Source organism: Nocardia inohanensis NBRC 100128, from assembly GCF_001612945.1.
Classification (GTDB): Bacteria; Actinomycetota; Actinomycetes; order Mycobacteriales; family Mycobacteriaceae; genus Nocardia; species Nocardia inohanensis.
In genome coordinates, this window is the sequence record NZ_BDBK01000004.1 from 171,966 (window position 1) to 229,636 (window position 57,671).

Consider the following 57,671-nt stretch of genomic DNA (forward strand, 5'->3'; position numbering starts at 1 on the left):
GTGCCGCGCACCCGCTCGACGAATCCACATTGCCCGCGGCCACGACCACCACGACATTGCGTTCGTAGGCGTACCGCACCGCGGCCCCGAGCGCACCGTCCGCGGTCTCGGAACCCGCTGTGGTGCAGGCCACTTCGGAGATATTGATGACCGTCGCGCCCATATCCACGGCCCGCACCACGGACGCCGCGAGCGTGGTCACATTGCCGTAGCCCTGGGTGCTCATGCTGCCCGGCGTCTTGTCGCTGCTCGAACCCTTGACCTTGTAGTGGTCACTGACCTGCCGGATGGACAGGATCGACGCCTCGGGCGCGACCCCGACGAAGGCGTCGTCCGGGCTGGGCTGTGCGGCGATGATCCCGGCCACGAAGGTGCCGTGCCCATCGCAATCCTCGTCGGTGCCGTCACCCCCGGAGACGAAATCGCCGCCGGCTTCGAGGCCGGCCAGTCGCGGATGCCGGTTCACCCCGGTATCGATGACCGCGACCTTCTGCCCCGCCCCACGACTGAATTGCCATGCGGCGGAAAGGTTCAGCACGCCCTGCGAATACGGCTCATCCTTGGGCGCGGACCCGCTGAGCATGGGTTCGTTGCAGAGCGCGTGCTTCTCGGTGGGCTGCTGCGGCGCCGGTTTGCCGCTGAGCGCCTGCGCCTCCCCCAGCGCGCCGAGATCCACCGTCGGCGGCGTGACGGTCCGCACCGGCAGCGCCGAGGCCGGTACTACCGGCCCCAGCAGTGCCGATCCGAGAATGGTTGTGGCGCAGGCGATCCGGGCCCAGTCGTGGCGCTTCCGTCTCATATGTTCCGCGCCATCGAGTAGACGTCCATGAGCCAGAGCACCAGCGGGACGATCGATACGATCAGGCCGTATTCGAATATCTCGTTGAAGCGCCGGGTCACCGGGGTCACCTCGACGTGCGGGCCGATGACCCCGAACCCGATGGCGCCCACCGCGAAGGCGAGCAGCAGTCCGGCCGAGAGCAGCGGCATGTCCGGATCCGCGAGCGCCAGCAGTACCAGCAGCGTCACGAAGGTGACGCAGCCGCCGGCGATCAGGGTGGCGGCCTGGGTGAGGTCGGCGAAGGCGCGACCACGCAGGCACAGGATGATGGCGACGACCACCGCGAGCGTGATGCCCTGCCAGCGCGGCGATCCCAGCGGATCGGCCGCCGCCACCGCTCCGAAGGCCGCACCGGCGGCGCTGCCGATGACCATGCCGGTCTGGAACTGGTTGGCGATGCGGGCGCGCATGCCGAGGCCGTGCGCGGACGGCAGCACCGTCGCGCCGATCGCCCCGATGCCCTCGATGGTCGGCCGCGGTTCGTGATCGGCCGGATCGATGGCCGCGCCCGCCGTCGGCACCGGCGGAACCGGCAGCCGGGCCAGCATGGCGGCCAGCCGCGGCACCATCGACAGCAACAGGATGGAGGTGATGAGCACGCCGGCAGCGATTTTCACGGTGCCCGCGTCCCAGATCACCCGGACCGCCGCCGCACCGCCCGCGAGCACCACCAGGGTGACGACCGCGGCCACGATGGTGGCGCCGGCCCCGATCACCCGGTATCCGACGACCGCCACCAGCAGCGTGGCCGTCGCGCCGAGCATCAGATGCGGACTGCCGATATCGCCGGGCACGGCCAGCGCCGCGCCGCCGAAGGTGAGCAGCAGCAGGCAGAGCGTGAGCACCGAGGCGGTCAGTTCGTCGCCGTACTTGCGCTTGGCGATCATGGCGGCCACCAGGGCCGCCACCGCGCCGCCGAGCAGCATGGCGGGCGCGACGAAATCATCGCCGTTGCCGCGTGAGGCCGCGCCCAGCAGCAGTGCCATCAGCACCGCCACCGCGCCGGCGACCAATCCGGTCCAGCGCGCCGCGCCGGGCGACCAGCCGCGGAATTCTTCTGCGGTGAGCCGGGATACGGCATCGATCACATCGTCGAAGAGCGCGGGCGACTCCTTGGCCGCGACCGCGCGCAGCACGAGCAGTTCGCCGTCGTAGATCTCGGCGTCATTGAGCGTCTGGCTGGGCGCGATCATGTCGCGTCCCAATTTGGCCAGCGTCCAATGCTGTGGCTGAAGTGGTGTTCCCCCCTCTTCGCTGCCCAGTGGCTCCGGGTCGCGAGATTCGATGAGCTTCACGAGATCGTCGATGAATGCGGCGATCGGCGTGTTTGCCGGCAGCCCGACGTCGAGCTGGGTGTTCCCCCCGATGACGGACACTCGGCACAATTCGGGTTCGGTGGCTCCGAGGCCGCCGAGCGACTGTGCGGTCACGTGCTGAACTGCTCCTGACTTCTCCAACAGTTGCCCGCCTAGGGCGGTTAACCATAATGTATCCGACTGACCGCACCTGTGCGATCGCACGGGTACGGGGTGGGATTGTGAACGAAAGCCTAACCAGGTTCTACGAATTCGGGGTTCGCCAAGGATGATCGACACTCGCCAGGCACAACGCGCCTTCGATGCGGGAGTGCTGTCACTGGGGTTGAGCATCGACGGCCAGGAGTCCAACAAGGATCTCGAGTACGCGAAGCTGGCTTTTCAGCGCGCCACGGAGTGGGATGCCACGATGTGTGACGCCTGGCTGGGCCGAGCGGTTGCCGGTGAGGTCACCAAGGATGTTCTGTACAACCTGTACAAGACCAGTACGGTGTCCCTGTACCGGGAACAGCGCCGGTTGGGGCTGCCCGCGCGGGTGCTTGCCGGACGTTTTCTGCCCGGGCTCTACATCGATTACCCGCTGGCCAGTTTCACCGAAATTCATCTCGCGTATGCCGCCCATCTGATTGCCGATAAGCAGTACGACGAAGCCGAGTTGGTACTCGACGAACTCGAAAAGCATCGGCGCGAACGATCTTCGGATCCGGATTTCGAAATCGACGGCCGGATCACCGCTTACGTGCGCGGCATCCTGCACTACAACACCCAGCGATGGCCCGATGTGATGACCGTGCTGGCGCGCTCGGATCAGTGGGAAGATCCGTATCTGGCGGCCGGCGCACATGTGATGGTCGGCACAGCCTGCGCGCAGCTGGGCTTGTTCGGTGAGGCGATTCGCCGCATGGAACAGGCCGAGGCGGGCCCGATTCCGGCCGCCCGCACCGCCGCCATGTTCTGCCGCGGCCTGTGCCTGCGCGAGACCGGCAATGCCGACGAGGCGCAGGCGCTGTTCGAGAAGGTGTATTCGCAGGCCCCGGATTTCGATGCCAATACCGCGGCCATGCGGGACAAGACGTATCGGATCACCTTGACCAACAAGGAGGTGATCGAGGCCCGCACCGACCGGTGGGATCCGGCGTCGGCGCCTTCGCTGGAGGAGAAGCAGGCCGCCGAGCACGAGGATCGCGCCAAGGAGATCCTGGCCGCCGCGCGCGCCGAGCTGGACAAGCAGATCGGTCTGGCCGCGGTGAAAACCCAGGTGGCCAAGTTGCAGTCGAGTGCGCAGCTGGCGAAGATCCGTGCGGAGAAGGGGCTTTCGAGTTCGGCGCGCGGGCAGCATCTGGCGTTCACCGGGCCGCCCGGAACGGGTAAGACCACGATCGCCCGCGTGGTCGCCAAAATCTATTGCGGCCTGGGGATTCTCAAGACCGACAAGGTGGTCGAGGTCAAGCGTTCGGATTTCGTTGGCCAGCATCTGGGCTCGACCGCGATCAAGACCGACAAGCTGATCGATACCGCGATGGACGGGGTGCTGTTCATCGACGAGGCGTACACGCTGATCCAGACCGGGCTTTCGGGCGGTGACGCGTTCGGCCGGGAGGCCGTGGATACGCTGCTGGCGCGCATGGAGAACGATCGAGACCGACTGGTCGTGATCATCGCCGGTTACGACGGCGAGATCGACCGCTTCCTGGCCGCCAACGACGGTCTGGCCTCGCGTTTCGCCAAGCGGCTCCAGTTCCCGTCCTACACCGCCGAAGAGCTGGGCCGGATCGGCGAAGTGATCGCCGGCAAACGCGATTCCGCGCTGTCGGAGGGCGCGCTGGAGCAGCTGGTCCACACCTGCACCAAGCTCTACGACATGGAAAGCACCGACCAGAGCGGCCAGCCGCGCCGGGGCGTGGACGTGGCCGGCAACGGCCGCTTCATCCGCAACCTGATCGAGGCCGCCGAGGAAGAGCGCGAATTCCGGCTCGCCAACGACGAATCGCTGGACCTGAGCGAAGTCGACGAATCCGTCCTGATGCGCATCGAGGCATCGGATATGAAAGCCGCGCTGACCACGCTGCTCACCTCGCTGGGCTTGGCGTCGGCAGCCGACTGAGGGGGAACCTTTTGAACGACTCGCCCGCGCCGAGACCCGCACCGGCGGAACTGCGTTCGGACGAGCTGTGGCTGTTCCGGAATCTGCCGCTGCGGCTGGTGATCCCGGTGGCGCTGCTCGGGGTTTTGGCATCGCTGATCGCGGTCGCCTGCCAGGCGCCGTGGTGGGCCGCGCTGATCGCCGCCGCCGTCCCGGTGCTGATCGGCCTGTTCCCGGTGCGCGGCAAGCCGTTCGGGCTGCGCTTCGGTTCCTGGGCCGCGTTCAAATGGCGGCAGGCGCGGCGCAAGGAAATGACCGAGTCGCGACTGTTCGACGTCCCGCTGCCCGAGGGCGGCAGCTACGGATTGCGCTGGGACGGAACGCTGCTCACCACCATGCTGCGCATCGATCCGCCGCCGGACACGCTGACGCTGCTGCGCCGCGGATCGCTCAGCACCGACCAGGTGCTGCCGCTCACCGAAATCGCTTCCTGTCTACGGCAATACGACCTCGAGCTGGATTCCGCCGACGTGATCAGCACGGGCACCCGCACGGCCAGCACCGAAGCGGTGCTTTCCGGGTACGCGGCTTCCATCGCCCCGCTCGGCCACCTGTACGACGAAATCCTCGGCCCGCTACCGGCTATCGCGCATCGCACGGTGTGGCTGGTGCTGCGCCTGAACCCGCTGAACAACAGCAAAGCGGTCGATAATCGCGGCGGCGGACCCGAAGGCGCACTGCGCTCCGCCATCATCGCCACCCGCCGCGTCGCCAATCGCCTTGCCGCCCGCGGCATCACCGCCTCCGTGCTGACCTCGTCGGAAATGACCAACGCGGTCCGCGAACTCAGCCGCGGCATCCCGGTCAACCAATTCGTGGAACACCCGAAATCCCTCGAGCACAACGGCATCCACCTCAACAGCTTCCAAATCGACCCGGAAGCCTTCACCGCCGACGGCCTCGCCGCCATCTGGACCGTCCGCAGCCTCGCCACCACCGTCACCGTGCGCCTGCGCCCCGTCACCGAAACCACCACGCGCGGAACCGGTTTCGGCGACGCCGTCGAAGTGGACGCCCGAGTCCGCTACGACGCCACCGAAGAACTCGACACTCCCCCACTCCCCGGCCTCCGCGAACTCAACGGCCTGCAACTCTGGGCCCTGGCCGACACCCTCTCCTTCGGCGCCCAGGAAACCCGCTCCAGCGGCTACCGCGGCCCCCTGGCAGCCCTCGCCGACATAGCGGTCCCCACCGCCGGCTGCGGCCAGCTCATCGGCGCCGACGCCACCGGCCGCGGCATCGCCGTCCCCCTGGTCGGCGACGGCTCCCGCCGCATCGACGTAGTAGCCGGCCTCCCCCTGGCCCAACAGATCCTCCTACGCGCCATCGCCCTGGGCGCCGGCGCCGTAGTCCACACCAACCGCCCCGGCGCCTGGCAATCCATGATCAACAACGTCGGCTCCACCCAGGCGCTCTCCCTGGCCTCCTCGGTCACCCAGAGCTCCCGCAACAACATCATGAACCCCCGCGCCCCCCACCCCGCCGCCACCATCATCGTCTTCGACGGCGTCCCCGCCACCGCACCCCCCGGCTCCGCAACCGTCCTCTCCGTCTACGACCACCTCCCCGAGGACTACCAACCCGACGACGCGGACGTCACGATCCTCCAGCACCCCAACGACCCACACACGGTCACCGTGCACACCCCCGCCGCGAGAACCGTTGCGCAGCTGGTGACTACGCCGACCGAGCAGCGGTTCATCGGGTTGGCGCCGGCACGGGCTATTTGACGCTTCGGCGCAGGATGGGGAGGAGTTTCTCGAGCAAGACCTTCTCCGAACCATCCGACCATTGCCGAATCGCGGTGACGGCGGCGGCGTCATCGAGCACGATGACCGTCGCCTGGCTCGCAACGACAGTGGACGGCAGGTTCACCAGGCCGCCGTTACCCGAGTCGCTGTCACTACGCACTACAAGCAGGTAGCCCGCTGAGATCGCCGACAGCGCTTCGTATCGTGCCTGGTCGTCAGAGGGGATGGGCCGCGGTGTGGGCTCCTTCCCCCGCTGAAGGAAACTGGGGTTGTATGAGAATCCGAGTTCCTCGAGGAACTTCGACTGAGCACTCGGTTTCAGGTGTACAGCCACTGCTGCGGAACTTCCGCTCTTGCCTGAGATATCCAGCACTACAATGGGTTTTCCGCCGAAGGCTGGATTCTGGATCTTCGCCTCAGCAGCCGATTTCGGCGAGGAGACCGCTGTCGGCGAGCTCGGTCCCGCACCAGCAGTCGAGGAGGACGAATCTCCCGGCATTCCATTTCCGATGGCGAGCGCCACGACGATGCCCGCGGCCGCAGCCAAACCACTGAGCAACCAACGTCTCGCGCGGTGAACCGGTCGCGAGGCGGCTTGCTCGGGGCCCGTTACGGCCGCTGGCCGCGTCACCAACGGCGGTATCGTCGAACTGGGCACCGTCTGCATCGAAAGACCCGAAACACCGTATTCGAGCGCTGATTTCAGAGCAGCCGTCAGTTCGTGGCACGTCCCGAATCGCTCTTCGGGATTCTTCGCCATGCCGACGGCCAGCACCTCATCCACCGCTGGGGGAAGGCCAGGATCGACTTCGGTGATGAGCGGGGGCGGCTCGTTCAGGTGACCCATCATCACTACTGCCGGTTGTGATCCCGGATAAGGGTTTCGACCGGTCGCCAATTTGAAGAACGAGCAGGCGAGACTGTAGATGTCGGCGCGGTGATCCAAGGGTTGCCCGGAAAGGTGTTCCGGTGAGGCATATGCGATCGTGGCGACGAAACTTCCGGCCTGTGTCAGTTCATTGGTGTCTTCGGAGGATTTCGCAACGCCGAAATCGGTCAACAGGACACGTTCTTCGCCGCTGTCAGCCGATGAGAGCAGGAAATTCGCCGGTTTGATGTCACGATGCAGCATGCCACGCCGGTGTGCATGATCCAGCCCGCGACCGATCTCCGTGACGATGTGCAGCGCCCGCCAGACCGACATGGCCCCTGCGTCACATTCCATGATCTGAGCTGCGTCGACACCCTCGACGTACTGCATGGCGATCCAAAGCTGCCCATGCTCTTCGCCTCGGTTGTAGACCGAAACGACATTCGGATGGTCCAGCGTGGCAGCGAGATTGGCTTCGCGCTGGAAGCGCCCGCGGAATTCACTGTCGTTCGAGAGTTCGGGACTGAGCACCTTCAGCGCATCCCAGCGAGGCAGCTGCGGATGACGCGCCAGATAGACCGAACCCATGCCGCCGGTCCCCAGTAGTCTCTCTACTCGGTACCCACCCACCAGGGAACCTGGACCGATTGCCAACGTAAGTCCTTACAGGTACTGGCTTTTGGCCAGCAACGCATACTGTGCGGCAGCGCGCTGGTGCAGATCGGACAGCTGCGAGCTGGCTACACGGGCGACGTAGCGGTCGTAGCGAAGCGTGCAGTAGTAGCGGTTCTTCGAATCCCAGGCTGTTTCATACTCGTCCTTGTTCGGGTTCGGATTTTCCCCGCAGAACACATCGGGCACTCCGGAAGGCGTCTCCACGCTGCCGGGTTGCAGCGGCTTGATGCCAGACCACAGCGCGGTCGCCGCCTTCGGGTCGCGTGCCCGCATCAACTGCGCGCCGTTCGTGGCCATCGAGACTCGGTCGACGCCCTGCTCGTCGAAGAGCTTCTTCCACGGTGCGCGATCAGCGGTGAATTGCAGATAGCTGCGAGCGCCATGGACCATCTCCTGCTTGGCGGCCAAGCTGAGGTAGTTCGCGGGATGCAGCGTCCGGCGCATCATTCCATCGGGGTCGTAGTCCAGATGCAGCATGTCTCGCGCGGACAGTGGTGCCAATCCGTTCAAGAGCGGTATTTGAACATCGAATGCCTTGGTTGCCAATGCTTTCATGGCATCGATGTCTGACTTCGCAAGCTGGACGAAGACATTCATCACGTATTGACCGTGTGCAAGGGTCGCGGCAATCGATGGAACACCTGGCCGCCAATGGGCCTTGGCTTCCGGGTAACCGCTCAGCGAGAAACGAGCGTTCTGGTCCGCCGCGACGTCGAAGTCGGCGGCTTCCATCTGCTCTGCGGCCGTTTGAGCGCGTTGCTGATCAGGAAATTGCAGCACCGTGATGTTGACGGCGGTGGCGTCGGGGATACCTTTCACGCTACCGAAGGGACGGAAATTGTCCGAAACATCGTATTTGGATGCGCTGGGCAAGGGCTGGCTGCTGCTTGCTGTAGTCACTGACAACAGTTCGCCATTTCGTGCCAGTGCCGGCCGAACAGCTTTACTGAGTACTTCCGCCCCGTTCGTGGGACTGACGGCAGGGCCACCCATGTCGCCGTATACGAGACTGCTGTCTATCTCGGTACCCAACGCGATGGCATCGGCCAATCGCACCATCGCCAAGGTCTTGCCGCCGGCCGGACCATGCTCCTGGTTGGCACGGACATCGAACGGGTCCGTTGGATAGTTGCCGACGTCCAACTTTCGGATATCGATTTCGCCGGCAAGCGGGTAACCATCTACATTGCTCCCGCAACCGACAAGTACAGCCATGGTCGTGGCGAGGGCGGACACAGTGAAAAGACATCTGGCGGTGGTAGGTCGGATATGCCGGTCGGACACAGTAACCCTACCTATCGTTCGCGAGAATGGCGTATTGAGCGGAGACCCGCTGATACACATCCTGTTGCTGCTGTGACCAGATCACCGCCACATATCTGCCATATGAGACGAAGCATTGGAAGGGGAACTCTCGGGGACGTGGGCCTCGATACCTCTCACAAAGGGCCGTCGGCAAACCCGGCGGCGAATCGATCCGATGCAGAAATCTGCTCGCGGATATTTCTTTGAAAAGGGTCGCGGCTGCGGCGGCATCGCGGGTTCGAACCAGCTCTCCCGCACCATAACTGACGAAGTCAACACCGGTTCTGTCGTACAGAGCCGCCGTCTTCTGCCGGTCGAGCGCACGGTTGAGTGCGGTATGGCGATCGAGTGTGCCGGTCAGGGCATACGCGGTCTGATCCCCGGGCGGGCGGGTCAACGTGAGCCGGAGCATTCCTTCGGCGTCTATCGGAAGCTCGGTTCGCTTGTCCGCAGGGGTCGGCTGAAAGTTCTTCAGCCGCTCCGCTATAACGCTCGTAGCGCGATCAGCCAGAGTAACCAGGCCCGCTTGATCCGACACGTCCAACATCACGTTCTCCATGCTGTGCGAAACCGCAACGATGACGAATCTGCCCATGGCATACCAGGATGCGAGCGACTGGAGGACCGGCGTCCATATCACCGAGGCACTGGGAAACTGCGCTGACCGCGCAGGCGCGGTTCCATCGCTGTAGCGAAAATTGCTGGTGAAGCCATTGCGGGCGAGCGCGGGTGCGGCGGATGCGGCAGCTTCATCGGTTTCGAAGAGCATCGCGGCGGCATAGATCGAACTCGAGATCAAGCTGTCTTTGTTCGATCGGCCGCGGATATGGAACCCGGAAACGAACCCCGACGTGCTTTCGGCGAAGTGTTCACCGTCGAGCACCTCCAAGACCGAGCCACCACTGAAATCCTGCGGACCGGTGAACGGAGCTGCTTGGCCGTCATACTCGGAGAGCGCCGGGTCGATCTCCTCCGGTAACGGCATGAGCCGTGCGAAGCGCAGCGCTTCCAAATTGCGGCCCATCGAGGCGGGGTCCTTCGGAACCAAGTCCTGCGGCACGGCCGTATAGGCTCCCGTATCCAGTTTCGACAGATCGACGGCGGGTGGATTCGGCTGGGCCGCATCGGATTCCGAACCGCAGGCAGCACCCGAGAAGACCACGATGGCGACCAGGAGAGCCGGCACAATGCGCTTTCCGAAGCCGGCCGACCACAACTGATTCACATCACGCACAAGCCTGTCCCCCACATGCCCACTCCGGCAGGCGGAGAGGATCTTTCCAATTCGCAGAGTCTAACGGAAAGATCAACTCCAAGCCGGGGCCGCCGCCGGGTCAGGACCCGGTCGGCAGGATATCGCGCTGGGTCAGCGCGTCTTGAGCGGACAAGGTAGGGCCGGCCACAAGCTGACCGATGATGGACCAGGGCGCAAGATGAGGCGTAGAACCCAAGCCGAGCGTTTGTGCCGTCTTGCTGTCGGGAATGCCGTATCGAATGCCGTTGTCCGCCACATAGAACAGACTGTCCCGCCGTAGACTTCCAGGTTCGGTGCCGGTGACGATGACGTACTCACCCGTCGACGGTGGGATGTACACAGCGTCGATGCGGTCGCCGGTCTTATCGGCAGTGGCGAGCGCGACCGGCGTCGCAGACTCTGGCAACGGCAGGCGAGTTCCCGTCAGCAAAGTGACGCTGGAACGATCCGAAGGACCTTCTGTTGCATCGGTTTCCGTTCGACCAGCACCGCTCTGCTTCGCCCATGCAATGCAGGCGACCGGGTTGTCTTCGGCCTTGATCACCTTCGGCGCCTCGTCCGGGAAGTCGTCGACCGGGAGCGTGTGCACTGTCGGGACACCGCTCAGCAGATCCGGTGGCACCGACTTGATCTCGCTCATGCCCTGCGAGTCGGCATTGCGGATGACCAGGGCGGTGAAGGCCGAAATACGTTGCACACCACCGGACAACACGACATACAGCTCTTGGCTGTCGGAGCCGTCCGCCGCGCCGACCCGGATCACGCCGCCGACCTTCACATTGCTCAACCTTCCCGGACCGGAATCACCGGCATTGGGAATCGTCGGCGAAACGAGCGGAGCCGCTTCCCGCGCCGCGCCGAGCAGATCGGTCGATATCGGACGCGGTTGCAACCCCGAGAGATTCAGCGAGCGCGACATCACGGTGTTCTGGGGATCCACTTCGGCACGCTTGCCGTCGTAGATCAGATAAGTCTTGTCGCCTTTGCGGACCAGCAGCGCAGCACCGGATTCGGCCTTGCGCATGCGATCGCTCAGTTCGAGACCGCCCGCGATCGCGGTAGTCGTGGCACCGGCCGAGGAGGCCGCGCCGCCGGTCGCCGACAGCTGCACGGTGTCGCACAGCGTCCACTGAGATCGGTCGCCCTGGCGGGTTCCCGGCAGCGCCGCGGGAGCGCCAGGAATACCGAGAATCGGCCCGCGCGGTACCGAACTCAGTTTGCTGTCCTTGACCGAGGTCGGCGACTCACTGGATCCCGCGATCAATCGCGCAGACGCGAGGTTCAGCGTGGGATGCAGGGTCATCTTGGTCTTGTCGGTCTTGTCTCGCACGACCACGTACAGGGCGCCACTGTCCTTGCCCATGACGATGTTCGCGTTCCCGATCGACCCCTGAGGCTTGATGAACGCCATGATCGCCGCACCTGCCACAACCAACATGGCCAGGATCGCGCCCGAAATCAGCGAACGGAACTGCGCGCGCATCGGATCGTGCAGCATGCGCACATCACGGCGGATGAGCGCGTGATCGAGCCGTCGCAGCAGGAACCGATACCCATTGACCTGGGCCTTTGTGGTCAATTGTGCTGGCACGAAACCTCCATCAGGCCAACGTCGTACACGCTAGCGGCCCGCCTGCTCACACTTGCGCGAACTGGCGGGCCGCATCACGACTGAGACTAGCTGAACAGGCTTTCCACGGACTTGTCCGCGCCCTGGGCACGAGAGCCCGCGTCCTGCACCGCACGCGACATGGCGTCGAGGGTGCCGATCGTGGAGCCGGCCTCGCCAGCGGAGGTACCGAACTCGGCGTCCCACTTGTCCTTGGTGGCCTTGAACGCGTTGTAACCCTCGTTGCCTTCCCAGGCGGCCATCAGGTTCTTGGCGGCCGTCTCCAGGTTCGCGGCCTCGGACAGCAGCTTTCCACGCAGCTCGTCGAGCGTGCTCTGGAGTTCGCTGATGGTGCCGAAGTGGTACTTCAAACCGTCACTCATGTCAGACCCTTTCGATCAGTATTCGATGTATCAGAGGTTGGTGTAAGACGACTTGCCGGAGGTCGCGTTGTTGCGCAGGTTGTCGAAGTAGTCCTTGTTGTCGGCGTCCATGGTGGAGTACTTCGTGTTACCGTCGCCGACCTGCTGGGTGATCTGGTCGAGGATGCCCTTCAGGCGGTCCGCCTCGTCCTCCCAGCTGATGGCCGCGTTGGCGAAGGCGGTGTGCGCCTGGCCCTGCCAGCCGCCCTTGGCAGCCGCAGCCGCTTCGGTGACCGAGTTGATGGTGGTCTTGATCGCGTTGACCGCGTCGCCCATCGCGTCCGCAACGCCCTTGGCGCCGAACGATTCGAAATTAACCTCTGTTGCCATGCTGCTGCCCTCTCCTGGTGATTACTACTTCGGCCCTGTGGCTTTCATATGGTGTGGTCGCTCGCGTGATAATCGGGCACCCACCCCCCTCCCGGCACGATGCCGATAAGCCCCGAAATCGCCTGCGCGATACGGTGATCGGTGCCAGGTGTAAACGTGGACCAGACTTGCTGATCCGAGGCGACCCCCGGTGCCGCCACGATGCGGCCGCGCGCGGTGTCGTAGATGACGACAGCCGCCGGTGATCGGTCTGTGACGCCGTCGGCGTGGGCGTAAGCCACCACTTCGGCGTAGGTATGGCAGGACGCGAGCGCCAGGCCGTATGCGGTCGCTTCCGACTCGGACACACCGAGCGCGTAGACCACATTCGTGTAGTCCGCGGAACTCGTTGCGGCATCGAGTCGTTCGCGCAATTCCTGCGCCGGGGCGCTGAAATTCGCGACCGCCGCGGGCGGGCAGGGTCCGAGTGCGTCGAGGATCGGCCCGGCGAGCGAATCACCGCTGCCGTCGGCCCAGATCGAGCGAATCTCGATGCTGTCGCCACGACGGATCGCCACCACGTACCGGTCCTCGCGCTGGGCGACGCAAATCCGGATCTGTCCCTCAGCACTGTAAACCCGCACTGCCAGTTCACGTTCGGGCTGCGCGAGCACGAAAAGCTCTGCGGCCGCGTCCGGCTGAGCATCACCGTAGGCGTCGACCAACCGCCCGGCGCGCAGCTCTACCCGCGCGCGCTCCTGGGCAATCTCCAGTTCGCGATACGAATCCTGTTGCGGTCCAACGGCAAGCACCAGCGGCAGCGTCTGCACACCGAGTTGCGCGGCCAGCGCCATCACTCCGTCATTGCTCAGTGTGATCACGAGGCCGCCTCCGCGTTAGCGGCGGGTGCGGGAGGCGCTGCCGGTTCCGCGCCGGTGCTCGCGGCATTGAACGCGATGTCCGGTATCCGCTGCGCATTCGGGTCGACGCCACCGAGCACGGCGGGCGCCACCTGCATTCCCGAGGCGAGCCCGAGCTCTTCCTCGGAGCCCGGCACACCGGCGAGCCCGGAGCGCGGGGTGTGTTCTTCTTCGTCCTGCGAGTGCCCGCCGGTCGCTGGCCCCATGGGCATCGACGAGGAACCCTGGACCGTAACCGGTTGCACAGTGGCCTTTTCCGCGGTCACGGTCGTGGTGACCTGGGTGACGCCGCGCGGGCAGCGTCGTCAGTACCCGCGGAATATTGATCGGGCCGATCGACAACTGCGGAACCGCGCCCGATACCTGCGGCGTCTCCGCGCTCGCCGGTTCGGCGGCCGGAGCCGGTTGCGTCAATGCTTCCAGCCCGGCTGTCACCGTCGGCGCCGCCTGATGCTCCCAGGGCGTCGCCAGCGGTTCGGTCGTCGCCTCGTAAGTCCGCATAACCCGTGCCGCAACGGCTTTCGCCGCGTCCGCATCCTCGTCAGCCTTCGCCACTTGCGACAGCATGGGCGCACCGATGGCGGCCCCCACCGTTTGCAGCAGCTTTTGCAGATCCCGGATCTGCTCGACCTCACCGGCATCCGGCATAGCGAGCCGCGCAATTTCGTATGCGGCAGCGTGGGTTTCGGCCTTGACGGCGTTACCCGCCGCTGCCGTCGAGGATTCGATGAACCAATCCCGCAGTGCCCGAATACGTTCGATGAATGCCCGGCTGTTCTGCGATTCCCACGCGGTGTCCAGCGTCGCTAGAATCCGCTCGTATTCGATTGCCGCCGCGCCGAACCCGGCACTCAACCGCGCCCACGCGAGACCCGCCTCGGCAGCGGGTACCGCACCGGCCCCGCTCACCAGGTCGCGCGCCAGCTGCTCCGGTTCCCTGGCATCCCAGACAACATCGGTGAAGCCGGGTTTCGTCGGTTCGACCATCGAATACGACCCGATCAGGCGACCGTGAAGCCGAGGGCGTTCTCGTCCTCGGAACGGGTGAACTGGGTGGACTGCGCCCGCAGCGCCGCCGCCAGCTTGCGCACCTCATCCACGCCGGTGCCACCGGACTGCTGGAACGAGGCGGCAACGGCGTTGAGCGACTGTGCGGCCCGCACGGACACCTCGTCGGAGCCGGCCGGGCTGATCGTCAGCTTCGCCTGCTCGATGCTCATCCCCCCGGCGAGCCGGTCGGCGAGAGCGTCGAGCTGTGTCGCGACGCTGAGCGCGCTGGTCGCATCGAAACTGATGCCCTCGAATTCGGTGGTGCTCATGCCAATCCTCCTGTTACCCCTGATTTGTCAGAGCGTGAGCGCTTTGTCCGGCGGTTCTTCCACGGTCTCCACCGCACCGACAACCGGAATCGAAACGCCTTCGATAACGCCGACCACTTCGTCGCCGTGTGCGCCGGTGACCAGGTTCGCCTTGGTCTCGGCTTCGGACTCGTCGGCGGCCCCGGCCCGTCCAGCCGACGCCGCACCGGGCGACATCATGCTGGGCGAGCTTGCCGCCCTGGCGGTTTGAGCACCCGTGCTCGCACCCCGGCTACCCGAACCGGTGCTCGCTTCACTCGCGGCGATGCGACCGCTGCCCGTGCCGCTGGCCGGGCTCGCGCCGCTACCGCTGCCGGCGGACGACAGACCGCCGACGATGCCGCTGGCCCCGCCACTGCCACCGGAGCCTCCGGACCCGCCGCTGCTGTCCCCCGCCTTCTCTTCCTGCTTGGTGCCGGAACCGCTGCCGGAGCCGGAACCCGATCCGGAACCGCCGCTGGTTCCACTGGTGTCCTTGGTGACGGCCGTCGTCAAATCCTTGGCGGCCGAACTCACGCTGCTGGCGAGGGTGCTGCCGGTCGACGCCAGCGAGCTGCCCTTCTCCACCACCTTCGTGGCGGCCGTGGTGGCGGTGCTCAGGTATGGCGAAATCGCCTGGGACGCCGCATTGGCGAGCGTGGCGACATCAGCGACAGTGGGCGCGCCGGCGATAGCGATCTTCGTTCCGGTCTGCATCGCCGAGACCGTGTGGACGGCCAGATCAGCGCGCGTCTGCGCCACGATCACGCCGCCCTCGGTGAGCGCTTCGGTTATCGTGGTCATCAGCCAGGGCAGACCGGCCGGGGTCATGAGTAGGGCCGTAGCCCCCGCGATCTGGCCGAGTGTCTTGGTGATCAGCGCGCTGAGCAACGCATAGCCCTGCGCGACCGCGCGTTCCGCGTCCGCCAGCACCAGATTCAGCGCCTGCCCCTGGGCCGCGACGATCGGCTTGTAAGCATCGACCGCCTCGCTGTTGACCTTGGCCGCGACCGATGCCTGACCGACCCATCCCGTATCGACGGCCGCGGTTGCCGCGGCACTCGCCGATTGCGCAGACGTCAGCGCCGACGACACCGCCGTGAAGATCTTCGACAGATCGACCGAACTGGCCAAGCTGCTGCCCGCGGTGCCGAAGGCCGACAGCAGCGAGGTCAGTGGCGAGATCAGGGACGATAGATCGATCGTCGGCAACGTGGGCAGGCTGATCCCCGACAGATCCGGAAAGCTGATCGTCGGAAGTGACGGCAGCTGAGGCAGATTCAGCCCGCTCAGCACCTCCGACACCGGCTTGTCCAGGTATGGCCCGACCGGCGTGGTCCGGATCACGTCCAGGACGGTCTGGTTGGCCGCTTCGGTCACAGCGAAGACAGGACAGACTTCAGCAGGTTGACCGAGGACGTGGTCTCAGCGCCCTCGTAGACGCCGACCGCCGAGTAGGCACTCACCGCGGTCTTCGCGTGCACGGCCGCGATCTCGGCCGAGGAGGACAGGTAGTTCCCCTGTGCGAGCGCGAACGCGACCAGAAAGTCCTGCCCGATCAGCCCGAACACCGGAACCGCCTGCGCCATCGCACCAACCGAGTCGGCAGCCGCCGCCCCCGCGACGTTCGCCGCGATCGTCCCGTGTTCGGTCCCGTAATTCGCAATTTGCAGGTAATCCGCCTTGAGCACGGTTCCCCTCCCTCATGCCTCGATCTTGAACAACACTACAATTTTGAAAAAGGTTGTGCCAGAAGATAAACCGTAAACGCAGTCTCAACCCTGCGTGAACGAAACGGGTCCCCTACCCGGCCATCTCCTCGTTGAACCGGTTCACCAGCGCCGCCCGCCGCTCGAACGCCGCCCGAGCCGCCGCCGCCGCGGTAGTCACCACGGCCCGCTCGAACTCCTCCGGCGTCATCCGCGAAACAGCCCCGCTGAACTGCAAATCCACGAGCCCCCCATTGCCATCCACCTCGGCAACAACAGCCCCGTCCTCGGAACTTTCCCGCCCCCGGACAGCCTTCATCTGATCAGCAAGATCCTGAAACTTATACAGCTGCCGACGAACCCGTTCCTCGAGCTCATCCATCGACTGGACCACAGAGCCCCTCCTCACACAGTCCGCAACCAGCTCTGTGGCTCGGTATCGTAGTCCTGCTCTTCGACAAGTTCCTGTTGAGCGACATCGGCTTCGGTGGGGAGGCCGGTGTGGGCGAGGGCTTCAGCGCTCATTCCGGACTCCTCCAACTGCTTCCGCAGCGCCAGACCGGCGCGGGCTGCAGCTCGCTGGCACAACCTCAGCAACTCCCCCGCCAACTCATCCGGATTCCGATGCAGCTCAGCCGGATCGACCTTCAAAGCCACCGGAATCCCCTGCGGTGTGGTCCGCACCCGAATCGACCCGGAGTGCGACGCCGCATCGACCGTCTCCCAGCCCGCTTCAGCAGGACCGGCGGCCCCCGCCACCTCATCGGCCATCGACGAACTCCCTCCCAGATCGTTAGGCGTAGGAGTATCACATACTCGCGAGTTCACGCCAATGAGTTAGCTGTCGAGCTGCCCCACAGCATTGAGGTGGAAGCGCACGCGAGGATTGTTCCCCCGCTTCGTGATACGGTCCGATCATGTCCAGATCGGGGGATCAGCAACAACATGGCGCGGCGTTCTGGCCGATCGTCGCGGTGATACTCACCTCCGCGTTGTGGGCGGCGATTCTGGTCGGCCTCCGCGTCGCCGGTTCCTCGGATGAAGCCGACTATTCGAGTATGACTCCCGATTTGCGCGGCTATCACATCGTCGACATCCCTTGCCGCGCAGGTGATTTCTCCGCGATGGGCGACCGATTCCAGGTGGAATCCGGCGGAGTGTCGCGCATGGAGATCACCGTCTCCCGGCATCAAGCACTCGATACCGCCAAATGCATGACCGATCTCGTCGCGGCGAAGGCCAGGGGCATACTCACCGCTGTCGCGGCATTGCACAAGCAATCCAATCCCATTCCCTTCTTCCGGGCCGGGTTCGACACCGCCGAGCAGAGAAGCATGGACGGCGCACCAGCTGAGGAGGCGGAGAAGGTCTCCAACCTGGGGGATGAGGCTTACATCCTCTCTGGGCTCAGGGGAACGAGAACCACTATGCGGATCCGTGAGGGCTGGTTCGTCTACGAGGTCACCTGGCAATCACTCGGCGGAGACGGATATTCGAAGGATGAGAAGCGGCGATTCTTGACGGCCTACGCCACTGAGACACTTCCGAGGTATCGGCAATGACAGCGACCGCGACGCGAAGACGACTGCTCTGGGCCCTCGGAGCGGTAGTGCTCACCTCGGCGGTGTGGGCGACAGCCATCGTTGCGATCGGTCGTCCCTTAGAGGCGACGCCGACGGCGGACCTGAGCGAGTTCCATGCTGTTGATGATCTTTGTGCCGCCGCGGACCTTTCGCCCTTCAAATCTGCCGGGTTCTCCGCACGAGAGCGAAAGACCGATACAACGTACCGGAACCCAAAATCCGTTACGTCGAAACACCCCGCAGTGGACACGATGTGGTGCACGATCGAGTTCAAATCACCGGGGGAACCTCAAGATCGGGAAATCGCGAGCTCGGTTCTACGGATTGTCATACGCCTCTACAAGCAATCGGATCCCGCTCCTGAGTTCCAGGCATCCTACGGCGCAGATGTCAACGACGAGCTCGGTACGCCCGTTCTGAAGTCAGAAATCAGCAGAGTTTCCGGTATCGGCGATGATGCCTATCAGATAATCACACCTGGAGCCGAGACATCCCCGAACGCACAGCTGTGGGTTCGGGTCGGCTGGATGGTATATAGCGCGACCTGGTCGCAGCACGTTTCTGAAGGTCAGAATGAAGTGAAACTACTGCCTGGCAATGAGGTTGTCGAACTCCTCAAGGACGTCACAACAAAGACGGTACCGGCGCTTCATAGGTAAGATAATTGATCGATTAGAAAGTGGGGAGGGAAGCTATGGCCGAGTCGCTGAGCCAGCTCTACACCAACGCCGGCAGCGGTATGAACGATAGTCTGACATTCGATCCGGAAGCGGCCTCAAAGGCGATAACCGCGAGTAACGAGTTGATCGGACACCTGATTTACATCAGCAACCAATTCGAAATACTCCGAACTCGGGAACGAGATTTCGCCAAACCCTACGATCCTTTCAAGTCCGGCTTCGCCTGGGCTGACGGTTTCCGCGGGCTCGCCGGCGATGCCAAGAACGCTATTCAAGGGCAAATCAGCACAGTCGAGAACTTCATTGGACTGTTCAAAGAAGCCGCCAAGACGCATAAGAACGCCGAGGAAGAATCCGTTCAGGCTCTACTGAATATCAAGGTGGCGTCGGAGCCCGTCGAACTCTCGACGCGATTGACCCAAGCAGATCTAAGTAAGCACATCAAACCACAAGGTGCACCAGACTACAACAATTTTAACAACCACAGAAGTTTTATCGATCTCAAAACCAACTATGAGCCCGCCGGTCCGAAGTCCGTCGTTCCCGAAAAGGACAGAGCCGCACACCCCGAGAACTCCAACAGCTTGACTTGGGAGAACTTCGCGGACCTTAAGCAAGGGATAGATACAACCGTCGAAAGCCTGGGCGGGGAATGGTTGATTCTACAGGACAAGCTGCATCTGGCACTGGACGCATTCAATACAGCAACAACTGTAGACTCATTCGTCACAGGCGGTTGGCATGGAAATGGTTCGGGCGCTGCCGCGAAGCTGGCCGGAAATTTTGTAACCGAGGCGAGAAAAGTCGCCAATAAGATGGGCGATGTCGGTGAACGACTTTTCAGTGCCGCCGGATATCTAAATGCAATCCAGAAAGAGCTGCCAGATGAGCCCCATCCACCGAAAGGGAAGGGTGGAGACGGGTTTTGGGAAGTCAATTCCGGAGGCAAAGGCGGGACCGGAGAAACCGAACAAGCCGCACAAGAAGACCTCGTGAAAATGTTCCGATATGCTTTCGACCAGATCTACGTCGCCGGATTGGAAGCGTATAACAATAGCTTGGTTGAATTCGACCAGCCCGCAGTCCCGCAGCTCGTCGTGCCGACAACACCGACTCCCAGCGGGAACGGGCTCAGCAACGGCCTCGGAAACGGGACGGGCAACGGGACGGGCAACGGCTCCGGCGTTCCCACCACTCCGACTCCGTCATCCCCCACCGTGCCGACATCTCCCGACTCACCGACCGCACCGACGTCGCCCACCTCGCCGACCTCACCGACTTCCCCCACCTCACCAACCAGCGATACAACGCTCTCAACCCTCGCCTCATTGGCTTCCACCGTTGCCACACAGGGCGCTTCGGTGCTTTCGACCCTGGCCACCCAGGGCTCCACGGTGGCACAGAAGGGGATCGAGGCGCTGTCTTCCTCGCTCAAGCAGAACACCGGGGCTACCGGAACAGGTAGCGGCACACAGCAAGAACAGAAGGCCAACCTGGAGGGTGTGGCCGCGGGCGCCGGGATCGCCGGGGGCGGTGGGTCCGGCGGCGGCTCAGGTGGCGGTTCAGGAGCCGGTGTCGCGGCAGCCTCGGCCAAGGAACTTTCGAGCAAGTTGTTCCCGCGTTCCAGCGTGCAGCAGAGCGCGACCACCGAGACCGAAGTGACGGCAACCACCTCGCGGGCGGGCCTGGCATCGACCACGGGCACCACCTCGAGCACTCCGATGTCCGGCATGCCGATGAGTTCGGCCGGCGGTGCCGCTCAGGGTGCGGGCAAGGAAGCGAAACGTGCCGAGTACCTCAAGTCGGACGAGAATCTCGATGAGGTCTTCGAGGCTGCTCCCGGCGCCGTCCTTCCCGTAGCGGACCGCACATGAGCGGGCACTGGCGATTCGGTGACCTCGAGTTCGCCGTCCTCTGGGAGATGATCACCGGCGAGGATCTGCCCGCCCCCTTGATTTTCACCAGCCGTACTCCACTCCGAGATGACTACTTCCGCGAGAAGCGCGAGATGGTCGAGCAACTGCGAAGCAGATGGAATTACTCCGTGGACGCGCTGGCGGATGTCATCGAACAGCCCGACTTGCGGATAACCGTCAGTGGGGTCGATGGACGCGACGAATGGCGCGCCGACGGACGGATCCGAATGATCGCACTGAGACGAGCTGACCGCGGTCTGTTGATCCAGCAGCTGCCCGGCGAAACATATTCGCACAGTGCCGGATTCGCGGTCCGCGAATGCGATCCGGTGCGTCTGGCCGATGAAGTGGTCGCCGCTCTTCCCGAAGCGGATGCCGGCCGCCAAGGCAGCACTCCGCTGGCCGACCCTCGCGAAACCGCAGTTGTTGAACCACAGTTCGACCGCCTGATTATCGACGACATCTTCGCGGACTCGGTGGCACTACGATCGAAGAAGTTCCTCGCGATCACCCCGGAACGCATCGGCACGATCGAGGTCCGCCAAGGCCACTCCAAGTTCGGTCCGAGAGGCAGAGCCTCGCACAGCCTGCAATGGCGTGATCTGGAGAACGATGGGCGATATGTGATTCGACGCGAGCCGCCATACGTGGCGGTTCCAGCTGATTCGAAGCAGTTGATCGCCTCGGTCAATATCTGCGTGGCGGAGGTCATCCGGGCAATCAAGGATGAGCGTGGGACCCTACAGCCCTGAGTCGAGCGCCGAGTCGCCGGATATCGGATTCACGCTCGGACTCGGCGAAATAAGTGCGCAGGTGCCCGAGCCGCGCCGGGCGGATGACGCATTGGCGGCGATCACCGCCGAACTCTCGCTGCTTCTCACCCCGGGCTGGGAACGTCTGGACGCCGCGATCGCGATGACTGTGACGGATGAAGCGGCGCAACTCGTTCTGTCGAACGGCCAGCAGGCGACACTGGCCCGCCCATCGCAGACATTGATCGCCGCACTCCGAGAGCATCGCCATTTGTCGGCTCAGTCAGGGGACGGACCGTGGTGGCGGTTGCTGGCTTCGGTTAGCAGGAGCGGCGGAGTACAGGTCGAATACGATTTCGGAGCGGAGCCGTTTCCAGGCGATCACCTGTTCCCGGCCCCTGCTTACCGAGCCGATCTGGAGACCTATCCACGCAGACGGCTTCCGGTCTGGCTCGCGGCGTACCTGAACGACGCAGGGCATCAGGTACGTACGCCGGCCGATGCCTTCACCCGTGCACAGCTAGTGGTCGACGCTGGAATTCGGGCCGTGAGTGACAGCGCGCTGCCACCACTTCCCATCCTCTGGGCGCGTTGGTCGGCTATCTCCGCTGCTTTCGTCGCAATGAATTCGCCTTGGGGCCCACGGGTTACGGCCGCTTTGGGCTGGTTCGAGGGGTCCGGACACAGTGGGTGCTCCCTGCATCTACTTCCTGGCGGCCGAGCAGTGCTGTCCGGCGGCATATGGAACGCACCGGAACTGGATGCGTTCTACAACGACAACGCGCCGCTACCGGACCTCTATCGCGGTGCTCCGGACTGGGTTGCCGCACCGGTATTGAATCCTCGCGCCGATAGCGGGCTGTTGTCGTTCTGCTATTGGTGGGATGCGGGCAGTTGGCTGCGTGGCGAATCCCCCGCTGCCGAATCATTGCGGGCAGCTCTGCCGGGGATTTGGACCACGACGGACACCATCGATGTAATCGCACAGTTGATCGACGATGTCGACCGAAGCGCGGTCGAGGTGCTGGTGCTCGCCGCCGAAAACGGTGGTGCGAGCCGCCTGGATTTGTCGAATGCACTGAACCACAACGCACCTGATATCAGCGGCGGCTATTACCAGTTGATGCTGGCAGGAGTGGCGAAGTGACTTCGAGCCGCAACCAGCGACGGGAGAACGCGGTCGCGCCCCAGCTGTCTGCTGTATATGATCTACCGGGAGTTGGGGTTACTCCATTGGTCGTGAGTTCGGGGGGTTGATATGGCACCGGAAGTAAAGGTCGATGTAGCCGGGTTGCAGGGCGTTGCAACAACTCTCAAAGGCATCTCCACCGAGGTGGCCAGTATTCTGTCCACGCTGGAGGCGGCCGTGCAGGCCGGCAACGGCTGTTGGGGCGCTGATGAGCACGGAGACCAGTTCGCCAAGGGCGAGAAGGGTTATGAGGCGCTCGAGCCGAAACTCGTGGACGCCTTGAGGTCCAAGGTCTCGCACATCGAGGAATGCTCTACCACGCTGAGTGGCGCCGCGAAATCGCTGCACTCCACGGATGTCGACAGCGGTACTCAGTTCTGACCGGCTGCGAAGCATCGGTCCAGCGAGTCACGCACGGGGAAAGCAGGTCACGGCAATGGCGAACGAGCATGCGAAGGCACAGCTGGCCGATCTGATCGATTTGGTCAAGGACGGCATGACTGCGATGGCGCGGGCGCAGGAGGAGCGCGCCCGGCTGACTGCCACCGCGCACGCGGCGGGCCGGCGCGTCACCATCACTGTCAATGCGGACTGCATCGTGATCAAGACCGAATTCTCCGATGATGTGGACGATCTCACCTACGCGGAAATCGCGAGCGCGGTCACCACAGCAACCCAGGAAGCCGCCGCTCAGGTGCAGCAGAAGGCAGCACAGATCATGACGGCCCTGGAGCAGGAGCAGGCTCGGATTCCGACGCTGACGGAGTTCTTTCCCGAGATGCCGGACATCAAGTCGATGCTGCCGACGCCGCCGAAAGTCTCCACGGCACCCCCGGATGCCCGCGAGCGCAGGATGGATGACGCACCGGCGAACTCCCCGCAGTTCACCAATGTCGAGCAATACGAACACGATCCGCAGGCTCGGCGACGCTCCAGCATCTCGGCCCCCGAGTGGTGAATACCGCGGGCCGGTAGTCGATGTCGAAGTTGACCGCGGTCGGGGACCTCATCCCGGGCTGGCTCATGCAATGGCTCAACTGGGGTGCTGCCTATCCCAAGGGCGATGAGGATGAGCTGTTCGCGCTAGGTGATGCGTGGAAGAAGGCCGCGGCCGATCTGAAGAACCTCGAACCAGAGCTACTGGCCGCCAGCAATAACCTCTCGCACTATTACGTCGGTGACGGCGGCGCGGCTGCGGTCAAGGAACTGGGGATCCTGCTCGGCGACGGACAGTACTCCGTTCAGCAGCTGGTCGCGAGCTTGGATGCGCTGGGTGCCAGTGCACGTTCCACGGCAACGGAAATCGAGTACACGAAGATTCAGGAAGAGATCTTCGCGGTGATGACGCTGTGGGGCGTGTTGTCGCTGATGTACTCGGCGGCTGGAAGTGCGCTGGCCCCCGCCTATTTGGTCGCGGCGCGCGGGGTATTGGAGAAGTTCGCGGCCGCGGCTGCGGATCGCATCGGCCTGATCATGGCGCGCAATGCCGCTAAGAAGATGGCCGCCCCGCTGTATCGGCGGATCGGGGTTCCGCTGGCCAAGGGCCTCAATTCGGTGAACAAAGCACCGGCGCTGATCAAATACCCGTCATTGGCCGCGATCGGCGCGGGGGGTGGCGCCACGATCGGCGCCGGCATGGATGCCGCCATTCAGGGCGCACAGATGTTGGAGGGCAACCGAGACAACGGTTATGACCTGAAAAGGACTTTCCAGACGGCGCTCGAATGGGGTGCCGGTGGCGCGGTCGGCGCACCCGTGCATGGGTTGATCAGTGCCGGAATGGGAAAGCTGATCCCGTCCATGCTGGAGAAGCAGGTCACGTCCAAAGCGCAAGCCGGGGCCAAATTGTTCGGCGAGACCGTATCCGGTGGGCTCGGTGGCCTCGCCGGCGGCGGGGGCATGTACGCGGCCGGCCTCGGTACCCAGTACTACGACAAAGGCAATTGGGACGACGTCGACAAGAAGTTCCACTATCAGCTCGCTCTCGGCGGTTTGGGCATGGGCGGGCTCGGCAGTGCGCGCCATGGAATGACCCCGCACGACGGCAGTTCACACACCGCCGGTTCGGAATCCAGCGGCGAGCCGAAGAGCAATGCGCTGGGCTCGAATTCAGGCCGTGCCGCGACCGCCGCGAATATCGAATCCGTGCCGGGCGGTCAAAGCGCTCAGCTCGGATCGCATGTGGAGGCCGGTGCCGGCAAAACCGAAGTCGCGCAGCAGAACATCGCGGTACAGAGCGGTGCACAGCACAGTGGTGCGAACGCCGCGCTGGGCGGCCAGGAGCCCAAGGCCGGGAACCCCGCCGGATCGCACAGCGGATCCGATGGCGGACGCGGCGGCGCGAGTGCCGAAGGCGCTCGGTCCAACGAAAACCCCGGACGCCAGGGGACAGCCACCGAGAACGCGCAATCACGCGATGCCGGCGCACAGAATCGTCCGCAATCGAACGAGGGCGGAGCCCGGAATGCCGCGGGGGCACCCGGTTCGGAGCGTCCGAATGTCGCGGCGGGTGCACAGGACAAAGCGGTGCCTCGGGGACCGGAAGCCAAGCTCACCGGTCGAGAATCCGAGCTGCAGAGGGCTCTGCCCGAGTCGACGGAACGCGGCGCCTCCGAAGCGGGCCGCCGGAACGAGGTAGCGCCGAACCACGGTGCACCCCAGAAGTCCGAGACCACCGGGCAACCTGCGGTTATCCGCAATGACGCGCTGCCGGTTGGTCACACACCGGTCGTACCGGCGGAGCTGGTTCACAACCCTGCTCCATCGGTACCGGAGCCGGCTGCCGTGCGACCAGCGGCAGTCGATTCAGCCGTGCCCGCAAGTCATACCCCGGCCGATCAGGTCACCCCGCACAATCGACCGTTCACCGAACCCGGCGCGCGAACGCCCGGTGAAACATCGGCCGCGATTCACCGGACTCCATCGGATACCGCGGTGCCGCGGCCCGAGCGGGTCCCGGAAAGCCAGGCCGGCCGCTCGAACGAGATACCGACACCCAGAGCCGCAACGAACACCCCTGCAGCGGAACGGAATCCGAACAGCCGTGCGGATCTTCCCGAGAACCGCAAGCAAGGCGAGGCACCGGATACCACCGGGGGTTTATTCCCGGTCCCGGACCCGGTCGAGTCGGCACGGCCGAGCGATGCTCAGGGATCTCGCCCAGAACCCAACCGCGGCAATGCCTCCGACCTCGGGAGCTTCCGCGGCGATGCCAGACCACATGAACAGGCCGATCTCGCGCACAGCGAACTGGTGCGCGAGATCGAGGAAAACCTCGGCGCGGTCAAACCGGAAGACGTGGTGTGGGATCCGGAAACCGCCAAGTTCGTCCTGGAGGACGGCACCGAGATCCACGTCAGGGTCGGCGAGACCGAACCCGGCACGGTCGCGAGGTTCTCCAGGCTCGAGGAGACCGAAGGGCGTGGCCCCGAACGCACGGACCAGCCACCCGCATACGAAGTGACCGTCTCCGAACGCGCACGGACCGAGGATGTCGCGCGCGCAGTGGCGCACGAGGTCGCCGAGATCCGGTTGGAGCAGGATCCGGCGATCCTGCGTGACCCGATCTCCGAAACTCCCGGTCAGATGACCACCCATTTGGGCGGGCGATTCGCGGAGCTACGGGTGCTGGACGCACAACTCGGCAAGGCGCTGAAAGATCCGACTCGGACGAACGAGCAAGCCAGGCTGCGCAATGAAATCGCCGAGGTACTGGACGAACTCGGGATGCGTGACCCGGCGACGAAGCAGACTCCGCAACAGCTGTTGCGCGAACATGACCCGGCGCTCGCTGGACGCATAGAGGAGAAGACCCCAACCCTCCCCAAGAAAACCACCGAAGTCGCGCCGCCACGCGAGGAAGCCGAACCGGTCCAGTCCGACGAGACTCCGGCACGTCCCGGCGAACACGACACGGAAGCGGCCTGGGTCAGCCCCGAGGACCCCAACCTCACCCTGACCCACGAACAGAACCGCGCCGCCGACGAATTCCTCGCACGCTCAACGGAAAACGAGCCCAAGGTCACCGAAGCCATGCAGCACATGGCAACCGAGACCGCCGCCGAGATGAAGGGCCTGGAATACCGGCTCAAGGACGAGGACTCGTTCAAGCGGAAGTTCGCGACCGAGCTCGAGGAGAACGGCGGAGACATCGCCGCGGCCCTCGCGAATATGAAGGACTCGGTCCGCTACACCGCCACCTGGGAAACGCACACATACACCGAAAACGTCAGGGCGGCTGAGCAATACCTGCGCGATCAAGGCTTCGAGCCCGTCAAGCGCAAACCTACCTGGGGTGAAGAAGGCTACCGAGGCTTCAACTCCTTCTGGAAAGACTCGGAAACCGGTCAGGTCTTCGAGGTTCAGTTCCACACCCCCGAAAGCTTCGACGCCAAGATGGCCACCCACGGCCTCTACGACGAAATCCGGCTGTTGCCCGAAGGGGATCCCCGACGCGTTGAACTCGAGGCCCAACAGAACGAGATCTTCAACTCCGTCCCGCATCCACCCGGCGCCGAGACCCTCGTCAACTCCGCACGCCCCGCCGATCACGAAGCAGCCCACGAGGCTCCGCATGCCAAGGAAGAGAACCCGGCCGAGCAGCATCCCGACGAGTCCACTCAGCCGACTCGTCCGGGTGAACACGAAGCAGAACCGGCGTGGGTCAGCCCTGAGGACCCGAACCTCACCCTGACCCACGAACAGAACCGCGCCGCCGACGAATTCCTCGCACGCTCAACGGAAAACGAGCCCAAGGTCACCGAAGCCATGCAGCACATGGCAACCGAGACCGCCGCCGAGATGAAGGGGCTGGAATACCGGCTCAAAGACGAGGACTCCTTCAAACGCAAGCTCGCCGGCGCGCTGGACGAGAACGGCGGTGACATCGCGGCAGCACTCGCCGATATGAAGGATTCCGTCCGTTACACCGCCACCTGGGAAACCCACGAATACACCGAAAACGTAAGAGCAGCAGAGCGAAACCTGCTCGACTCGGGTTATGAGCCCGTCAAACGGAAACCCACGTGGGGGGACGAAGGGTACCGGGGTTTCAACTCCTTCTGGAGGGACACCGAAACCGGCCAGGTCTTCGAAGTTCAGTTCCACACCCCCGAGAGCTTCGACGCCAAGATGCGCACCCACGACCTCTACGACGAGATCCGGCTGCTACCCGAAGGCGACCCCCGACGTGTCGAACTCGAGGCCGAGCAAAACGCCATCTTCGACTCCGTACCGCATCCCCCCGGCGCCGAAACCCTCGTCCATCCGACGCGCGCCGCTGAACACGAAGCCACTCACGAGGCTCCGCGTACCAAGGACGAGCAACCGACCCAGCAACACCCAGACGAAACCACGACACCGGCACAGCCGGGCGAACACAACACCGAACCAGGATGGGTCAGCCCCGAAGACCCGAACCTGACCCTCACTCCCGAGCAGAATCGCGCCGCGAACGAATTCCTGTCGCGCTCAACAGAAAACGAGCCCAAGGTCACCGAAGCCATGCAACGCATGGCGGCCGAGACCGGCGCCGAGATGAAGGGCCTCGAATACCGGCTCAAAGACGAAGACTCCTTCAAACGCAAGTTCGCCGGTGCCCTCGAGGAGAACGGTGGTGACATTGCCGCAGCCCTGGCCGATATGAAGGACTCGGTCCGTTACACCTCTACCTGGGAAACACACGAGTACACCGAAAACGTCAGAGCCGCCGAACAGCGTCTGCTCGACGAGGGCTACGAGCCCGTCAAACGGAAACCGACCTGGGGCGATGAGGGGTATCGCGGATTCAACTCGTTCTGGAAGGACCCGGAAACAGGCCAGGTCTTCGAAGTTCAGTTCCACACCCCCGAGAGCTTCGACGCCAAGATGCGCACCCACGATCTCTACGACGAGATCCGGCTGCTGCCGGAGGGCGATCCCAGGCGCATTGCACTCGAAGCCCAGCAGAACGCCATCTTCAATTCGGTTCCGCATCCGCTGGGTGCCGAAACCCTCAGCAGACCTCCCACTCGCACCCCACCTGCGAATTACCGTACGGCTGACGAACTGCCGACACCCGAATCGCGCACCACGGAAGAACAGCCGAATCCTCGACCCGAATCGGAACCAGGATCGGAGCCGACTGGAAAACAGGTTCCGGAGGGAGAGCGGGCCCAACCCGCGCCGGAGCCCGGTCGGCCCGCCACCGAGGAAGGAATTCCGAAGGGCAGGGAAGAGCCGAGCACTGCTCCCGAAGCCACGTCCAATCCGCCGGAAGAGGCTGCGGCTGAACGGACTACGCCGTCGGGGAAGGTGGAAGAGGAACAGACCGCACCGAACGCCCGCGAGGCCGAGTCCGAACACCAGCCGCCGCGTGAGAAGGACGAAACCGCCCCGGAAGAGCCACGTAAAGGCGACGAACAGATCCCGCGCCCGGTTTCCTCCGACGAGCTCCTCAACGAATACGGCATGCCCAAGGGCAACCAGGAGAAGTTCCAAGAAGTCGCAAACGATCACGGGGTCGTGCTGGATGTCCGGCCGACGAATCCCGCGACCCCCGCATGGCTCGAAAAGGGCGCGCTGCCCAAGGGTTTGGACATCAAGGTCAAGACCATCAACGAGCTCGACCCTTACATCGGAGCATCACCCGAGAACGTCGGGCTCGTCGGGTTCTTCGAGCCGACCAGACCTGTGGAAGCGGAAGTCCCTCCTCATCTGTGGGAGGAGGTGAACAAACGCTACGACAAGCGATTGGCGGAGTGGAACGAATTCCAGGAATCCATGAAGGAATACGGGAAGAAGGAAAAATACGTCGTCGAGGACGGTGTGGTCCACGGCTACGACAAAGACGGCGTAAAAAAGCCCTTGACGGGTGATCACGACGTATTCGACATCCGGTACCCCAACGGCGATCGGCTGCCCGCCAAGGAATACTGGGCAGTGGTCAACGACATGCTGTCTCGTGACATGGGCGTCAAACATGGCGCTCACATGTACTGGAAGACAACTGGTCCGCCGGTACATGAGGGCATTTATCAGGCGATTATCGATGCACACAAACCTGGTGGAGAACCTCTGATCAGGTACAGCCCGGACGCCGATCCCATCCTGGTCGACTCTTCAACACCGGTCGGGCACACTGTGGAATCAGGACCGCTCCGCGAGCCCACTGAGGTGAAACCGTCAGGTACGGACCCTGAGCCGGTCCGAACCGAAACCCCAGCGGCACGGGATCAAGACGGCGCGCCTCGAAAAGGCGAGGCCAAGCCGCCATCGCAGGAGAAGGCCAACGCCTCCGAGAAGATGGCAGAAGAGGCGCACGCAGTTGCCGGGCCTCAAGAGTCCAACGCAATTGAACCGCCCGCTGCGACACAAGAGCCGAACCTGGTTCTCTCATCGGACGAATTGTCGGCTCGTGGCACCGATCCGAACGGTCTTCCGGGCAACCATGCGGATCATGGGCCCGAGGCACAGACTCCGCAGTCCAAAGAAAATCCCGTCCAGAGCGGGGGTAAACCCTCGATCGAAGAAAAGGCATTTACTCCTCTCGAGAACGAGACTTCCAAGCCCAACAAATCAAACACAGATGATTCACACCACGAACATACGAACCGAGAGACAGAGCCGGATAGCCAACCTGCCCAAACGGCGCCATCAACACATCGCCCCGATGAGTCCACAGAATTCCCATCCCTGGACCAGAAGACTCGGGAGTGGATCGAGAAAGCCGATGCCAAGCTTACTAACGAGCTCAAAGCAGAAGGTCTAACCCCTTCCGATATCTATGGCGAATTGCCGGCCAACCATCCGGGGCGCGTGCGTGTAGCGAACGTAATCGAGAACAACGGTTTCCCCAAGAAGGCAACGGGAATGGATCTGGCTGGGTATAAATTTGCGCTCGAGAACGGCGGTCGGGGAAACCCCTGGAAGTTCGCCAATGCATTCGAGTATATGAAATCCGTATTCGGCGATTTCAAGGAAACAGTCGACTATTCCCAGAAAAGGAACGGCGAGAACAATCAGGGCTATGCCGCCCGAATCTTCCTGGAAGAGAAGCTTTCCGGAGTTCAATCTCAACTCTACCATGATATGGAACAGGTCAGAGCCAGCGGTCAGCAGGCCCAAAAGATCGATCCAGCCACACCCGACGGCCAACTGCCGGACGCGGTGAGCAAAATCGACAACCTCGGATTCGGCGACGAGGTCGGTGCGGCCTATCATGTCTTGAAGCATCTAGATGAGTTGCCTTCGAGCGAATTTCGAGGAAAGTCGAACATTGAGACCTATCAGGATAGCGCCGCAGAGACCGTTCGCTCTGGAAGCCTGGAATTGCTAAGAGAGGGCCCAGGCGGAGTCAAGGACTTGATCTATCATCGGAGTATCCCAACGAACGAAGGCGCGATCGTACTCGAGGCGATCGTCAAGGTCAGTACAGACGGCACTGTGCGAATCGCAAGCTACGGAACCCCGAAGGCGGTGGTCAAGTAATGCTGATCGTGTCGTTCCCTGCCACGACCGAGTGTATGTCGAATACCCTCGCCGATCTCAGAGATGCTTTACTGCTAAACCAATCCGGTCAGCACAAGGCCCGAGTTAATCTATTTTCTCGCGCCATGACATCGATCGTCGGTGTGCAAGTCGGCCTTGCAACCAAGGCTAATCCCCCCAGTAAAGACGAACTGGAGGCGTTCCGACGCGATGTGTCGGATCTTATGATCGCGAACGGCCGAAGCCTCTACTCGTACATCGATCGAGGTTTGGATTACGCCATACGTTCAAGGATCGATGGATGGTATGAGCCCTCGATACATCGTTCCGCCATCCAACTGCTAATCGACGATTACCCGGGTGGATCCTCAGTTTTTGACGAGGAAGCCCTCGACCTCCTCGACGAAATGGATGAAATGCTCAACGACAGAGCGCCGGATGTCCCACCCCTTCCTGAAAGTATTATCCCGCCGGGTATGCCGGAAAGCCATTGGTGGTGGCACCTCCCATCAGGCGATCCTGGAGAAGTCGCAGCGCGCGACCACCTCCTCAGTTGATGTTAATTGCCCAGGCACCGAAGCCGGTGGCGCCGAGTCGAGCTGCCCATCCGACTAGAAAGTAAGCTAGCGAGCGTGGACCCTCGATCACGGTGATTACGTGCCGCTCTGATACGTGGGATCACGACAAACCCTTGCATGAGTATTCAAAAGTGTCGGCGACTTGGTTGACGATATGCGGCGCGATGCGGTTCGGCGAGCCGATCACATTCACCAGTTCCTCGGCCACAATGAGAGCGAGTTCGTCGAAGGTGACCGATGCCGTCATCGCCTTGCGCTCCAGTCAGCCTTCCCGGACAGGGCACTCGCGACATTCCGATGAGTGGATGCCATACGTCCTGGCCGGAAACGCGCAGCCCCCGGTCCACGTCGCCAACCAACCGCGACCGGCCGCTGCCCTCCAAGAGATCGCCGCGGCGGTCTGATGCGCGGACGAATGTCCATTTCAGCGGAAGTAGGCTGGCGAGCGTGGAGTATGAGGCATTGCTTTCCCGCGCCGAGCTGGTGGTGCGCGGTGCAGAGTTGCTCGATGAAGCTCGTCGGCTCGGAGATGCGGGCGACGTCGCCGGTGAGAAGGCCGTGCGCGATCAGCGAGCGGTGATCATGCGGAAATACGCGAAGGCGCTGCCCTACGTACCGGTTGCGCGGTGCCCGGACACAGGCGAAGTCGTCGAGTACAAGATCGATACCGGTGACCTCGACGGGTGGTTCTGGGATCACGACAACCCCTGGCGCGAGCATCGGGCGATGCCGGCCACCTGGTTGACGATGTGTGGGGCAATGAGGCTCGGCGAGCCGGTCGCCTTCGCGAAATTCTGGTGTGAGCCTGGTCCCGGTGTGCCGTACGTGATTCCGCGGATTCTCTCGAATGACGGAGTGCACGCGGTGTTGAATCAGATCTCCGTTGGGCCCCATACCGGTTGGGCCATCAGCTATTTCGGGCCGCGGGTGACAGGTTCCCCGTTGGAGAACGTCTGGGGGGCGAACACCTACGACGTCTATGACGACCAGGGCGGATGGCTCGGATGGTCTGAACACGAGTCACGCGTCGACGAATACGATTTCGAGCTCGCCCCGTGGGTCGAGTCAGGAAAGCTGCAATGGATCGAAGCAGAGGATCCGCACGTGCGCTTGCGGTCGGGCGTCGACGGATGCCCGTATCTGGGGCTGCCCGGGAGCCGGCAGAAGGCCGCGATCTTCCGAGGCGAGGTCCGGCGCTCGAACTGAAGCCCTTACCGAGAATCAGGAGTTGTCCATGAAGAACCTGCGTTTTTACTTCAAACTCAGCGACATCCGCCCCGAGCCTTCCGCCGTTATGCGGCGTTACGAGATCGACGGCATAACACGATCGGAGTCGTACCGGTTCAACGGACAGGGCTGGACCGCAACCGAGTTCTTCGACAAGTACCAGCTCGGCCACAACGACAGCGATTACATAGAGGTATCCGAGGCAGAGGCCGAGGAAGCGATCGCGACAATCAAACGTCGCGCTGCCGAAGGTTGGCGCTGAGAGGCAGCCGGATGTCCCAACCGGACAAGCCCACCCTGAGAACTGAACCTGATCAACGGGGAGGGCTGGTTGCCCGGATCGCATCGTCTTTGACCGAACTTGCGCCCGAAGGTGATTCGGCTCGAGTGGAACTGTCTGCGGCGGTCACGGTCGATGGGCATCAGTTGCGGCTCACGAACCTCATGAAGGATCGCGCCACCGTTGTTCCCCATCCGGGCACTCTGAATCCAGAAACCCTGTGGCGGTTGGGGCAGGTTCTTGCTCGGTTACGGCAGGTCATGTACGCCGATGGCCAGGGCACTTGGTTTTCAATCCGACTCTGCCTGAGCTCCCGAGGAGGCTACTCGGTCGGTTACAACTTCCATTGCGAGCCCGAATTGCACCCGCCGCTGTCCGTTGACATCTGGTTGCGCGACTTCGAGGCGTTTCCCCGTGATGCCTTCCACCTTCCACCCTGGCTGCGGAGCCATTTCGACGCGGCGCAACCGGATCGGCAGATCGTGAGCGCCGTTATCGAAGGCCCGATGGACATGGCCGATCAGAGCAAGCTTCTCGATGTCATCTGTGCGCTGTTGATCGACACCCTGCCGCCCGGCTACAGCATGTACAACCTCTATTACAACTCGCTCGGAAATTACACCGACACCTACTCCAGATTGGGTGACATCTTCGGCCGCACAACCGGTTTGGCGCCGCAGCGGCAGTTCGTCGAGCACATCAGGACTCTCGGACATCGCACGCCCAATGTCGAGCCGCTCGCGCTGGAAGCCGCGCTCGCTCTGATCGAGCGAGAAGCAGAGGGGGTAGTACTTTGAAAACCGTTGGGGTTTATCGAGAGATGTATGCCCGGGGGCACGATGATTTGCCCTGCTTGCGGGATGCCGTTGCCGACCATGAGATCGCAGATCGTCAGCGGGTGCTGACCTATATGCGCACCGCGCCCGGAATCTTCGACGTACTCGATGTCGAGACGGACCTGATCGACCAGACAGAGAGGATCATGAGTGCCTCGTCGCTGATATCAGATGGCGCGTGGGTCTGGCGAGTCGATTCCATTCACTACCTCGCCAAATATGAGCTCGAGATCCCTGTCGACTTCCTGCACCACGTGCGGCAACGAGGGTTTGTGCCACCGACGTCGATAGAATTCACCTCGGAGATCGAGGAAGCTATAGCTCGATACTTCTGAACTGGGGGTCGTTCGATGGCGTTGCTGGTGCACTACAAACTGATTCGCGAAGACGCGGCTGAGGTCGAGTATCTCTATGGCGGTGACAGGGACGCTCTCCTGGACAGTCTGATCATCGAGAAAGGCAGTCGGAGACTGCGTTCCGGCCAGGTGGGCAGCCATCTTATGGTGCCGGCGGCCGGGAAAATCCTGCGGCAGGCCAGGCAGGACGGAAAGTGGCCAGGGTTCGGGGTGGTCGCATCCTAACGGCTCACCGGCCAGCCGGGATCGGATGAGGGCTGGCCACGCATGAGACGACTGAACCTCTCTCGGTGAGCCTGGATCTTTGGCGGATAGAGGATAGCCTGTGGGTTCTGCGAATCTCCGCCGCCGCGGACGTCGATCTCGGCGATGAGGAGATCGCACGCTGGCAGCCGATTTTCACGGCGGCCACGCTGGATGCCGATCTCGAAGTATTCGAGTTCGAGGTCTTCCCGCCGCCGCATCGCGACAGTTACGAGACGATGTGGGAGAACGAGAATTGGCTGCGCACAATGTACTGGGACTTGCCTGCACAGAACCTCGAGGAACTCTGGTGGGTGATCGGTGTCGGTCCCTCCACACCCGAGGTCGAGAAGCGGGACAAGCTGGCGGCATTCATGGCCAGCCCGACCTGGAAGCCGGCGCCGCCCGAACTGCGTCGGCAGGCTGAAGAATTCATGCGCCGCGCGACCTAGATCGAGAATGCCGAAGGGGCTAACCCAGCCTGCGGTCGCGCGCCGTCCGCCAACGCGCCGTATTGCTGCCGTCCAACTGCCCGGTGAAGGCGCGGCGGGCAGCATCGACGAGATCTTCGGTGATGGCCGGGTACGACTTGGCGATCGCCCACAAAGCTTCCGTGGTTTCCGGATCGAGCCCGCTCGAACTCGGAACGCCGACTCCCGTCAGCACCATCGACAGCACACGATCGAAGCTCTCGTGCAACTGCTCCTTGGTGGGGTGGCCGCGCCGCATGGTCAGGCGGCGAACTCGCCGACCGCGATACCGGCGGTGAAGGCTTCCCATTCGGCGGCCGTGTAGACGAGGGTCACGCCGGCGGCGTCGCGGAGTGTGATGCCGCCATCGGAATGTCGATCCAGGGTGGGGATGCCGACCGGGCGAATGGCGGGACGACCGAGCGCGAGGTCGAGGAACGTCGGCCAGTCCGAGGAGGGGATTGAGATGATCGGTTGGCGCGCAGGGTCGTTCGCGGCGTCGCGAAGATATTTGCTGTCTCGGACGAGGACGGATTCTGGCGTTTCGAGGATCTCGACGCAGTGTTCGCTGCCCTGGCTGAATGTGCTTTTGCGCCAGCGTTCGATCATTTCCATCCCTTGCACGCTCTACTGATCGCCGCTGTTGATTCCCTCGGGGAGAGTGCGGCCTTCTCGATTTCATCGTACGTGCGGAGATACCGCTCCACTGCGGGAGATTCGACGTACAGGCAGCCTGCGAGGTTCTCGACGTATGCGACGGGAGCGAATGGCTCGCCGAGGTCGAAAAGTGTGAAAGCGCCCGCCAATGCGTGGTAGGCGGTGGCATCGAAGCCGAGTACCCGGATGGTGATGTTGTCCCGTTCGCTCATGGCCAGCAGATGATCGAGCTGTTCTCGCATGATGGCCGGGCTGCCGATGGTCTGCCTCAGCACCAGCTCGCTGATGATCGCTGTGATCGACGTTTGGCCGGTGTCCAGGATCCGTTGGCGGGCAAGGCGCAGTTCGGTGGCGCGGGCTGTTGCGGCTTTGTCGAAGGACGGGTCACCGCGGAAGATCGCGCCCATGTAGTCGGGTGTCTCGAGGAGGCCGTGGATGAATCCCAGATTGAAGGTTCGGATGTGACGCGCGCGGCCTTCGAGCCAGAAGGCGTCGAGATATCGCCTGCCGCCCACCACATCTCGGTACTCGTCCCACCAACCCTTGCGCCATGCCTCTTTGGCGAGGTCGATCAGTTCGGATCGCAGTCCTTGATCGGCGACGCCGTACATGGTGAGGAGGGCGTCGACATCAGTCCATCGCAGCGGGATGATGCCGGTTTCGTAGCGGCTCATGGTCGAACTGCCCTTGACGCCCAGGTATTCGGCCGCGTCGGACAGTGTGATGCCTGCCTTCTCGCGCTGCTCTCGAAGCCGTTGACCGAGCCACTGCGAGCGGAGAGTAGCGACGTTTCGCGAGTCGACCATGGCAGATGAGGATAGCCGATAGGCATCAGAGTATTCGGAATGTCCTGACGCGCAATCTGCGCAGGCGTACGATCCTTGGAAGCATCGCAGTAGCCCTTCTCATCGCCGAAATCAGGTGGTCGTCGTGATGGTCGCAGTGCTCAACCTCCTCACCGGGCTCGTACTCGGTTGCGCGGGAAGCGTTGTCATGGATCGATGTCGGCGGGTGCTAGCCGAGGCCGGCGGGCGGCACGGCGGCGATCGGTGGACGGTCCGATCGATTCGCGAACGGGTGGAGTGCGAGCGCAGCGAAGTGACAACAACGCGCCGGAACTTCGCCGCCACAACAGGATTCACCGCCAGCGCATTGCTTTCCGGAGGTCGCCATGCCGTGCGATGAGAGCGAGCAGATGGAATTGCAGGTGATCGTGGATGTGCTCGACGCGGTCGAAGCCAGGCTTCGCGAGCACGAGCGGTGCGGTTGGCGATTGACCGTGGCGCGAACCCGGATCTACGCGGCCGTGTTGCACGCGGTCATCCTCAGTGCCCGCAGCACGTGCATCTTTCCGCCGACACTGGACCGCGCCGCCGTTCTCGACACAATTCTCGACGGTGCTGAGCCGACCGGATCATGCGGCAGCGCAACACCGATCGACAATGCCATCGAAGGCCACATCGTGAATCTCAACTGATCTCGCCGAGGTTCGCTTCGCGAGCGCGTGCGTCCTGTGAGTTGGACTTGCTCACAAAAGCGTGAAGGGTGGCGTCTTCAGACGACATTGGTTGAAAGAAGTTGGATAGGCCGCCCGGCGTGGCCGGGGCGGGGAGGGGTGAAGGATGCGATTTGCGGGTTCGTTCGACGGGGTCGATGACGCTGGGAGGCCGGTTCTTTCGGCGGATCGCGTGGTGGTACCCGATCCGGCGGAGGTCGACAAGATCGTGCAGTTCCTGGAGGGTGGCGGGTTTGCGTTGGGGACCCGGCGACGGTCAGCGGACATGTTGGATCCCAGTCGCGGTGAGGTGGTTCATTCGATCATTCGGACCGACGGCGAGTGGCTTTGGGCGATCGCCATCGGGTACTACCTGAAAGAGCATGGGGTGCCGCTCGAGGCGGACTTCTTGGAACACATCAGGAAGTGCGGGTACGTGGCGGCGGTTCCGACCGAAGGTCAGATGCGGACGGCCTTGAATTGCCCTGAAGCACGGGCTCGATGGCTGTCCGCGCCCGAGGTTTGCATCGTCAGGATCATTGCGGGTGGGGACGCGGCGGCCGCGTTTGTCATCGATGGGCGACGTTATGACTACGGCGAGGACTTCAGGCGTGTGATGGTGGAAGCGTTCGACGAGTTGAACGCTCGGGGCATCAATGCGGAGTTCGAGACGAGCGGGATTGCGGCGGACGCACCTTCGTTCCGAATGCCGAGCTGGGAAGAGTATCGCGGGAAGTAGTTGTGGGTCGGTTCACGGACGAGACAGAACGCGTGCTTCGTACATCGGGCTGGCGACCGGGGCGGCGGGTCCGATACCGACCGCTGGCGAGAGCAGCGGGAGGCGAACGGGTTTCGATGGCAGCGCGGCGGAGCGTGACGGGTCAGGGGTTTTCTCGGCGGGAACGTTCTTCCTTGATCTGGCGGACGTACTCGTCGTCGTTCCAGGAGATGTCCTCGTACTCCGGAGGGTCGCCCTTCCAGGAGAAGAACCATTCGATCCAGTCTTCGCTGGGGAGTTCGCTGGCGCTGGAACCATCGACGGCGAGGTTGCGGGCGAAGGCTTCCGCGGTGGGGCGGTCGACGATCTGCCAGCGGTCGTCGTTCTTGTAGTCGCTGGTGAACCTGGCGACACGCTCGGGGTCGTATTGCCAGGCTTGGATGCCCTGGTTCCAGACGAGTGCGTCTTGGGACTTGTGCTTGCTCACGAAGAGGGTGAAGGGTGGCGTGGTTCCGAATTCACCGCGGCAGACCGCGTGGTAGTAGAGCATTGGCGCATCTGCCTGACTCACTTGCCGCCGGCTTCGGCTATCAGCTTCTGTAGCAAATCATTTCCGGCGCTCAGCGCAGCGGCGTCATTCGACACCCACGGGACGCTGTAGGAGACGGGGGTTTCGGGGCGGAGGCCCTGGAGTTTGGTGCCGCAGGAGGCGAAGCAGGGTTGGCGTTCGCTGTAGAGGCCGGTGATTTGGTCGGGTTTGAAGCCCTTGGCGGTGAGTTTGGCGAGGAGGTCTTCTTCGGCGCGGGCGGTGGGGTTGTCGGATTGGCCGTCGCCTGAGCCGATTACGAGGTCGCCGTTCTGGGGGTCGATGCCGGGGACCAGGGCGACGATGAGGTTGTTGCTGGGGGTGGAGGCGCCGGATCGGCGGTTGCGGTAGGCGGCTTGGCTCAGTTGGTCTTTGTTGTAGGGGGCCTGTTGGTATGAGCAGTTCGTGCCGCAGCTGGAGCGGGTGCGGGCGGAGTCTTGGGCGGTGCGGATCACGGTGACCACCCGGTCGATTTCGGCTTGGACCATGGCTACCGCCTGGATGTCTACCGAGCCGGTGTAGTTGATGGTGTATTCGACTGTGACGTCGCGGTTTTGGGCTCTCGCCTTGGCGTCGGCTTCGGCTTGTTTGCGGGAGCGGATGGCGGAGACGAGGGCGGCTACGCCGGTGTCTACGCAGGTCATTACGCCGCTGCCGTTCAAGGGGAGGGATTGGGTGGTGGCGCAGCCGGTGCTGGGGGTGCCGTCTACCGCTACGGAGGCTTTCATTACGGCGGAAATGTTGCCGGTGAGGCGGGCTCCGGCTGTGGCCGTTGTTTTGGTGGTGACCGTGGAGGTGACGGTGCAGCTGGAGTTGTCGCATTTGAGGCTGCCCTTCGAGTCGAAATCGAAGGAGACGCCCAGGTTTACCGCGTTGGTGAGGGTTTGTGCTTGGGAGGCTAGGTCGTTGTAGGTCTGTTCGCGGTCGGCGGGGGTTACCACCGGGAAGAGGATGGGGCCCAGTTGCCCGTCGGTGCCGTAGGTTGCGATGCCGCCGGATGCGCCTCCGGCCGAACCTCCGGAACCGGTCGAGCCGCCGGACCCGGCGGTGGAGGTGCGGGTTGCCGCGGAGGGTGCGGCGGGGATCCAGCGGAGGAGGCGGTGGGGGGCTTTCGCCGAGACGGCCAATGTGCCGGTGGGAGTGCCTACTTCGATGCCTTGGTCGGAGCCGACCTGCACGGTGGGTGCGCCCGCTCGAGGGAAGTCGGTGGTTTGGTCGAGGCCGCGGAGGAGGGTGAGGGCCAGCTCGCGCGGGGACCAGGCGCCGGTGGGGACCACGGCGGCGAGGTCGTCGGAGCCGGTTACCCACTTGCCTTCGAGGGAGGCGCTGGTCATGCCGCGAGGGAGGTTGGAGGCCAGGGCCGTCTTGGGCGGCTTGAGGTAGGTCTTGCCGTCGACGGTGAGGACGTCCGTCTTCTGCTGGCCGGCGGCGGTGACCGCGCCGACCATTTCCCCGCCGGAGGTGGCGCGCAGATCCCAGGACGCGCCTTGGGAGCTGGAACCGGTGTAGTGGGCGACCGGTTGGGTGAGCAGGTCTACGAGGGCGGCGTAGAACGGGGAGGTGTCGGGTGCGGCCACGGGGGTGCCGGGCACAGTGGAGCACCCCGTGGCGATCGAGGCCGCCAGCAGCATCGATCCGACCAGCGCGATTCGCTTGCGGCGCATAGTGACCGCTCCCCCCACGTCCGACTCCGATGCGTCGAAATGGACGCTAATGCCAACCGGTCGGGCAGGCAAACGGACCGGCGGAGGGTTATCCCCAGGTGTTCAGCGTCACGGTGTAATGGTCGAGCAGGGCTTGCAGCCGGGGGCGGGTGAAGCGGCCGGGTTCGGCTTCGAAGACCGTGCGTCCACGACCGGAGGTGAAGGCCGCGGCCGGGATTCGGTCGGAATCGGCGGGAACGAACTTGAGGGTTTCCTCGATGGCCGCCAAGGCGGTGGCCAGGGCGTGGCGGCCGGCGCGCCGGGCGCGGTCGTCCAAAACCGAGGGATCGGCGGGAACCTGGCGGGCGGCGACGTCCGAATACCAGAGCCACACACCGGGATCCAGCAGTTCGGAGGGGTCGTCCAGGCCGAATTGGACCGAGCGGGCGGGCGGCGGGAGGACCTCGTCGGGGAGGCGGAAAGTGTATTCGCGATGGGATCCGCAGCGCGGGCACTCCCCCGTGTACCGGCTGGCCAGTACACCGTCGATGGTGACCACCGCGCTGCGGAAGGCGCACTGACTTTCGCCGCAGCTCGGGCAGTCCTGGAGGCTGAGGTAGAGGCGGGCTTCCGCGTTGGTCCGGGCGAGCGGGAGCGTGTCGGGCATGCCGAATACCTTGCCTGAGATCGGGTGGGCGGGCCATTCCGGGTGCGGGGAGTTCATGTTGAGTTCACCGATGTGCTGTGGCAGAGTCGATTTCGCTGTGCTGAGTGCAGAATCGTGATCGTCGGAATGGGGATCTCCATGTCGGGAACAGTGCGGGCCACCTCGAAGCTTGTCGGGGACGCGGCTTCTATCGCGGGGGAGATCAGGGCGCGGTTGAACGCCATCGCGAGTGATGGGCGGGCCGCGGTCGCGGCGGGGCAATCGGCTTGGGGGGATGACGAGTTCGGGGGCAAGTTCGCCGACGGGGAGAAGGGGTTCGTCGTCGGGACCGACAACATCACCAGCGGGACCGACAACCTCGGGACCTCGTTCGGGAATCTGGCCAAGGGGTTGGCGAAGGCCGAGACCACGCTCCGGAACATGGAGCTGAAGAACAAGAACAGCTTCCGGTACCGGTAATGCGGGAGGCAGGGGACGCGGCGTCGATTCTGGAGGAGTTCCAGCAGCAGATGCGGGCCATCGCGGAGGCTTCGCGGAAGCGGGCGCAGTTGACGGCCAGTGCGAGTGCGGCCGGCGGGCGGGTGACGGTGACCGTGAACGCGGACGGGATCGTGATCGCTACCCGGTTGAGCGCGGATGCCGGGGACCTCTCGCACGATGAGATCGGTGCGGCGGTGACCACCGCGGCACAGAAGGCGGCCGCGGATGTGGCCCAGCAGACGCGGGAGCTGATGCGGCCGCTGCGGGATGAACGGGCGCGCATGCCCAAGCTGTCCGAGCTGTTCGAGGGCATGCCGGATCTTCAAGCGCAGGCGCCGACCATTCCGCCCGCTTCGCTCGCACCGCCCAAATCGCGGCGGGTGACGGAGTCGGTGGAGTTGGGGCCGGAGTTCCGGAACTCGGTGGATTACGACCGGTGGCGGGCGGAGAACGAGCGGGGAGCCACCAACTCGGGGTGGTGAATCACTCGGAGTCGGCGGGCAATTCGGGATAGTAGCCGCGCTGATAGGGCGAAAGCTGGGAGATGGCCAGCTGGCCCGCGCGCTGGCAGATGGGGCAGACACCGGTCGCATGGCATTCGGGGCACCGTTTGCGGCCGCCCGCGCCGTCGTCCAGCCAGCCGCGCCCGCCGCAGCTCGGGCACCAGCCCAGACCGTCGCACTCGTAGCAGAGCACGTAGCCGGGAGTGCGGGTTTCCGGGGTGCGCACCGGGTCCGGCCATTCGAACTCGGCCATGCGGGCCTCCTTTCCGCCGGACCCTATCACCGGGGCCGGACATCTTCCGGTCAAGTGCGGGATATTCGCTGTTCGTGTTGAGTTCACCGGCAACGTTGTGGCACAGTCGGTCTCGTCGAGATCTGCTGCGACGGGCGTGAGGGGCTTTGTGGCGCTGGAGTTTCCGTCCTGGCTGGAATGGCTGGAGTGGTTCGTCGGATCCGACTGGCCGCACGGCAACGAGGACCGCATGTGGCGGATGGCTCAGGATCTGGAAGCCGTTGCGGGGCAGGTCGATGATCTCGTCGACGATCTCGACGCGCTGATCGGGAAGCTCGGGGACGCCTATCCGGAGGGCGATGGCGGCGCGCAGATCCTGGCCTGGTTGAAGCCGCTGCGTGATGGGAACGAGGCCGGGCACGGGTCGATCAGCGAGCTCGGGGACCACTATCGGGCGCTGGCCAAGGCCGCCGACGATATGGGCGATCAGCTCCAGTCGGCCAAGCTGAACTTCTATATCGCGGGCGCGTGGCTGGTGGCCGAACTGGCCATCGCGGCGGGCTCGGGGCCGTTCGCGCCGGCGCTGGAGGGGACCGCGTTCGCGACGGCGCGAACCTGGTTCCGGCTGCTCGGTGAGCAGTTCGCCAATCGGATCATGTCGTTGATCGGACGGCGGATCACCAATCCGCTACTGCGGCAGATACTTCCCAAGCTGATCTACGAGGTGACGCAGGAGGCGCTGGTCGAGACGTTCCAAGGGCTCTCGCAGGAATTCCTGGTGCAGACCATTCAGCAGCAGACCGGTCATACCGATGGGTACGACTGGGGTGCGATGCGGGACAACGCGATCATCTCCGCGGTCGCGGGTGCGACCGGCGGCGCGGCCGGGTACGGGATGAACCACTTCCTGCCGCCGGACGTGGGTGGCTGGAAGGGAGCGCTCAAGGGCGGTATCACCGGGGCGACGGCGGGCGCGGCCGGGGCGGGAGCGGCCTGGCTGACGGGCGGAATGCTCAACGGCAACTGGGATTTCGATCCCCGCTCGCTGACCGGCGGGGCATTGTCGGGAGCCGGGCCGAGCGCGCTGCACGGGTTCGCGGGGCAGTCCGATCATTCGGGTGCGCCGATCGGATCGAATATCGGGCAGCCGGATGCCACGGGCACACAGAGCGGGAGCGGAACACCGGCGGCGCCGGAAGGCCGAACCGAAGCACCGGGCGCGCAAAACGGATCCGGACCACAACAAGCACCCGAAGCCCGCACCGAAGCACCAGGCGCACAAGACGGGTCCGGACCACAACAAGCACCCGAAGCTCGCACCGAAGCACCGGGCGCACAGGACGGATCCGGATCACAACAAGCACCCGAAGCACCGGGCGCACAGCACGGGTCCGGATCGCAGCACGGGTCTGACGGCGGCACGGATTCGCCGAGCGGGCAGAACGGGTCCGGGTCGCAGCAGCACGAGCCATCCGGCGAATCCGATGGGACGCGCACGCATGCCGCCAGTTCCAGTGCGGGCGATACCGATACCGGCACCGGGGCGCGGCAGGAGGCTCCGGCTCAACAGCATGAGCCCACCACCGGCGAGAACAACGCACCGGCCGTGGTGGACAGCCGACGGGATCGGCCCGAGGCCGATGCGGCGGACAAGGGCGAGGCGGGCGAATCTTCGCACCGCGGTTCGGACAGCGCGCCACGATCCGAGAGCCGGATCAGCGCACCGGATTCGAATGATGCTGGTCAGCAATCGAATACCGGACAGTCGAACGGGGCTTCCGGTGCGGCCATCGCACCGGGTTCCGCCATCGGGACCGGCCCGTCAGCGGGGATGTCCGCGCCGGGAACCTCCGGCGGACCGAGCGCGACAGGATCCGGGACTACGTCATCCCCGGGGTCGGCGACTACTCCCCAGTCGACTTCCGGCGCCAGCCCAGCTGCCGCGAACACCTCGGCACCGGCATCCACCGCCGGAACATCCGCCTCGACTCCCGGGGCGGGCGTTTCGCCGAGCAACGCCGCACCCGGGTCCCACCCCGGCGCGGGCTCGAACACCGGCCCCCACTCCGCTACCGATCCACGGACATCCGCCGCCGATCCTGCTCGCTCCGGCATACCCGCGCGGGATGTTCGCCTGTCGGTCCCCACGGACGGCGCCACCGCGAAGCCCGTGCCGACCTCGCCTATTCAGGCCGCGCCCACCGCGATCGATCACGTCGGATCGCCACGCGAACCCGGCTTGACCCGGGCAGATTTCGACAACCCGGTGACATCCGAGCGGGCCACCGGCCCACGTGTCGAACCGGATGCGCCCCGGCTCGACACGTCGGATATCCGGGCCCGCGACCACGGTGACGGATCGCATCCCGTGCGGGAGGTGCCGCGCGCTACCGAGACCTCGGCAGCACCGGGAACCGCAGGGCCTGTGCCGGTTCCGGTGGATACACCGGGTCAGCATCGTTCCGGTGAGGGGACCCGGTCGCCCGGTGATCGGCCCGTCACGCCCGCGGATTCCAGGGACAGCGGTACGGCCAGGGCGGTCGGCGATTTCCATGGCAATGCCCGGCCCGCCGGGGCTCCCGATCTCACACCGGAGTTCGTGGCGGATCAGATCAGCAAGAATCTGGCTCTGATCACGCCGGAGGGTGTTTCGTGGAATCGGGATCAGCAGCACTTCCTGCTGGACAACGGTGAGACCGTCACCGTCTCGATCGCCGAGACGCCCGCGAATCCGTCGGATGACGCACCGGTGGCTGAATTCCGGGCTCGGCCGGGCGGGTACGACATCGAATTGTCGCCGCGCGCCAGGGACGCGGATGTGGTGCGGGCGCTCTCGCACGAGCTGGCGGAGATCCGGCTGTTCCAGGATCCGGTGATTCCGGTCGATTCGCGGGAGGATCGGCCGACCGCGCTGACGCCGCACCTCGGGGGACGCTTCGCCGAGCTTCGCACGCTGACCGCCCAGATCGATCAGACCGCGGTGGATCCCGCACGCGCACAGGAGCTGCCGCGCTTGCGGCGGGACTTCGACGATCTGGTGAACCGGCTCGGGCTGCGGGATCCGGTGCACGGGCCGATCGTCGAACGGCTACTGGCGGAGCATGATTCGTCGCAGCACACCGCGCCGGAGTCCGCGCTCGCCCGACGGGTGGCTCTCGAGGAACGGAACCTGCTCGAATTCCGTCCCCGGTTCGGGCCGGAGCTGAGCGATGCCGACTACGAGCGGGCGGCCCAGGAGCATCTGAACCGGTTGCGGCAGCAGGTTTCCGGCGATTTCGCCGGAGACCTCGTGCGTGCCGAACAGCGGGCGCTCGACGGGCGGATGCGCGAGGAGTCGGCACGGCGCATCTTCGACCCGCTGTTCGAGCCGAGCACGAAACCCGCACGCGGCACGGTGAAGGTCGATTTCCTGCTGGAGTCGCTGGATCCCATCAATGCCGCACTCAATGATCCGGCGCTGTCGCCGCAGGAGCGCGCCGCGGCGCTGCGGGATGCCGTCGAGCAGTTCCGCAACAGCATGCCGGAGGCGTTCCACGCCGCCATCGATCCCGAGGTATTCACTCGGATGCGTTCCGCCGCCGACGCTTTCGCCGACGCTCCGAACCGGATCACCGCGGTGCTGGACCATGACAGCGGACGACTGCACGTCGCGGGCAGCACGACGCCCGTGACACTGGGCGACTTCCTGCGCGAAGTGGATCGCGCCAATCGCGCCGCTACCGCACACGGCTTGAATATCGAGTACACGGTGGTCGTGCACGACGGGGCGGACGGGAAATCGACCGTCGAGATTCTCCCCCGGCCGCGACCGCAGCATCGGCTGCCGCTGGCGCAGAACGCTTTCGGTCCGGACAACACCCGCATCCCGCATCAACCGCGCCCGCCGGTGGCGCGCGTCCAGGGCGGTCACACCGTCGATGTCGGTGTCGGGCGCAGCGCTTTCGCGGTGGAGATGACGCCGGCCGCGGATCGCGACGGCGGCGGGCTGATCATCAAGACCGAACTGGCCTCCGATTTCGCGGTCGCGGGCCAGCGCCGCCGCGACCTCGGCATTCTGGATCCGGGACCGCTGACCGAGGCCGGAACCGTCATGGTGTTCGGCGATCTGCTGACCAATGGGCATCTGCTCACCGATGCGCCCGCGGGTGCGGTCGGGCGGATCTTCATCAACAATGTCAGCGCCGATCTACCCGATGCCGTATACCGCGCCATCGCCGAACGCCTGGCGGACACGCTCGCGCCCGGCGGCCGCGTCGAAGTGCAGTGGGATATGAAGCCCGAGCGGGAGGGCGGTAAACCGGGCGACCGGAACCATATTCTGGGTACCAAGCTGTGGGATGCGATCGACGCCGTTTACCGGGATCGCAAGCAGCCCAACCCGTTCCGTATCGACGAGCATCGCGTCTTCCCGTACCCCGGGAACAGCGACTACGACTACACGATCGACGCGGGCGCGAGCAACAACCTCAACACCGCGCGGATGGCGGCCTTCAATCCGCCGCTGCCCGAACATCGCATGGTGCTGGTCTACGAACCGAGCCCGGACGCGCAGCAGATCCAGTCCACCTACGGCATTCCCGAGCAGAACCAGGAAAAGATCCAGACCTACGCCGACCAGCACGACCTGCTCATCGATGTCCGGCCGACGAATCCCGACGCCGTGACACATCTGCAAGACGGCGCCATGCCCAAACCCATGGCGGTCAAGGACAAGACCGTCAACGACGCCGATATCGCGCTCGGCGCACCGCCGGAAGCCAAGGGGCTGGTCGGCCGGTTCGCACCCGGGCAACTACAGGTTCCCGACGCCGCATCCCTCACCCCCGAACAGCTTCAGGCGCTCCAGAAGCGACTCACCGATCGTGAGAACGACTTCCGGGCCTACGAGCAGTACATGGCGGACCTGATCGCGCAGGGTCACTTCCGGGTGACCGAGGAGGGCGTGCTGGAAGGCCGGGTCGGCGACGAATACCGGCCCGTCACAGGCGATCACGACCTGTTCGATATGCGCCATGCGGACGGCACCCGGCTCACGCCCGAGGAACTACGCGAGCACGAAACCAACCTGATGGGCTTGAACGCGGGCATTCAGCACGGCCCGCACGTGTACTGGGAGCCCGCCGGCGAATATCAGCGGGTCCGGAACTTCGAGAAGATCATCAACGAGCATCAGCCGCCCACCGAACCGGATTCGAGCAATGAACCGCTCATTCGTTTCCGGCCCGGCGTCGATCCCGAGGTGGTGTGGGCGGATCTGGATCTCGAGGCCATCGACCGCGAGATGACGCCGTGGCATCTGGAAGCGAATCTGAGCGGGCTGACGCCGCGCAGCGAGGCCGATCTGGACGAATTGCGCAGGCGGGCCTATGAACTCGCCAACCACCCGGATTTCGACCACGCCGCCTATCGGGCCTGGTTGAGCAATCCGGCCGACCCGCCGTCGGAGGTCGGCTCGCCCGCGCATCAGATCGCGATCATGAAGCGGGAGGTGCTGGCGGGCACCGATCCCTCCGACATCCTGGCCATGTTGGACGGCGATCCGGACCCCGCCGACGCGCGGGACGAGCGGTGAAACGAGACCTCGTCCCGGCTACCGCACGGTTCAGAGCGCGACGAAGTCCACCACGGAATCGTCTTCCACCCGGCCGAAGTTATCGGCCTGGGCGCGAATCGCGGTGGCCAGCTTGCGCAGTTCGTCCACGCCCGGAGCGGACTGCTGGACGAAGGACGCGCCGACCGCGGTCAGCGTCCCGGCCGCCCGCACCGACACCTCGTCGGCTCCGGCGGCGGCGATCGACAGCGCCGGAGATTCCGCGCCGAGCGCGGCTTCCAGACGGTCTGCCAGCGAATCCAGGTCGGCGGCCGCGGACAGCGCGGCCTTCTTGTCGAAACTTACGTTCCCCGTAGTCATTTCAGATCATCCCTCCCTTGTTCAGCGCATCCTATCGCGTCATTGCGCGGCCCGTGGCGTGGTGGTCCCCACCGCACCCACCACCGGCACGCCGGTATTGCCCAATTCGCCGACCACTTCGTCGCCGTGTTCGGCGGTGACCAGGTTGGAGTGCACCTCGTCGTCGCCGGCATCGCCCGAGCGCGGCGCCAGACCGGCTCCGGTCGCGGCCATCGGCGCCATGCCCGGCGTCAGGGCGGCGGTATTGCCGCGCGTCGAGGCGGCGGGCTCGGCGGCCGGCGCCGACGGGGTGGAGGCCGCGGCCGAACGCGTGTTGTGCAATTGGCCCAGCGGAGTGCTACCGGCCGCGCCCGAAATGGCGCCGATCGCACCCGAAAGCGCTGCGCCGCCGGTGGATCCGCCCGGCGTCACTGCCGCCGCCTCGCTCGCCACCGGTTCGGCCGTCTCGGTCTTGGCGATGGACTGCAAGCTCGATTGCGCCGATTGCGCCCCGCTGGACAGCGCGCTCACGCCCGAGGAGAGCAGGGTCAGCATCTGCGTCAGCTGTGACATCGAACCGGAGGAGGACGGCGCGTTGGTGACCGCCACCTTCTGTCCCGCCGCCGACATGCTGGCGCTGTGCACGCCGAGCTGGGTCTTGGTCGAAGCGACCACCGCCGTTGCCTCCGCGGCGGTTTCGCTCGCCAGCGACAGCACGAACACCTGCCCGGCCGGGGTGACCAGGAACGGCGCCGCGATGGTCAGGCCGGTCACGAACTTGGCGATGATCGCCGACATGCTGGCGGTGCCGACGGCCACCGTGCCCGCGGCGCCGGTCAGGATCGTCTTCTGCTGCACGTTCTGGGTTTCCAGCTCGGCGGTATTCGCCGCCGCCTGGGTGCCTTTCGCGGCGGCCGAGGTGGCGCCGTCACCGGACCAGTCGCTGGAGGCCATCGACGCCAGCGAGCTGACCAGCGACATGACGGTCTGCAAGGCGCTGGAGATATTGGAGAGCGCCGTGGTGGCATCGGAGGTGTTCAGTTGCCCGGTACCGAAAGACGAGGCCAGATCGGTGAGCGGGCGGGTCAGCACCGACAGGTCCAGCGTCGGCAGCGGCGGCAGCTCCAGCGAGACCGACATGGCCGGGATCTCGGGCAGCGACGGCAGCCCCATATCGCGCAGGATGTCGTTCACCGGCCGATCCAGCATGGGGCCGAGCGCGGTGCCGCGCAGCACTTCCGACAGCGTCGGATCGGAGGGGGTGGTCATGGCCGCTACAGCGATAGGAAGTCGTGGCCGGAGGCGGCTTCGGTGCTGTCGTGCAACCCGGCGGCCTCGTGCGCGGCCAGCGCGGTGCCGGCGTAGACGTGGGCCAGTTCGGCGGTGGAGGCCACGTGATTGGCTTGCGCGCCCGCGTAACTCAGCAGGAATTCCTGGCCGATCAGGCCGAAGACCGGAATGACGGCGGCGAGGCTGGCGGCCTGGTCCACCGCGGCGGCGGACGCCACCGTGGTCGCGAGTGCGGCATTGGCCTCACCGTAGGCGCGGATCGCGTCCGTCGAAGCGACGAGCTTGTCCATCGGAGCCCCTCCATCAAGAAGATCAACTCGTATCGAACTATACAGAGCGAGGGTTCGCCCGGCATATCAGTCTGTACATACTCCACACAATGGCGATGAACGCCCGGTGATCTCGAAATGATCAACTGGTGATGCGGATCATCATGGCGCAACGCGTGTTTCGATGACAACACCCCTAAATTGGGCGCAGCCAGCTCTCCGGTTCGGTGTCGTAGTCCTGCTCCTCGACGATCTCCTGCCGCGAAACCTCCTCCACCGTGGGCAAACCCGTGAGCGCCAGCAGTTCCGGCGCCAGCCCGGCCGCCTGCAATTGGGCGCGGCGCTGCATCCCGGCCCGGGTCGCCGCCTGCCGGCACAGACGCAGGATCTCGGCGGCCAATGGCTCGGGTGCGCCACGCAGCTGGTCCGATTCCACCGAAAGCCCCACCGGCAGGCCCTCTTCGGTGGTGGTCACCACGATCGCGCCGGTGCGCGAGGAGACGGTGAACTCGGTGGGGAAGCGGGTGTCCTCGAGGCTCATCGACGTCCTTTCATTCGTCCGCCAGGGTCAGCAGCACTTCGTTGATGTAGGTGTCCAGGGTGGTGATCATGCGACGCTGATCGGCCGCGGCCGCGACCGGCGGGAAGTCCCCGGTCACCAGATAGCGGCCGTCCTCGGCGATATCGCGCCACTGGAGTTTCTGCCGGGTGATGCCGCGCGGGCCGAAACGCGAACGGCCCTGCACCACTTCGATCACGCCCAGCCGCAGGGCGTCGGTGGCCAGGAAATCGGCGGCCTGATCGACCACCGTGCCGTCCATGGTCTCGTGCGCCGGAGACAGCCCGTAGCCGTAGTCGAATTCGTCGGCGTGCTCGGGTTCGGCCAGCACCACATCGCGTCCGCGGCCGGCCTCCGAATCGGGCAGGGCGCGAACGATTTCGGTGGCCAGCTCGGGGCCGTAGCATTCGGTGACGGTGAAACCGGCGCTGTGCCTGACGGTTTCACCCGGATGCTGGACGATCAAGTAGCCCAGATCGTCCTGGCGCAGGCCCAGGATGCGGATGCTGCCCGCCGGGTCCTGCCGGTCGCGGCCGTCCCAGCCGTGCACTTCGACCTTCACATCGGGCGAACCCATCGGGGCGAGCAGCTCGGCCAGGTTCTCCTCGCGCTCGCGCAAGCTCCCGCGGGCCTGCGCCAGCGCCACCAGATACTCGTCCCACCACTGCTCGCGGGCAATGAAATCCAATGGCCAGGGCAAGGATTCGACGCCGAGCTGCTCCCACAGCACAACCAGCTCCAGGTCGGTGAACGACCAGGTTCGAGGCACCGGGATCAGCCCTCCACCACCGGCTTGGCCACGATCGGCGGGGCGCCCATCGCCTCCTCCAGATATTCGGTGGAGTCCAGGAAGTCGGGGCGCTTGTGCTCCTTGCCGCCCTGCTGACCACCCTGCGCGCCGTGGCCGCCCATCGGCATACCGCCCATCGGCATCCCGGCACCCGAGGCGGCGATACCGGCGCGGGAAGCGCTGGCGGAGGCCACCATCGAACCTTCGGCGCTGACCGCGGCGCGCGGAAACAGGCGCTGGCTGAGCGCGGCGGCCGGATTGGTGGCCGGACCACCGCCACCGCCGGCTCCCCCGCCGCCCTTGCCCGCGCCCTGCTTGGCCTGGCCGAGCAGGCTGGACAGGCCGGAGAGATCAGCGCCGGCCGCCGTCGACGCCTTCTTGGTCGATGCCGCCGAAGAAGCCTGCTGGGCTGCCGATTGCAGACCGGAGAGAGCGCTGCTCAGGCCGGAGCTGTCGCTGGAACCGGAGGACGAGCCCGAGCCGCTGCCGTCGCCCGAGGAACTGGAGCCGCCGGGGTCGGTGCCGCCGGGCTTCGTCCCGTTCGGGTCGGTGCCACCGGGTTTGGTACCGCTCGGATCGGTGCCGCCGGGTTTGGTGCCGCTCGGATCGGTGCCGCCCGGCTTCGTCCCGCTCGGCATGGTCAGGTTCGGCGTGGTGCCCGATTTCAGCCCGAACTTGTTCTGCCCGCCCGAGCTACCGGATCCGCCGCCGCCCTGATTCTGTCCGCCGCCGCCACCGGAGGTGGTCGAAGCGGGCACCGTCGGATCGGTGAAGATCGGAATATTGGCGCTGGCCTTGGCGAGTCCTGGGGTGTACCAACCGGCGAACCACTTGGCCTCGGTGGCGGCGATGTCGGTTTCGGTCTTGGTGCCGTTCCATTCATCGTTCCAGTCGTCGGGCGAGACCCGTTTGATGAACTCCAGCACCCCCGAGAAGTAGTACAGGGTGCCCGCCATGACCCGCAGGTCGCCCGTGAAATCGGTGGCTTGGGCCTTGAACTTCTTGGCGGCGGCGATGGCGGCGTCCGCGCCGTCGCCCTTCCACAGGCCCTTCGTCTCCAGCTGTTCCAGGCCGTTCACCAGATTGGTGAAGCCCTCGTCGACGCGGCTGCCCACCCATTTCCAGACCGAGCTCTTCTCGGCGACCTTGTCGTGGTGGATGCCCTGGCCCACCTCCCAGAACCATTTGCCGCGTTGGGCATACGGGTTCTCGGCGCCGATGGCATCGCCGTAGTGGTTGCCGCCCACCTTCGGCAGGCCGGTGGCGCCGGCCTTGGCATCGTGATCCTCGAGGCTGCCCTCGTACCAGACCGGGGCGGTGCCCGTGCCCAGGCCGTCGGTGGGCATCGAGACATTGTCCGGGCCCATCGACTTCTTGACCTTGTCGAACTGGGACCGGGAATCCTCTTCGGCGGTCTTGTACTTGTTATCGGCGTCGATCAGGGTCTCGCCCATGGCATTCACGAGATCGATGTAATGGTCGATGATCCCGTTTAGCCGCCGGCCCTCGTGATTGCACCGCTCGGCCATGGTGATCGCGGACTTCAAGACCCCGTTGTCGCTGAATCCGATGTGCTCGGTGAGCGGGCCGGTCATATCCCGGACGAAGCCGAGACGGTACGCCACCTCGGCCGCGTTCCGGACGGCGGCCTGCGCGGCGCCGTCGGCCACCACCAGACCACCGTTGCGGGCCTGCCGTCGCAGTTCCAGCCAAGGGTTGTCTACCATGCCGGGCTCCCTACCTTGTTCGTTCGAGCGAGCGGGTTCCTATGAATGTCGTTGCCGGAAGCGCTCTTCGAAGCCGGTCACATAGATCGACGGCGGGGTCGTCGATGTGGTGGCCTCCACTACACCGTCATCGGCCACGTAGTACAACGCCCGGGCGATGGCGATCTCTTCCGGTGCGGTCGGAACGTACACCAGCCAGCCGACCGAAACTCGTTCCGCGACCAGCTGATCGAGCGGATAGGCGCTGGTGTCGGTGTCTTCCAGCCGGTAGCGCACGGCGGCGATGGCCTCGTCGGCGGGCAGCGGCTCCGGGCCGGTGCGGGCCACACCGGCCAGGGTGAGCTGATAGTGCGCGGCATCCAGATCCGCTGTGGGACCGAAGACTTCGGCCAGCATGGCGCGGGTGACGTCGCGGCGCTCGGCGGCGGCCACGAAATCGGCTACGGCGGAGCGTTGTTCGTCGGTGGGGTGCTCGGCCGCCAAGCCGGTGATCACCTCGATGACGGTGCCGGTGGTCCAGATGCCGGGGACGGCGGCGGCCAAATCGGCGGCGGCCGGGGAATCGCCGCGGAACCAGCGGCCGCGCTCCCACCAGTAGCAGAAGGTGAGCAGGCCGCCGGCGGCACGAGTGTTCAGCACGGGGTTGGCGATCCACTCGGGCGCACCCGCGTACACCCGTGGGAAGGGGGCGTTGCCGTTGTAGGCGGCTTCGAGTTCCGGTGCGTTCCAGACGCCGCCGGAGAGCACGGCGCGGCCGCCGGGCAGCACGTACAGCGAGGAGCCGGAGCGGCGGGAGCCTTCGAACCAGCCGAAGGAGGGCAGCATGCGCGGGCCCCATTCGGAGCCGATCGCCACGAAAGCGGCGGAGATGGCGGCCCAACGGGACCACAGCAGTGGAAAATCCGGGAAGTCGTCTTCGGAAATCGTTGGCAGGAAGCCTGATTCGGCATCCTCGCGGGCGGATTCGGCGGCCTGCTGCGGGGTTCGCGACTGCCGGTTGCCGTGGTTGGCGTAGGCGGCCAGCCAAGTGGGCAGGGTGGAGCGCGGGTAGCGTTCGAGATCGGCGCGGTAGTGCTCCGGGGCGAGCAATTGGTCGTCGGGGAACGGTTCGTCGCCGTAATCGTGATCGACAGTGAGTTCACCGGCGGCGGTGAGTTCCAGTTCGAGCCGCCACCACGGGCCGTCGCCGAGTTCGGCGGAGAGTTCGCGATGCTCGGCGACCACGGTCAGCGCCTCAACCGGCGGGGTCAGTGCGATCTGCCGGCCCGCTTCGTTGAAGTAGAGCAGGCGGGAGCGCTGGGCGGTGGTGGTGAGCGCGAAAGCGGCGGAGAGACGGTGCCAGCCCTCCGGACCGAAATCGATCAACTCGCGGGCCAAGCGGTGGGCGAGCCGGCGGGCCTGGGCGGGAAGGTCGGCAGCCGGGGGCGCGTCGATGCTGAAGCCGACGTCGGGAACGGTCGACTCGGCACCGGACTCCGCGGGCGCGGTGCCGTTCTCCGCGGTTTCGCTCCCGGGCGCGGTGGCCTCGGAATCCGGTGCCGCCGCGCCGGATTCGGCCTCCACACCGATCACCGGGGCGAGCTTGTCGAAGGGTAGATCCACGACGTCGCCGGGGGTTCGATCTGCCTGTTCGATGGTCTGCTCGGATTCCACTGTCTTGGAGCTGCTTTCGCTGGATCGGTCGGACACGGTCAGTCGCGCCCCGGGAACTTGCGCTCGAATTCGGCGCGGCGCCGGGCGGCATTGCTGCCGTCCAATTGGCCCGCGAAGGCGGTGCGGGCGGCGACGGTCAGCTGCTCGGGGATCTCCGGGTAGGCACGGGCGATGGCCCACAGCGCGTCCTGGGTGGGCAGATCCAATCCGGACTCCGAACGCACGCCCTGCCCGGCCGAGGCGGCGGCCAGCGCATTGTCGAAATTGCGGCGCAACTGCTCCTCGCTGGGGCGGCCAGCCTGCACGTGCATCCTCCTCATCTCACCGGAACCAATAGCCAGCATCACATATCCCGCGCGACCGTGCGGTGGCCGAAATCGTAAGAATCGGCGAATTCACATCGGGGCGCTCATCCGAAAATACTGCCGCGCCGGACCGGATCGGCCAGTACATCGCGGATCAGCAGGCCGAGATCGGCATCCGCGGGCAGTGCGCGATACCGCAGCTCACACTGCGGATTACCGGCCACGCTCACCAGCAGGCGATGCAGGCCCTGGCCGTTGCGCTCCCAATACGCGTCCGCACCCAACCGGTCCACCGGAATGACCATGTCCTGGATGCGCAATACCAGCCCCAGTTGCCGATCCCGGTAGAACATGACCGGCACGCCGTCCAACCGGTCGTAGATACCGGCCATCGCGCCCATGCTGTTCGGCACGGACGACAGCTCACCGGTGGCGGGATCCAGCGTCGCGAACTCCCCGAAACCCGAGTGCGAGCGCAGCAGCAGGCGGCCGCTGTTGGCAGGTGCGGCCGCACGCGGGAAGCGGCTGCCGGGCCGGGAACCGTTGCCGCCATTGCCGTTCCCATTGGCTCCGGGGGCGCCGGGCGAACCCATCATCGGGGAACCGGCGGGAGATGCGGTGTTCGCACCGCTTCCGCCGGATCCGTCGCCGCCCGGTGCAGGCGTAGTCGTCTCGGTCGGCTCCGGAGCCTGAGACCCGTTCGGCCCATGCGCATTCGGCGTTCCGCCATTGCCTGCACCCGCACCGGAACCACCCGGCTTTTCCCACGGAGTGTAGGGCTGCGGCGCAGCCGGATGCCCCGTCCCGGACGCGGGACCGGCAGGAGACCCCGTCTCCGACGAACCACCATGCCCCGCACCACCATTCGACGGGCTGGTGCCGTCGGGCAACGAAGGCACGCTGGGCAAACTCGAACCAGGAAGGTCGGGCTGCGAAGACCCCGGCCAGCCAGGAACATTCGGCCAATCAATCACCGGCGGCTGCGGCACATTCGGCGGCCAGTCGCCGCCTGGCCAAGTCGGACCGGTCGGCGGCAGCGACGGCACAGCTGGAATCGAAGGTACCGATGGGATCGACGGCACCGACGGCATGGATGGCACCGACGGCTGCGGCACATGCGGCTGCGGAGTCACCGGTGGCACATGTGGCTGTGGCTGTGGCTGTGGCTGTGGCTGTGGCTGTGGCTGTGGCTGTGGCTGTGGAGGACTTTGCTCCGGCGGCAACGCCCAGGGCGCAGGCTGTTTCGACGGCTCCGGCACGTATTCCGGGAACTCCGGATCGAAATCGTGCGGCAAATGCGGCAGATGCGACCGCCAATTCGGCCGCCACTGCGGCAACTCCCGCCTGGGCCCAGGTTCGTCCCGGCGATCCGGATCATCCGGCTGCGGCTCATCCGTCTCGGCCCGATCCCCTTCCGGCTCAGCGGCATCCGGCTCGCGCGAGTTCACCTCGGGCGCGGCGTCGTCAGGTTGGGACGGTTCGACTGGCACAGGCGGCGCTTCGTCGTCGGACTTCGCCCGTACCGTCGGGGTGTCCGCGCTGGGAGCCGGGGTTTCGGCGGGAGAAGTGGTGGGCGGGGTACCGGGACCGTCGCCGGCCGGCAGGCCGTCGGGTGAACCGGGATCCGGGTCGTCGCCGTCCCGCGGGATGTGCTGCTTCACGAAGTCGGCGAAAGCCTGTGCGTGGTGCAGGTTCTCGGCCGCAGTGCGCAGACCTTCGAAGGCGGCTCCGGGATCGCCCTGGTCCATTCGGATGGTCCGGGACTGGAGATAGTCCATGGTGTCGGCGAGTAGGTCCGGGGTGAGGGACGATTCGTCGGTGCGCAGACCGGTGACGTCGTGCAGGGTGCGGATGGCGCGGCGGAGCTGCTCGCGGGCGGCGTCCCGGGCGAGTTCGGCGTCGGTGTGGGGGTTGTCGATGGTGGCCGCAGCGGATTCCCGGCGCGCCGGCTCCTGCGGAGACTCGACGGCGTGGACCTCGTCGCCCGGCGCGGCCTCGTGGCGGGCGATGACCTCGTCGACCAGGTGGGTCCGCAAGGCTGCCTCCCGCAACCGCAGCATGCGGTCATGCCATGCCTGTTGCTGATCCACCGGCAGAGTCCGGGCGGCCAGCTCGTCGATGGTCTCCCGCACCCGGTCCGGGGTGAGTTCGGAGCGGTCGACCGGCAGGCCGCGCATGGCCGCTTCCAGATCGGCGGCGGCTTCGTCTCGCGCCCGGGTGATGGCTTCGAGAGGCGTCTCGCCCGGGCGCGCATCGGCCAGGACGGCGGCCTCGAGCTGCGCGGGCGTCAGCCCCTCCGGTGACCGCGGGGCTTCGGGCGCACCGGCGAGCCGGTCGTTGTACTCGGCGCCGATCCGGGCCAGCGCTTCGATATCGGCCGCCCGGCTCAGCACCTCCTCGCGCATGCGGGTGATCTCGGCGTCGATCAGGTCGGGGGTCAAGCGCTCGTGCGGGTCCAGCTTGCCGTCGCGGTACTTCTCGTACACCTCGGCATAGCGGGCTGGGTCGGCGTCGGTGAGGTCCACGCCCAGCAGACGCGTCCACACGCCGGCCGATCGGGAGGGGTCGTCGGAGGTGTGGGGTTCGCCGATGAGCTGGTCGGCGGCGATGAAGCCGCGCAGGAACGCGGGAGCGTCCGCGTCGAAGATCCGCATCTCGCCGGTGAGCACCCGCGGGTCGGCGGCCGGATCGTGGCGCAGGCCGGTGGTGAACGGGTCGAGATCGCCCAGGGTGGTGAGGTATTCGGTGAGTGCGGCGCGCAGCGGCTCCGCCTCGCCCGGCCGGTAGACGATATCGACCAGGGCCGAACGCATCGACGAACCCGAGATGCCCTTGTCCTGTGGGCCGTACTCGAGCTTCTTGTCGTACTGGCGCGGCCACAGGTCTTCACCGGGCAGGCCGAGCCGCTGGGCCAGCAGGTCCCGCGCGGCATCGGTCACGCTCTGGTCGATGGCGCTGAGCCGCTTGGCGTAATCGGCGAGGGCCTTCAGCTGATCCAGTCGCCGCACCTCGGCGACCTTGGGGTCGGCGAGTACTTCGGCGACCCGCCGCGGTGTCAGCTGATCGGGTTCCAGGCCGAGTTGTTCGGCGAGCCGCCCGCGCATGCGGTTGAGGTCGTTGAAGTTGTCGAGTGCGTCGATGGTCCGGACATAGTCGGCCATGCCCTCG

54 protein-coding genes (2 of these 54 cut by a window edge) are annotated in these 57,671 nt (G+C 65.0%); 22 read left to right on the forward strand and 32 right to left on the reverse strand.

Features of this window, described 5'->3' with window-relative positions:
- Positions 1 to 799, reverse strand: the 5' portion of a protein-coding gene (gene mycP / locus NI1_RS12830) for a type VII secretion-associated serine protease mycosin (RefSeq protein ID WP_067818998.1). Its footprint begins 647 nt before the window's first position; 799 of the gene's 1,446 nt are visible here — the first part of the coding sequence; it begins with the start codon at positions 797 to 799; its stop codon lies off the left edge, out of view.
- Positions 796 to 2,271 (reverse strand): type VII secretion integral membrane protein EccD, encoded by a 1,476-nt coding sequence (gene eccD / locus NI1_RS12835; protein WP_067819001.1) that lies wholly within the window; start codon positions 2,269 to 2,271, stop codon positions 796 to 798. Before eccD ends, mycP begins: the two co-directional genes overlap by 4 nt.
- Positions 2,272 to 2,425: 154 nt before the next feature.
- Between eccD and eccA the strand changes: the two genes are divergently transcribed.
- On the forward strand, positions 2,426 to 4,261 hold the full coding sequence (eccA, locus tag NI1_RS12840) for a type VII secretion AAA-ATPase EccA (protein WP_067819005.1): 1,836 nt from the start codon (positions 2,426 to 2,428) through the stop codon (positions 4,259 to 4,261).
- Positions 4,262 to 4,272: 11 nt separating this feature from the next.
- Positions 4,273 to 6,030: a type VII secretion protein EccE gene (eccE, locus tag NI1_RS12845; protein WP_245663189.1), complete on the forward strand. Its 1,758-nt coding sequence runs from the start codon at positions 4,273 to 4,275 to the stop codon at positions 6,028 to 6,030.
- On the opposite strand, the gene NI1_RS12850 is transcribed toward eccE, so the two are convergent.
- The 13 genes from NI1_RS12850 to NI1_RS12910 all read right to left on the reverse strand — a co-directional run bounded on the left by NI1_RS12850 (position 6,023) and on the right by NI1_RS12910 (position 17,234).
- Positions 6,023 to 7,552, reverse strand: a complete 1,530-nt coding sequence (locus NI1_RS12850; protein WP_369690136.1) for a serine/threonine protein kinase — start codon at positions 7,550 to 7,552, stop codon at positions 6,023 to 6,025. The two genes, eccE and NI1_RS12850, sit on opposite strands and share 8 nt — an antisense overlap.
- A gap of 33 nt (positions 7,553 to 7,585) precedes the next feature.
- Positions 7,586 to 8,833 carry a DUF7373 family lipoprotein gene (locus tag NI1_RS12855; protein WP_157535087.1) on the reverse strand — a complete coding sequence of 416 codons (1,248 nt, stop codon included), beginning with the start codon at positions 8,831 to 8,833 and terminating at the stop codon, positions 7,586 to 7,588.
- Between the two features lie 55 nt (positions 8,834 to 8,888).
- Complete coding sequence (locus NI1_RS12860; protein ID WP_067819013.1) at positions 8,889 to 10,136, reverse strand: DUF7373 family lipoprotein; 1,248 nt, start codon at positions 10,134 to 10,136, stop codon at positions 8,889 to 8,891.
- A gap of 100 nt (positions 10,137 to 10,236) precedes the next feature.
- On the reverse strand, positions 10,237 to 11,748 hold the full coding sequence (gene eccB / locus NI1_RS12865; protein WP_067819016.1) for a type VII secretion protein EccB: 1,512 nt from the start codon (positions 11,746 to 11,748) through the stop codon (positions 10,237 to 10,239).
- An 86-nt stretch (positions 11,749 to 11,834) separates the two neighbouring features.
- Positions 11,835 to 12,149 carry a WXG100 family type VII secretion target gene (locus NI1_RS12870; protein WP_067819019.1) on the reverse strand — a complete coding sequence of 105 codons (315 nt, stop codon included), beginning with the start codon at positions 12,147 to 12,149 and terminating at the stop codon, positions 11,835 to 11,837.
- Positions 12,150 to 12,179: 30 nt separating this feature from the next.
- A complete protein-coding gene (locus tag NI1_RS12875; protein ID WP_084523086.1) occupies positions 12,180 to 12,518 on the reverse strand; it encodes a WXG100 family type VII secretion target in 339 nt (112 codons plus the stop codon).
- Between the two features lie 44 nt (positions 12,519 to 12,562).
- Positions 12,563 to 13,351 (reverse strand): ESX secretion-associated protein EspG, encoded by a 789-nt coding sequence (locus NI1_RS12880; RefSeq protein WP_245663191.1) that lies wholly within the window; start codon positions 13,349 to 13,351, stop codon positions 12,563 to 12,565.
- Positions 13,352 to 13,393: 42 nt separating this feature from the next.
- Positions 13,394 to 14,404: a PPE domain-containing protein gene (locus NI1_RS37125; protein ID WP_084523088.1), complete on the reverse strand. Its 1,011-nt coding sequence runs from the start codon at positions 14,402 to 14,404 to the stop codon at positions 13,394 to 13,396.
- A 14-nt stretch (positions 14,405 to 14,418) separates the two neighbouring features.
- The gene (locus NI1_RS12890; protein WP_067819030.1) at positions 14,419 to 14,736 is read right to left on the reverse strand and encodes a PE family protein; all 318 of its coding nucleotides are present in this window, start codon (positions 14,734 to 14,736) and stop codon (positions 14,419 to 14,421) included.
- Positions 14,737 to 14,763: 27 nt separating this feature from the next.
- The gene (locus NI1_RS39845) at positions 14,764 to 16,134 is read right to left on the reverse strand and encodes a hypothetical protein (protein ID WP_067819033.1); all 1,371 of its coding nucleotides are present in this window, start codon (positions 16,132 to 16,134) and stop codon (positions 14,764 to 14,766) included.
- The gene (locus NI1_RS12900) at positions 16,131 to 16,445 is read right to left on the reverse strand and encodes a type VII secretion target (RefSeq protein WP_067819036.1); all 315 of its coding nucleotides are present in this window, start codon (positions 16,443 to 16,445) and stop codon (positions 16,131 to 16,133) included. Before NI1_RS12900 ends, NI1_RS39845 begins: the two co-directional genes overlap by 4 nt.
- A gap of 112 nt (positions 16,446 to 16,557) precedes the next feature.
- Positions 16,558 to 16,845, reverse strand: coding sequence for a YbaB/EbfC family nucleoid-associated protein (locus tag NI1_RS12905; RefSeq protein ID WP_067819345.1), 288 nt, complete (start codon positions 16,843 to 16,845; stop codon positions 16,558 to 16,560).
- 23 nt (positions 16,846 to 16,868) lie between these two features.
- Positions 16,869 to 17,234, reverse strand: coding sequence for a hypothetical protein (locus NI1_RS12910; RefSeq protein ID WP_067819039.1), 366 nt, complete (start codon positions 17,232 to 17,234; stop codon positions 16,869 to 16,871).
- 146 nt (positions 17,235 to 17,380) lie between these two features.
- On the opposite strand from NI1_RS12910, the gene NI1_RS12915 reads away from it, so the two are divergent.
- The 9 genes from NI1_RS12915 to NI1_RS37900 all read left to right on the forward strand — a co-directional run bounded on the left by NI1_RS12915 (position 17,381) and on the right by NI1_RS37900 (position 31,606).
- Positions 17,381 to 18,025, forward strand: coding sequence for a hypothetical protein (locus NI1_RS12915; RefSeq protein ID WP_067819042.1), 645 nt, complete (start codon positions 17,381 to 17,383; stop codon positions 18,023 to 18,025).
- On the forward strand, positions 18,022 to 18,705 hold the full coding sequence (locus NI1_RS37885; RefSeq protein WP_157535088.1) for a hypothetical protein: 684 nt from the start codon (positions 18,022 to 18,024) through the stop codon (positions 18,703 to 18,705). The genes NI1_RS12915 and NI1_RS37885 overlap by 4 nt, the downstream gene beginning before the upstream one ends.
- A 35-nt stretch (positions 18,706 to 18,740) precedes the next feature.
- The gene (locus NI1_RS37890) at positions 18,741 to 20,600 is read left to right on the forward strand and encodes a hypothetical protein (protein WP_157535089.1); all 1,860 of its coding nucleotides are present in this window, start codon (positions 18,741 to 18,743) and stop codon (positions 20,598 to 20,600) included.
- Positions 20,597 to 21,394, forward strand: a complete 798-nt coding sequence (locus NI1_RS12925) for an ESX secretion-associated protein EspG (protein WP_067819047.1) — start codon at positions 20,597 to 20,599, stop codon at positions 21,392 to 21,394. Before NI1_RS37890 ends, NI1_RS12925 begins: the two co-directional genes overlap by 4 nt.
- Positions 21,375 to 22,541 (forward strand): hypothetical protein, encoded by a 1,167-nt coding sequence (locus tag NI1_RS37895; protein WP_157535090.1) that lies wholly within the window; start codon positions 21,375 to 21,377, stop codon positions 22,539 to 22,541. The genes NI1_RS12925 and NI1_RS37895 overlap by 20 nt, the downstream gene beginning before the upstream one ends.
- 111 nt (positions 22,542 to 22,652) lie before the next feature.
- Entirely contained in the window at positions 22,653 to 22,964 is a 312-nt protein-coding gene (locus NI1_RS12935; protein ID WP_067819052.1) for a WXG100 family type VII secretion target, read from the forward strand.
- A complete protein-coding gene (locus NI1_RS12940; protein ID WP_084523094.1) occupies positions 22,939 to 23,541 on the forward strand; it encodes a YbaB/EbfC family nucleoid-associated protein in 603 nt (200 codons plus the stop codon). Before NI1_RS12935 ends, NI1_RS12940 begins: the two co-directional genes overlap by 26 nt.
- 20 nt (positions 23,542 to 23,561) lie before the next feature.
- On the forward strand, positions 23,562 to 31,049 hold the full coding sequence (locus tag NI1_RS38645; RefSeq protein ID WP_067819057.1) for a WXG100-like domain-containing protein: 7,488 nt from the start codon (positions 23,562 to 23,564) through the stop codon (positions 31,047 to 31,049).
- Positions 31,050 to 31,174: 125 nt separating this feature from the next.
- Positions 31,175 to 31,606 carry a hypothetical protein gene (locus NI1_RS37900; RefSeq protein WP_157535091.1) on the forward strand — a complete coding sequence of 144 codons (432 nt, stop codon included), beginning with the start codon at positions 31,175 to 31,177 and terminating at the stop codon, positions 31,604 to 31,606.
- A 121-nt stretch (positions 31,607 to 31,727) separates the two neighbouring features.
- On the opposite strand, the gene NI1_RS37905 is transcribed toward NI1_RS37900, so the two are convergent.
- Complete coding sequence (locus NI1_RS37905; protein ID WP_157535092.1) at positions 31,728 to 31,874, reverse strand: hypothetical protein; 147 nt, start codon at positions 31,872 to 31,874, stop codon at positions 31,728 to 31,730.
- A 200-nt stretch (positions 31,875 to 32,074) separates the two neighbouring features.
- On the opposite strand from NI1_RS37905, the gene NI1_RS12950 reads away from it, so the two are divergent.
- The 6 genes from NI1_RS12950 to NI1_RS12975 all read left to right on the forward strand — a co-directional run bounded on the left by NI1_RS12950 (position 32,075) and on the right by NI1_RS12975 (position 35,021).
- Positions 32,075 to 32,833: a hypothetical protein gene (locus tag NI1_RS12950; protein WP_067819060.1), complete on the forward strand. Its 759-nt coding sequence runs from the start codon at positions 32,075 to 32,077 to the stop codon at positions 32,831 to 32,833.
- Between the two features lie 28 nt (positions 32,834 to 32,861).
- Positions 32,862 to 33,116: a hypothetical protein gene (locus NI1_RS12955; protein ID WP_157535093.1), complete on the forward strand. Its 255-nt coding sequence runs from the start codon at positions 32,862 to 32,864 to the stop codon at positions 33,114 to 33,116.
- A gap of 125 nt (positions 33,117 to 33,241) precedes the next feature.
- Positions 33,242 to 33,931, forward strand: a complete 690-nt coding sequence (locus NI1_RS12960; RefSeq protein ID WP_067819067.1) for a hypothetical protein — start codon at positions 33,242 to 33,244, stop codon at positions 33,929 to 33,931.
- A complete protein-coding gene (locus NI1_RS12965; RefSeq protein ID WP_245663194.1) occupies positions 33,928 to 34,305 on the forward strand; it encodes a hypothetical protein in 378 nt (125 codons plus the stop codon). Before NI1_RS12960 ends, NI1_RS12965 begins: the two co-directional genes overlap by 4 nt.
- A gap of 15 nt (positions 34,306 to 34,320) precedes the next feature.
- On the forward strand, positions 34,321 to 34,551 hold the full coding sequence (locus NI1_RS12970) for a hypothetical protein (protein ID WP_067819074.1): 231 nt from the start codon (positions 34,321 to 34,323) through the stop codon (positions 34,549 to 34,551).
- A gap of 65 nt (positions 34,552 to 34,616) precedes the next feature.
- Positions 34,617 to 35,021, forward strand: a complete 405-nt coding sequence (locus tag NI1_RS12975; protein WP_067819077.1) for a hypothetical protein — start codon at positions 34,617 to 34,619, stop codon at positions 35,019 to 35,021.
- 19 nt (positions 35,022 to 35,040) lie between these two features.
- Here NI1_RS12975 and NI1_RS12980 read toward each other — a convergent pair whose 3' ends face one another.
- Genes NI1_RS12980 through NI1_RS12990 form a run of 3 tightly spaced genes read right to left on the reverse strand, consistent with a single transcriptional unit; the run spans position 35,041 to position 36,502 of the window.
- Positions 35,041 to 35,298, reverse strand: a complete 258-nt coding sequence (locus NI1_RS12980) for a hypothetical protein (RefSeq protein ID WP_067819081.1) — start codon at positions 35,296 to 35,298, stop codon at positions 35,041 to 35,043.
- A gap of 2 nt (positions 35,299 to 35,300) precedes the next feature.
- Positions 35,301 to 35,648 (reverse strand): DUF397 domain-containing protein, encoded by a 348-nt coding sequence (locus tag NI1_RS12985; protein ID WP_169815572.1) that lies wholly within the window; start codon positions 35,646 to 35,648, stop codon positions 35,301 to 35,303.
- Positions 35,645 to 36,502, reverse strand: coding sequence for a helix-turn-helix domain-containing protein (locus tag NI1_RS12990; RefSeq protein ID WP_067819087.1), 858 nt, complete (start codon positions 36,500 to 36,502; stop codon positions 35,645 to 35,647). Before NI1_RS12990 ends, NI1_RS12985 begins: the two co-directional genes overlap by 4 nt.
- Positions 36,503 to 36,903: 401 nt before the next feature.
- On the opposite strand from NI1_RS12990, the gene NI1_RS12995 reads away from it, so the two are divergent.
- Together NI1_RS12995 and NI1_RS13000 are read left to right on the forward strand one after the other, a co-directional pair.
- Complete coding sequence (locus tag NI1_RS12995; RefSeq protein ID WP_157535094.1) at positions 36,904 to 37,173, forward strand: hypothetical protein; 270 nt, start codon at positions 36,904 to 36,906, stop codon at positions 37,171 to 37,173.
- A 145-nt stretch (positions 37,174 to 37,318) separates the two neighbouring features.
- Positions 37,319 to 37,930 (forward strand): hypothetical protein, encoded by a 612-nt coding sequence (locus NI1_RS13000; protein ID WP_157535095.1) that lies wholly within the window; start codon positions 37,319 to 37,321, stop codon positions 37,928 to 37,930.
- A gap of 142 nt (positions 37,931 to 38,072) precedes the next feature.
- On the opposite strand, the gene NI1_RS13005 is transcribed toward NI1_RS13000, so the two are convergent.
- The 3 genes from NI1_RS13005 to NI1_RS13015 form a co-directional block, all read right to left on the reverse strand.
- Complete coding sequence (locus NI1_RS13005) at positions 38,073 to 38,480, reverse strand: hypothetical protein (protein WP_157535096.1); 408 nt, start codon at positions 38,478 to 38,480, stop codon at positions 38,073 to 38,075.
- Entirely contained in the window at positions 38,477 to 40,159 is a 1,683-nt protein-coding gene (locus tag NI1_RS13010) for a nucleic acid/nucleotide deaminase domain-containing protein (RefSeq protein WP_067819098.1), read from the reverse strand. Before NI1_RS13010 ends, NI1_RS13005 begins: the two co-directional genes overlap by 4 nt.
- Before the next feature lie 88 nt (positions 40,160 to 40,247).
- Positions 40,248 to 40,805 carry a hypothetical protein gene (locus tag NI1_RS13015; protein WP_067819348.1) on the reverse strand — a complete coding sequence of 186 codons (558 nt, stop codon included), beginning with the start codon at positions 40,803 to 40,805 and terminating at the stop codon, positions 40,248 to 40,250.
- Positions 40,806 to 40,943: 138 nt separating this feature from the next.
- On the opposite strand from NI1_RS13015, the gene NI1_RS13020 reads away from it, so the two are divergent.
- Together NI1_RS13020 and NI1_RS13025 are read left to right on the forward strand one after the other, a co-directional pair.
- Entirely contained in the window at positions 40,944 to 41,264 is a 321-nt protein-coding gene (locus NI1_RS13020) for a hypothetical protein (RefSeq protein ID WP_157535097.1), read from the forward strand.
- Positions 41,264 to 41,767 carry a YbaB/EbfC family nucleoid-associated protein gene (locus NI1_RS13025; RefSeq protein ID WP_067819104.1) on the forward strand — a complete coding sequence of 168 codons (504 nt, stop codon included), beginning with the start codon at positions 41,264 to 41,266 and terminating at the stop codon, positions 41,765 to 41,767. The genes NI1_RS13020 and NI1_RS13025 overlap by 1 nt, the downstream gene beginning before the upstream one ends.
- A gap of 1 nt (position 41,768) precedes the next feature.
- Here NI1_RS13025 and NI1_RS13030 read toward each other — a convergent pair whose 3' ends face one another.
- The gene (locus NI1_RS13030) at positions 41,769 to 42,041 is read right to left on the reverse strand and encodes a hypothetical protein (protein WP_067819107.1); all 273 of its coding nucleotides are present in this window, start codon (positions 42,039 to 42,041) and stop codon (positions 41,769 to 41,771) included.
- A gap of 136 nt (positions 42,042 to 42,177) precedes the next feature.
- Between NI1_RS13030 and NI1_RS13035 the strand changes: the two genes are divergently transcribed.
- A complete protein-coding gene (locus NI1_RS13035) occupies positions 42,178 to 47,592 on the forward strand; it encodes a WXG100-like domain-containing protein (RefSeq protein ID WP_169815573.1) in 5,415 nt (1,804 codons plus the stop codon).
- 30 nt (positions 47,593 to 47,622) lie between these two features.
- Here the strand turns inward: NI1_RS13035 and NI1_RS13040 are convergent, their stop codons facing one another.
- The 9 genes from NI1_RS13040 to NI1_RS13080 all read right to left on the reverse strand — a co-directional run.
- Positions 47,623 to 47,931 (reverse strand): PE family protein, encoded by a 309-nt coding sequence (locus NI1_RS13040; RefSeq protein ID WP_067819113.1) that lies wholly within the window; start codon positions 47,929 to 47,931, stop codon positions 47,623 to 47,625.
- Between the two features lie 39 nt (positions 47,932 to 47,970).
- The gene (locus NI1_RS13045) at positions 47,971 to 49,179 is read right to left on the reverse strand and encodes a hypothetical protein (protein WP_067819116.1); all 1,209 of its coding nucleotides are present in this window, start codon (positions 49,177 to 49,179) and stop codon (positions 47,971 to 47,973) included.
- 5 nt (positions 49,180 to 49,184) lie between these two features.
- Positions 49,185 to 49,490: a hypothetical protein gene (locus tag NI1_RS13050; RefSeq protein WP_067819119.1), complete on the reverse strand. Its 306-nt coding sequence runs from the start codon at positions 49,488 to 49,490 to the stop codon at positions 49,185 to 49,187.
- A 175-nt stretch (positions 49,491 to 49,665) separates the two neighbouring features.
- Positions 49,666 to 50,010, reverse strand: a complete 345-nt coding sequence (locus tag NI1_RS13055) for a hypothetical protein (protein WP_067819122.1) — start codon at positions 50,008 to 50,010, stop codon at positions 49,666 to 49,668.
- Between the two features lie 10 nt (positions 50,011 to 50,020).
- A complete protein-coding gene (locus NI1_RS13060) occupies positions 50,021 to 50,797 on the reverse strand; it encodes an ESX secretion-associated protein EspG (protein WP_067819125.1) in 777 nt (258 codons plus the stop codon).
- Between the two features lie 5 nt (positions 50,798 to 50,802).
- Positions 50,803 to 52,545, reverse strand: a complete 1,743-nt coding sequence (locus tag NI1_RS13065; protein WP_067819128.1) for a hypothetical protein — start codon at positions 52,543 to 52,545, stop codon at positions 50,803 to 50,805.
- A 39-nt stretch (positions 52,546 to 52,584) separates the two neighbouring features.
- A complete protein-coding gene (locus NI1_RS13070) occupies positions 52,585 to 54,198 on the reverse strand; it encodes a hypothetical protein (protein ID WP_245663195.1) in 1,614 nt (537 codons plus the stop codon).
- 38 nt (positions 54,199 to 54,236) lie between these two features.
- Positions 54,237 to 54,509 carry a hypothetical protein gene (locus tag NI1_RS13075; RefSeq protein ID WP_245663196.1) on the reverse strand — a complete coding sequence of 91 codons (273 nt, stop codon included), beginning with the start codon at positions 54,507 to 54,509 and terminating at the stop codon, positions 54,237 to 54,239.
- Between the two features lie 98 nt (positions 54,510 to 54,607).
- Positions 54,608 to 57,671, reverse strand: partial view of a WXG100-like domain-containing protein gene (locus NI1_RS13080; RefSeq protein WP_067819132.1) — the 3' end only. Its footprint extends 21,896 nt past the window's final position; only the last 3,064 of its 24,960 coding nucleotides appear in the window; the start codon falls outside the window, past its right edge; the stop codon is at positions 54,608 to 54,610.

Bases quoted from the DNA above. Each gene is read 5' to 3' on its own strand.
- eccA (WP_067819005.1), top strand. From the start codon at position 2,426: ATGATCGACACTCGCCAGGCACAACGCGCCTTCGATGCGGGAGTGCTG.
- NI1_RS12870 (WP_067819019.1), bottom strand. From the start codon at position 12,149: ATGAGTGACGGTTTGAAGTACCACTTCGGCACCATCAGCGAACTCCAG.
- NI1_RS12875 (WP_084523086.1), bottom strand. From the start codon at position 12,518: ATGGCAACAGAGGTTAATTTCGAATCGTTCGGCGCCAAGGGCGTTGCG.
- NI1_RS12880 (WP_245663191.1), bottom strand. From the start codon at position 13,351: ATGGCGCTGGCCGCGCAACTCGGTGTGCAGACGCTGCCGCTGGTGCTT.
- NI1_RS37125 (WP_084523088.1), bottom strand. From the start codon at position 14,404: ATGGTCGAACCGACGAAACCCGGCTTCACCGATGTTGTCTGGGATGCC.
- NI1_RS12890 (WP_067819030.1), bottom strand. From the start codon at position 14,736: ATGAGCACCACCGAATTCGAGGGCATCAGTTTCGATGCGACCAGCGCG.
- NI1_RS12905 (WP_067819345.1), bottom strand. From the start codon at position 16,845: ATGGATGAGCTCGAGGAACGGGTTCGTCGGCAGCTGTATAAGTTTCAG.
- NI1_RS12910 (WP_067819039.1), bottom strand. From the start codon at position 17,234: ATGGCCGATGAGGTGGCGGGGGCCGCCGGTCCTGCTGAAGCGGGCTGG.
- NI1_RS12915 (WP_067819042.1), top strand. From the start codon at position 17,381: ATGTCCAGATCGGGGGATCAGCAACAACATGGCGCGGCGTTCTGGCCG.
- NI1_RS37885 (WP_157535088.1), top strand. From the start codon at position 18,022: ATGACAGCGACCGCGACGCGAAGACGACTGCTCTGGGCCCTCGGAGCG.
- NI1_RS37890 (WP_157535089.1), top strand. From the start codon at position 18,741: ATGGCCGAGTCGCTGAGCCAGCTCTACACCAACGCCGGCAGCGGTATG.
- NI1_RS12925 (WP_067819047.1), top strand. From the start codon at position 20,597: ATGAGCGGGCACTGGCGATTCGGTGACCTCGAGTTCGCCGTCCTCTGG.
- NI1_RS12935 (WP_067819052.1), top strand. From the start codon at position 22,653: ATGGCACCGGAAGTAAAGGTCGATGTAGCCGGGTTGCAGGGCGTTGCA.
- NI1_RS12940 (WP_084523094.1), top strand. From the start codon at position 22,939: ATGTCGACAGCGGTACTCAGTTCTGACCGGCTGCGAAGCATCGGTCCA.
- NI1_RS38645 (WP_067819057.1), top strand. From the start codon at position 23,562: ATGTCGAAGTTGACCGCGGTCGGGGACCTCATCCCGGGCTGGCTCATG.
- NI1_RS37900 (WP_157535091.1), top strand. From the start codon at position 31,175: ATGACATCGATCGTCGGTGTGCAAGTCGGCCTTGCAACCAAGGCTAAT.
- NI1_RS37905 (WP_157535092.1), bottom strand. From the start codon at position 31,874: ATGACGGCATCGGTCACCTTCGACGAACTCGCTCTCATTGTGGCCGAG.
- NI1_RS12955 (WP_157535093.1), top strand. From the start codon at position 32,862: ATGAAGAACCTGCGTTTTTACTTCAAACTCAGCGACATCCGCCCCGAG.
- NI1_RS12970 (WP_067819074.1), top strand. From the start codon at position 34,321: ATGGCGTTGCTGGTGCACTACAAACTGATTCGCGAAGACGCGGCTGAG.
- NI1_RS12980 (WP_067819081.1), bottom strand. From the start codon at position 35,298: ATGCGGCGCGGCCACCCCACCAAGGAGCAGTTGCACGAGAGCTTCGAT.
- NI1_RS12985 (WP_169815572.1), bottom strand. From the start codon at position 35,648: ATGATCGAACGCTGGCGCAAAAGCACATTCAGCCAGGGCAGCGAACAC.
- NI1_RS12990 (WP_067819087.1), bottom strand. From the start codon at position 36,502: ATGGTCGACTCGCGAAACGTCGCTACTCTCCGCTCGCAGTGGCTCGGT.
- NI1_RS13000 (WP_157535095.1), top strand. From the start codon at position 37,319: ATGCGATTTGCGGGTTCGTTCGACGGGGTCGATGACGCTGGGAGGCCG.
- NI1_RS13010 (WP_067819098.1), bottom strand. From the start codon at position 40,159: ATGCGCCGCAAGCGAATCGCGCTGGTCGGATCGATGCTGCTGGCGGCC.
- NI1_RS13015 (WP_067819348.1), bottom strand. From the start codon at position 40,805: ATGCCCGACACGCTCCCGCTCGCCCGGACCAACGCGGAAGCCCGCCTC.
- NI1_RS13020 (WP_157535097.1), top strand. From the start codon at position 40,944: ATGTCGGGAACAGTGCGGGCCACCTCGAAGCTTGTCGGGGACGCGGCT.
- NI1_RS13025 (WP_067819104.1), top strand. From the start codon at position 41,264: ATGCGGGAGGCAGGGGACGCGGCGTCGATTCTGGAGGAGTTCCAGCAG.
- NI1_RS13030 (WP_067819107.1), bottom strand. From the start codon at position 42,041: ATGGCCGAGTTCGAATGGCCGGACCCGGTGCGCACCCCGGAAACCCGC.
- NI1_RS13040 (WP_067819113.1), bottom strand. From the start codon at position 47,931: ATGACTACGGGGAACGTAAGTTTCGACAAGAAGGCCGCGCTGTCCGCG.
- NI1_RS13045 (WP_067819116.1), bottom strand. From the start codon at position 49,179: ATGACCACCCCCTCCGATCCGACGCTGTCGGAAGTGCTGCGCGGCACC.
- NI1_RS13050 (WP_067819119.1), bottom strand. From the start codon at position 49,490: ATGGACAAGCTCGTCGCTTCGACGGACGCGATCCGCGCCTACGGTGAG.
- NI1_RS13055 (WP_067819122.1), bottom strand. From the start codon at position 50,010: ATGAGCCTCGAGGACACCCGCTTCCCCACCGAGTTCACCGTCTCCTCG.
- NI1_RS13065 (WP_067819128.1), bottom strand. From the start codon at position 52,545: ATGGTAGACAACCCTTGGCTGGAACTGCGACGGCAGGCCCGCAACGGT.
- NI1_RS13075 (WP_245663196.1), bottom strand. From the start codon at position 54,509: ATGCACGTGCAGGCTGGCCGCCCCAGCGAGGAGCAGTTGCGCCGCAAT.